The organism is Bradyrhizobium sp. UFLA05-109, from assembly GCF_054185165.1.
On the sequence record NZ_JBBIAR010000002.1, the window covers coordinates 168,053 to 224,327 of the forward strand.

The following is a 56,275-nucleotide window of genomic DNA, read 5'->3' on the forward strand; positions in this document are numbered from 1 at the left end:
CGGTGATGATCGGGCTTGCCTTCGCGTCCCTCGTCACCTGGACGGTCTTCATCGCGAAATCGATCGAACTGACGCTGGCGCAGGGCAGGCTGCGTTCGGCCCTGAAGAAGATCGCCGACGCTCGCTCGCTTGCAGAGGCCCAGTTCGCGCTCGGTGCCAAGGAAGGGATCTTGCCGTCGTTCCTTGCGGCCGCGCTGCGCGAGGCGCGGGCGTCCGCAGGAATCTCCAGCGACGCCGGCATCAAGGAACGCGCCGCCTCGAGCTTTGCCGAGATCGCCCGCGCGGAGGCGCGGCGGATCCGGATCGGCATGGGCGTGCTCGCGACCATCGGCGCCACGTCGCCCTTCGTTGGCTTGTTCGGTACCGTCTGGGGCATCATGAACAGCTTCATCGGCATCTCGAAGTCGCAGACGACGAACCTTGCGGTCGTCGCGCCCGGCATCGCCGAAGCACTGCTCGCGACCGCGATCGGTCTCGTCGCGGCGATCCCGGCCGTCATCATCTACAATCATTTCGCGCGCATGACGAAGGGCTATCTCGAGCTCGTCAGTCGCGCCTCGGGTGCGGCGGCGCGGCTGCTCTCGCGCGACCTCGACCGCAGCCATGGCAGCGTTCATTCGCGCGCAGCGGCGGAGTAGGCGATGGGCGTTTCGCTCGCAGACAACGATCTCGACGACGATGCGGACTTCTCCGAGACGCATGAGATCAACGTCACGCCATTCATCGACGTCATGCTGGTGCTGCTGATCATCTTCATGGTCGCCGCGCCCCTGTCGACGGTGGACCTGCCTGTCGATCTGCCGACCTCCACCGCCACACCGCAGAAGAAGCCGGACAAGCCGACCTATGTCAGCATCAAATCCGATTTGACGCTTGCGATCGGGGAGAATCCGGTCACGCGCGCCAATCTGGCCGCCTCGCTCGACGGCCTCTCGGACATGAGCAAGGACAAGTACGTCTTCCTGCGCGCCGATCGCACGGTGCCTTATGGCGAGCTGATGGGCGTGATGGAGTTGTTGCGCTCGGGTGGCTACTCCAAGGTGAAGCTGGTGACGCTGGAAGGTGTCCCGGCCTCTCCGGCGGCACCCGCGGCAGAACCTGCGAAGCCCTAGAGGCTGCTGCTATGCCCGATCTCGATATCGAACCGAGACCATCCCGGCGGCTGTGGGTTCTCGCCGCAGTGGCGGCGCTTGCGCTCCACCTCGGAGGCGCGGCGTTGGCGCTGGCGCATTTGCGGACGGATGGTGGCGACGATGGTCTGGGGGCGGCAGGTGCGGACTTCGCCGTCGAGATGGCTTCGCCCGATGCGCCGGAGTCCGAACTTCCGCCCGGACCTGACACCGATGCCTCCCAGGAACAGCGGGCAATGCCCGAACAAAAGGCGGAGGTGAAGGAAACGGAGCTTCCCAAGGATCAGCACCAGGACGTCGACGATGCCGACCGGGTCGTCACCGACAACAACGCGAAAAAGCCGGACGACGAGAGCCAGAAGGTGGCAGCCATCGAGACCCCGGCTACCGAGGCATCGCCGCAGTCGGTTGCCACGGCGCGGCAGAAGCTCGACGAGGCTGCGCGGGAGGCCGAGAAGGCCATGGCGCCGGTGCTCGGGATCGGCAAGGACATCCTGAAGCTGACTGCCGACTGGAACCGCAAGATCAGTGCGCATTTCAAGCTGCACCAGGTCTACCCGGAGGGAAGGGAACCCAAGTCCCAGAAGGTCAAGGTCACCCTCGTCCTCAACCGCAAAGGCAACGTGCTTTCGGTCGACGTGGTGGAGTCTTCGGGAGACGCAGCCTTCGATGCGGCCGCGGTCTCGATGATCCGTCGCTCGGATCCCGTGCCGCAACCTCCGGCCGGACTGACGGATGAAAAATTCGAGCGCACGCTCGACGTGACCTTCCCGCCGCGAGAGACGAAGAAGAGGTCGGCTCAGCGCCAGTAGTAGCGGATCGCGACGTAGACCACGACCAGGCAGGCGAAGATCAGCGCCACCGGAAGCGGCCGCTTCTCGGTTCCACCACCGAACGTTACCCCGAACGTGCTGGCCTTCTTCGGCTTGGGTGGGGGGCGGCGGAAGGCGGTAACATTGTCCTTCACGGGCTCGCTGGCCCGGGGGCGAACGTCGGGCGCGGTGCCGGCGCCGCCCATTTCGGCATAATAAGCCTTGTAGACCGAGGCGATGGTGGCCTCGGTGGCCTCGTCCTCGCTCGTCCGCTCCAACAGCTTCTTGTAGCTCGCGAGGAACTCCTGGGCCTCGGGAGGCAGCGCGGATAACCCGTTGAGCTTGGCCATCATCTTCCAGGTGGCGAAATCGGCGCGGGCGCGGGTGTCGGCTCGTCGCGCGATCAGCATGTCGGCAGCTTTGACCAAGTTGGCCTCGGGCCCTTCGGGTTTGTCCTGGTTCAACTACGCGTTGCCGGTCAGGAAGAGAACGGCCTTAATCACATATCCGGTCAACGTTCGCAGTATTGCCGAGATAACATCAAGATTTAGACCGAACTGCGAACCTGCAAGGGGGAGCAGGATCAGGATGGCGATCAGGATCAGCATACCGAACGGCTCGAGCCGCGCCAGCGGCAGGGCGAGCGGCCGCGGCAACAGGCCGACCGCGACCCGCCCGCCGTCGAGCGGCGGTATCGGCATCATGTTGAAGACGGCCAGCACCGCATTGATCAGGAGCGAATTCTTCAGGTTATCGAAGATCCATTGCGCCGAACTTGCCGGTGCGAAAGGCAGAGCGTGGAGTGCGAGGGCCGCCAGCAGCGCCAGCAGGATGTTGGTCGCGGGGCCGGCCAGCGCCACCCAGACCATGTCGAGTTTCGGGTTGTTGAGATTGCGAAAGTTCACCGGCACCGGCTTGGCGTAGCCGAACAGGAACGGCGAATGCGCAAACAGCAGCATAGCCGGCAGGATCAGGGTGCCGAACGGGTCGATATGCCGGAGCGGATTGAAGCTGACGCGGCCGAGCTGCCAGGCGGTGTTGTCGCCGAGCCGGTAGGCGACAAAGCCGTGCGCCGCCTCGTGGAAGGTGATGGCGATCACCAGCGGCAGCACCCAGACGGAGAGGTCGTAGAGGGAGACGTTCAAGCGGTTGCCCCGGTTCGTGCCCGATAGGGCCGAACTATCACGATTCAGCGCCGTGGCGAAGGCGGAGGCGACGTGGAGCCATCAGGACGGGATGGTGGTCGGATATTGCGGCAGGCCGTCGTCGAGCGTCAGCCAGTTGAGCTTTTCCTGTACCCAGATGTGCTCGGTGGGCGCGAAGGCGTTGCGGTCATCGAAAGTCGCGAGCGCCACGCCCACTGCCGTGCCGTTGCGCCGCCATGCGAAAAGGCGTGTACCGCACTGCTTGCAGAAGACGCGGTCGATGTTTTCCGACGATGGGTAACGACCGGTCTCGCCTTCGACGGTCAGCGCTGCGGGGAGAAACTGCGCGCGAGCGAAGAAGGGCGAGCCCATGGCCTTCTGGCAGATACGGCAATGGCAGGCGCGGACGTTGAGCGGCTCGCCTTCGGCCTTGAACCGCACCGCGCCACACAGGCATCCGCCTTCCCTGGTCATGACGCCCTCAATAGGTGGCACGGCCGCCGGAGATATCGAAGACGGCGCCGGTCGAGAACCCGCAGTCTTCCGATGCAAGCCAGGCCACCATCGCGGCGAGTTCTTCGACCAGCACAAAGCGGCCCTTCGGGATCTTCGACAGCATGAAATCGATATGCTGCTGCGTCAGCTGTTCGAAGATCGCGGTCTTCGCGGCTGCCGGCGTCACGGCGTTCACCAGGATGTCGTGCGCGGCAAGCTCCTTGCCGAGCGACTTCGTCAGCGCGATCAGGCCGGCCTTTGAGGCCGAGTAATGCGCCGCGTTCGGATTTCCTTCCTTGCCGGCGATTGAGGCGATGTTCACGATCCGCCCATATTTCTGCTTGAGCATCGTGGGCACGATCGCCTTGCAGCAGATGAAGGGGCCGTCGAGGTTGATGCGCAGCACCTTGCGCCATTCCTCGAGATCGGTCTCCCAGACCGTCTTGTTGATACCGGCGATGCCGGCATTGTTGACGAGGATGTCGATCCTGCCGAAGGCGGCGAGGGTCGCGTCGCGGACTTGCTCCACTGCGGCCGTGTCGGCGACGTCGACCTTGAAGACTCGAACCTCGCCGCCGATTTCCTTGGCCGTCTTCTCGGCGAGCGCCGCGTCGAAATCCCAGATCGCGACCTTGGCTCCAGAGGCGACGAAGCGTTCGGCAATGGCGCGGCCAAAGCCTTGCGCACCGCCCGTGACGATCGCGCAGCGGCCGTTGAGGTCGATCTTGTTCATGCAAGAATTCCTTCCGCGTGGGATGAGGATCAATCAGAGCATGAAGCCGCCGTCGACGACGAGGTCGACGCCGGTGGTGAACGCGCTTTCGTCACTGCCAAGATAGACCGCCATGGCCGCGATTTCCTCTGCAGTGCCGAGCCGGCCCATCTTCTGGCGGGCGATGAACATCTCTTTGCCCTGCGGGCCGACGGCGGCGGCGCGATCGAGCATCGAGGGTGTCTCGACGGTGCCGGGGCAGATGCTGTTGCAGCGGATTCCCTGCGTGATGAAGTCGAGCGCAACCGCGCGCGTGAGCAGTGACACCGCGGCCTTGGAAGCACTGTAGACATAACGGTTGGCCGGCGGCCGCAGCGCGGCGCAAGACGAGATGTTGACGATGCTGCCGCCACCGCCGGCAATCATCGCCGGCAGAAACGCCTTGATGGTCCGGTGCATGGATTTGACGTTGAGGTCGAACGAGAAGTCCCAGTCTTCTTCCGAACAGCCCAAAATGGTCCCGTTGTGCACGAAGCCCGCCGCATTGAGCAGGATGTCGATCTTGCCGATGCGCTTGGCGAAGGCGTTGACGTCGGCGGTGTTGCGAACGTCGAGCTTTGCCGTCTCGGCGACGCCGTCCTTGCTTAAGGTGGCGATGCCGCCTTCATTGATATCGGTGGCGATGACGGTTGCGCCTTCACGCGCGAATGCGATGGCGCATGCGCGCCCGATCCCCGCTGCCGCGGCGGTGACAACAGCGCGCTTTCCCTTGAGGCGGTCTGCCATTTTGTTTTTCTCCTTGATTTCCTCAGTGCCGTAGCCCGGATGAGCGCGTGAGCGCGATATCCGGGAAATGTCCCGGGTGTCGCTTCGCTCACCCGGGCTACGTGTCGCTAACTCAGTGGTTATCCCGCGCCACGCCAAACGTGTTGGCCACGTTCTGGTAGCGCGTGGCGAGCTCCATGCAGGCGCCGGTCGACTGCTGGCCGACGGTGTTGCGATAGATCTCCTGCCAGGGCGTCTGGTTCGGCGGATGCTTGAAGCCGCCATTGGCCTTCAGCTCGGCGTGGCGCTTCTTCACTTCCTCGTCCGAGATCAGGATGTTGGCGCTGCCCTTGTTGAGGTCGATGCGCACCTTGTCGCCGGTCCTCAGGATCGCGAGGCCCCCGTCGGCGGCGGCTTCCGGCGAAGCGTTGAGGATCGAGGGCGAGCCCGAGGTGCCGGACTGCCGGCCGTCACCGATGCAGGGCAGGGCCAGGATGCCGCGTTTGATCAGCGCCGCCGGAGGCTGCATGTTCACGACCTCGGCGCCGCCGGGATAACCGATCGGGCCGGCGCCGCGGATGAACAGCACGCAATGCTCGTCGATGTCGAGCGAGGGATCGTCGATCCGCTCGTGATAGTCCTCCGGCCCCTCGAACACGATCGCGCGTCCTTCGAACGCGTTCAGGTCTTTCGGGTTGCTGAGGTAGCGATCACGGAACTCCTTGGAGATCACAGAGGTCTTCATGATCGCGGAATCGAAAAGGTTGCCGCGCAGCACCAGGAAGCCGGCATCCTTCACCATCGGCTTGTCGTAGGCCCAGATCACGTCCTGGTCGGGCTTGGGCGCATTGGCGCAGTTCTCGCCGATGCCGCGGCCGTTGACGGTGAGCGCATCCTCGTGGATGCGCTTGTGCTTCATCAGCTCGCGCACCACGGCGGGCACGCCGCCGGAGCGATGGAATTCCTCGCCGAGATAGAAGCCGGCCGGCTGGAGGTTCACCAGCAACGGCACGTCGTGGCCGTACTTCTGCCAGTCGTCGATCGAAAGCTCGACGCCGATGTGGCGGGCGAGCGCGTTGATGTGGATCGGCGCATTGGTCGAGCCACCGATCGCCGAATTCACCACGATACAGTTCTCGAACGCCTTGCGAGTCAGGAAGTCGGAGGGTTTCAGATCCTCCCAGACCATCTCGACGATGCGCTTGCCCGTCTCGTAGGCGATCTGGCCCCGCTCGCGATAGGGCGCGGGAATCGCAGCGCAGCCCGGCAGCGAGAAGCCGAGCGCCTCGGCGAGCGAATTCATGGTCGAGGCCGTGCCCATGGTGTTGCAATGGCCGACCGAGGGCGCGGACGAGGCCACGATCTCCATGAACTCTTCGTAGTCGATCTCACCGGCGGCGAGGCGTTCGCGCGACTTCCAGACGATGGTGCCGGAGCCGGTGCGCTCGCCGTCATGCCAGCCGTTCAGCATCGGGCCGCCCGACAGCACGATCGCCGGCAGGTTGACGGTCGCCGCCGCCATCATGCAGGCAGGTGTCGTCTTGTCGCAGCCGGTGGTCAGGACCACGCCGTCGAGGGGATAGCCGAACAGCACCTCGACGAGGCCGAGATAGGCGAGGTTGCGGTCGAGCGCCGCGGTCGGCCGCTTGCCGGTCTCCTGGATCGGATGGGTCGGAAACTCCAGCGCGATGCCACCAGCCATGCGGATGCCCTCGCGGACGCGGTGCGCGAGCTCGATGTGGTGACGGTTGCAGGGGGAGAGGTCGTTGCCGGTCTGGGCAATGCCAATGATCGGCTTGCCGGACTGGAGTTCCTCGCGGGTGAGACCGAAATTCAGATAGCGCTCCATATAGAGCGCGGTCATGCCGGGGTTATGCGGGTTGTCGAACCATTCCTGGGAGCGAAGGCGCCGGCGGCTGCCATTGGTTGAGGGCGCATGCCCGTTGGTTGGCTTTTTTGTCATTGATGTCTCCTAGAATGCGAACGCACAGGCGTCGGTCAGTCGTATCGGCTTGTGCGATGCCCGACAGCGCAAGGCTGCATTCCGCAACTCGCCTGATCGCGGTCGTTTCCTCACAAGTGAGATACTAGTCATGGGTCCTTGGTAACGCTATCATTTTGTTCGGCCGGCCACCATTCCGGAAAGCGTCGTTTGGCTGTCGGCGCGCTGCGCCAGCGTGCTTTGCCGCTCGATCACCTTGAAGCCGAGATCGAGCACCGGCTGTTCCGGGCGGCGGCCTTCGATGGCCTCGATCAGCATCGTGGCGGCGGCCCGACCCATCTCGTAGCGGTTGGTGCGCACGCTGGTGAGCGTTGGGACCGCGCTCGCCATGAATTCGAGGTCGTTGAAGCCGATGATGGCGATCTGATCGGGAACGGTGATCTCTCGGCGCCGGCATTCGAAGAGCACGCCAAGGGCGAGATCGTCATTGGCGCAAAACACCGCATCGATGTTCGGCTCCCGCGCGAGCAGGTCGGCAAACAGCGTTCCCCCCAGCGTCACCGAGGTCGGTGTCGCCGTTGTCACGACGAGCCGCTGGTCGAACAGGCCGGCGTCCTTCATCGCCGTGACATAGCCATCGAGCCGCCGCTGCACCCGCGGATCCATCCGCGCACCCACGAAACCGATCCGGCCGCAGCCCTGCGCGAACAGGTGCGCGATCGCCGCGCGCGCCGCCTCATAGTGCGAAAAGCCGATCATCATATCGACCGGGGCGGGCCCAAGCTCCATGATTTGCACGATCGGGCAATCGGCCGCCTCCAGCATCACGCGCGATTCGGTCGTCTGGTCGATGCCGGTGACGATCAGCCCGGCCGGCTTCTGCGCCAGGAACAGGCGGAGAAGCTTTTCCTCCTGGAGGATGCTGTAGCGGGTGTTGGAGAGCTGAATCGAGTAGCGGCTGCCTTCGGACGCATCATAGATACCGCGAAGCACGTCGGAGAACACGTTGTTGGTGAGGGAGGGGATCAGGACGCCGATCACTTCCGTGCGCTGCGAGGCCAATGCACGTGCCGCGAGATTCGGCACATAGCCGAGCTCGCGTGCGGCGCTCTCGACGCGCGCCCGCTTGGCGTCCGACAGCGCCTCGGGATTCCTGAAAAAGCGGGACGCGGTGATAGGGCTCACGCCGGCGAGCTCGGCGACCTCGGCAAGCCGGATCTTGCCCGATTTGGTGCGTTTTCGTCCCATTTGTTGCTCATAGCACAGCCCTTCCTGCAAACAAAGGAACGTTGACAGCGCTACCAGCTCCGACTAACCAAAGACAAATTGCCAAAACCGCGCAAACTGCAGACAATGCCGCCTGTCAGATGGGGCCTCGTTGGGTGGAGCCTCGGAAGAAAAGGCGGTAGCGGTGCTCGATTAGGCGCTGCGGACCAGTGAGGAGGGAGCTAGATGTCGTCTGTGCACATCCGCGACGTGCGGAAATCGTTCGGCAATTTTGAAGTCCTGCACGGCGTGACGATTCCGATCGAGGACGGGCAATTCGTCGTTCTCGTTGGTCCCTCCGGCTGCGGCAAGTCGACGCTGCTGCGCATGCTCGCAGGGCTTGAGAACATCACCTCAGGCACGATCTCGATCGGCGAGCGCGTCGTGAACAATGTCCAGCCCAAGGAGCGGGACATCGCGATGGTTTTCCAGAACTACGCGCTCTATCCGCACATGACGGTCGCCGACAACATGGGCTTCTCGCTCAAGCTGCGCAGCGCGGGCTCTGACGAGATCAACAAGCGCGTCAAGCGCGCCGCCGAGATCCTCGCGCTGACGCCGCTGCTCGATCGCTATCCGCGCCAGCTCTCCGGTGGCCAGCGCCAGCGCGTCGCCATGGGCCGCGCCATCGTGCGCGATCCGCAGGTGTTCCTGTTCGACGAGCCCTTGTCGAACCTCGATGCCAAGCTGCGCGTCGCCATGCGTACCGAGATCAAGGAGCTGCACCAGCGGCTCAAGACCACGACCGTCTATGTCACCCACGACCAGATCGAGGCCATGACCATGGCCGACAAGATCGTGGTCATGCATGACGGCATCGTCGAGCAGATGGGCACGCCGCTCGAACTCTACGACAAGCCCGAAAATCAATTCGTCGCGGGCTTCATCGGTTCGCCGGCGATGAACTTCCTCAAGGGCCATGTGCGCTCGAACGGGGCGGCGACCTTCGAGGGTCCGAACGGCGTCAAGCTGCCGCTCAAGAGCGCGCCGACCGCGTCTGACGGACGGCCCGCGGTCTATGGCGTACGGCCGGAGCATTTCACGATCGCTGACGACGGGGCGGAAGCCGAGATCGTCGTGGTCGAGCCGACGGGCTCCGAGACGCAGGTGTTCGCAAAGCTCGGCGGCGAGCAGGTCGTCGCGGTGTTTCGCGAGCGGCACATGTTCAATCCTGGCGACAAGGTCCGGCTGAAGCCGGATCCGTCGCTGGTCCACTTGTTCGACGACGGGACGGGAAAACGGCTGAACGCATAAGACAGACTTAAACAAATCAAAAAAATCACCATTGGGAGAAACGACATGCAAGACTTTACCCGCCGGGCATTGCTCCAAGGCGGAACGGCGCTGGCTGCAACCGGCGCACTGACTGGGCCTGCACTGTTCGAGTTCGCGAAGGCTTGGGCGGCGGACTCGCCGTGGAAGGCCGAGTCGGGTGCCAAGCTGACGGTGATGCGCTGGAAGCGCTTCGTGCCGGCGGAAGACGATGCGTTCAACGCGATGGTCGCGGCGTTCAAGGCCGCAACCGGCACGGAGATGAACGTCTTCAGCGAGTCCTTCGAGGACGTGCAGCCGAAGGCGTCGGTCGCTGCGAACACCGGCTCGGGTCTGGATCTCGCGTGGGGCCTCCACACCCTGCCTCAACTGTTCCCGACCAAAGTGCTGAAGATGAACGACGTCGCCGATTACCTCGGCAAGAAGTATGGTGGCTGGACGGATGCCGCAGCCAAGACCTGCAAGCTTGGCGACGACTGGCTCGGTATTCCCGTAGCCACCAACGGCGGCTACATGACCTACCGCAAATCAGCGACCGACAAGGCGGGCTTCAAGGAGTTTCCGAAGGACTTCCCCGGCTTCCTCGAGATGTGCAAGGCGCTGAAAGCGAACAACACGCCTGCGGGCTACGCGCTCGGGCATGCCAGCGGCGACGCCAATGGCTGGTTGCACTGGATATTGTGGGGACACGGCGCCTACACCGTAGACCAGAACGACAAGATCATCATCAATTCGCCCGAGACCATGAAGGCGCTGGAGTACTGCAAGGCGCTCTACGAAACCTTCATCCCCGGGACCCCATCCTGGAACGACTCCTCCAACAACAAGGCGTTCCTGGCCGGTGAGCTTTATTGCACCCTCAACGGTATTTCGATCTACGTCGCGGCCAAGACCGACCCGACCAAGAAGGAACTTGCCGAAGATACCTATCATGCGCTGCACCCCGTCGGGCCCATCGGCAAGCCGACTGAATTGCAGCTTGCCCTGCCGATCCTCGCCTTCAACTTCACCAAGTACCCGAACGCGTCGAAGGCCTTTATCGCCTTCATGCTGGAGAAGGAGAACTACGAGAAGTGGCTGGATGGGGCGCAGGGTTACCTGACACAGACTCTGAATGCGTATGAAACTGCGCCGGTCTGGACGGCCGATCCAAAGAACGCCGTCTTCGCGCAGGCGTCCAAGCGCACCCTGCCGGCGTCCGGCATCGGTACGGTGGGTGAGAAGGCTGCAACGGCGATCGCCGACTTCATCGTCGTTGACATGTTTGCCAACTACTGCACCGGCACCAAGGACGCAAAGGGTGCAGTTGCGGAGGCAGAACGGCAATTGAAGCGCATCTATCGCTGATGATCTCGATGCGGGCGGCTGTCTGGCCGCCCGCTCATTCGCACTCTGATCAGGGGTATCGGGCATGGCTGATGTCGTAGTTGCTTCCCAAGCCAAGCCTCGGTTTCGCGAGGCCAACGCCTGGGACCAGCTCAAGCACAATCGCAACTGGCTCGGCTTCTGGTTCATGCTGCCGGCCATGGCCTTCCTGATTTTCTTCCTCGCCTATCCGCTGGGGCTGGGCATCTGGCTATCCTTCACCGACACGCGCATCGGCAGGGTCGGGCAATTCATAGGCACCGAGAATTACGAGTGGCTGTGGGACGACTCGATCTTCTGGCTGTCGGTGACCAACACGCTGCTGTACACCTTCGTGGCCAGCGCCTTCAAATTCGCGATCGGTCTCTATCTCGCGCTCCTCTTGAATGAGAACATGCCGTTCAAGGCGATGCTGCGGGCAATGGTTCTGATCCCGTTCATCGTGCCTACCGTCCTCTCGGCGCTGGCGTTCTGGTGGATCTTCGACGCGCAATTCTCCATCATCTCGTGGTCGCTGAAGAATCTCGGCCTGATCAGCCAGAACATCAATTTCCTCGGCGACACGACCTGGGCACGCATTTGCGTGATCTTCGCCAACATCTGGCGCGGGGTGCCCTTCGTGGCGATCACGCTGCTCGCCGGCCTTCAGACGGTGTCGCCGTCGCTCTATGAAGCCGCAACGCTGGATGGCGCCACGCGCTGGCAGAATTTCCGGTACATCACCTATCCGCTGCTGACGCCGATCATCGCAGTCGTGATGACCTTCTCGGTGCTGTTCACCTTCACCGACTTCCAGCTGATCTGGGCGATGACCCGCGGCGGCCCGGTCAATGCCACCCATCTGATGGCGACGCTGTCGTATCAGCGCGCGATCATCGCGGGGCAGCTTGGTGAGGGGGCGGCGATCTCCAGTGCTATGATTCCATTCTTGCTTGCCGCAATCATGATCTCCTGGTTCGGCCTGCAGCGTAGAAAGTGGCAACAGGGAGAGAACAATGACTGATCTTCCTGCCTCCAAGGTCAGCCTCAAGTCCATCCTGTCGACGCCCGCGCGGGTCGATAACAGCGAGGGCATGAGCTATTTGCAGTCGGTGCCGCGCCGGATCGTGACGCTGTACTTGCCGCTCACGATCATCGTCGTGATCCTCTTGTTTCCGTTTTACTGGATGGCGCTGACCTCGGTGAAACCGGACGACCAGCTGCTCGATCTCGACAAGTACAATCCGTTCTGGACCTGGAATCCGACCTTCAAGCATTTCCACAAGCTTCTGTTCGAGAGCTACTATCCGCACTGGCTCTGGAACACGATGTACGTGGCGGTGTGCGCCACGGTGCTCTCGATCATTGCATCGGTGCTGGCGGCCTATGCCATCGTGCGCTTGCGCTACAAGGGGGCCAATCTCGTCGGCGGGCTGATTTTCCTCGCCTACCTGGTGCCGCCGTCGATCCTGTTCATCCCGCTCGCCACCGTCGTGTTCCAGTACGGCCTGTTCGACTCGCCGATGGCGCTGATCCTGACCTATCCGACCATCCTGATCCCGTTCTCGACCTGGCTGTTGATGGGCTATTTCAAGACCATCCCCTTCGAGCTCGAGGAATGCGCGCTGATCGATGGGGCGAGTCGCTGGCAGATCCTAATCAAGATCGTGCTGCCGCTGGCAATCCCCGGCCTGATCTCGGCCTTCATCTTCTGCTTCACGCTATGCTGGAACGAGTTCATCTACGCGCTGACCTTCCTGCAATCGACCAGCAACAAGACTGTGCCGGTCGCGATCGTCAACGAATTCGTGGACGGCGACATCTACCGCTGGGGCTCGTTGATGGCGGGGGCGCTCGCGGGGTCGCTGCCGCTGGTTATCCTTTACGCGTTCTTCGTGGAGCATTATGTGTCGGCGATGACCGGCGCCGTGAAGGAATGATTGCGGGCCCGCCGTAAGAACGCGTCCGAACGGGCGCGTTCAAGACCAACAAGAAGGAGTAGGCTCTTGCACATTCTGGTTCTCGGCGCTGCCGGCATGGTCGGCCGCAAGTTGTGCGAACGGCTGCTGCGCGACGGCCGGCTCGGCAAGAGCGACATCACCAAGCTGACCATGCATGACGTCGTCGAGCCGAAGAAGCCCGAGAAGGCCGGCTTTGCCGTCGAGACCGTGTCCGGCGATTTTGCCGTTCCCGGAGCCGCCGAGAAGCTGATCGCGGGCCGGCCCGACGTGATCTTCCATCTGGCCGCCATCGTCTCCGGCGAGGCCGAGCTCGATTTCGACAAGGGCTATCGCATCAATCTCGACGGCACGCGGATGCTGCTCGACGCCATCCGCCTCACCGGCGGCGGCTACAAGCCGCGCGTGGTCTTCACCTCGTCGATCGCGGTGTTCGGCGCGCCGTTCCCGGATGCGATCGGCGACGAGTTCTTCCACACGCCGCTGCTCAGCTACGGCACCCAGAAGGCGATCGGCGAGCTGCTGCTTGCCGACTATTCCCGCCGCGGTTTCCTCGATGGCATTGGCATCCGCCTGCCGACCATCTGCATCCGGCCCGGCCTGCCCAACAAAGCGGCATCCGGCTTCTTCTCCAACATTTTGCGCGAGCCGCTGGCCGGCAAGGAAGCGATCCTGCCGGTCTCCGAGGACGTCCGCCACTGGCACGCCACGCCGCGCTCCGCTGTCGGCTTCCTGCTCCATGCCGGCACGATGGATCTCGCCGCGGTCGGCCCGCGCCGCAATCTCACCATGCCCGGCCTCTCGGCGACCGTCGGCGAGCAGGTCGCGGCCTTGAAGCGGGTCGCAGGCGAGAAGGTCGCCGCCCGCATCAAGCGGGAGCCGGATCCCTTCATCGTCGGCATCGTCAGCGGCTGGCCGCGCAATTTCGATGCGCGACGCTCGCGCGAGCTCGGCTTCACCACCGCCGAGAACAGCTTCGATGATATCATCCGCATTCACATCGAAGACGAGCTCGGCGGCAATTTCGTCGCCTGACGTAACCGGTGAACAGTGTGGGTCGAGTCATGGCGAGCGTTGCTTGCATCGGTGAATGCATGGTCGAACTCCGGCAGGCCCAGGGAGGCGGGCAGGGCGGCGGGCTCTACTCGCGCGGCTTCGGTGGCGACACTCTCAACACGGCCGTCTATCTCGCGCGGCTCGAGGTCAAGGTCGACTATCTCACTGCGCTCGGCGATGACCCATTGAGCGATGAGATGGTGACGGCCTGGACGGCGGAGGGCGTCGGCACCAGGCGTGTCTTGCGTCTGCCCGGCAAGCTGCCCGGCCTCTACATGATCCAGCTTGATGCCAACGGCGAGCGGCAGTTCTTTCACTGGCGCGACAGCGCGGCCGCGCGCCGGCTGATGGATCTGCCGGAGACGGACGAGATCCTCAACTCGCTGATGAGCTACGACATCGTCTATCTCTCCGCGATCACGCTCTCGATCTACGATCAGCTAGGGCGCGAGCGCCTGTTCGCGGCGATCAAGCGCGCGCGTCTGCTTGGCACCCGCTTCGTGTTCGACACCAATTTTCGCGCCCGCGCCTGGCCCGATCGCGACATCGCCCGCGCGGTGTTTGCCGCGGCATTCGAGGCCGCCGACATCGTGCTAACCTCGACGGAGGATCTGCTCGCGCTGTACCCCGGCGAAAGCCATGCCGAGCTGATGGCGCGCATCCCCACTCCCGAGCTGGTGTTCCGTCTCGCCGAGCCTGTCAGCCTGTTGCGCTTGCAGGGCGGCACCAGCGAGGTGCGTGCCGAGCCGCTGACCAAGCCGGTGGTCGACACCACCGCGGCCGGCGACAGCTTTGCCGCGGCCTATATTGCAGCCCGGCTTGCCGGTTCCGATCCGGTCGAGGCCGCACAGGCCGGCCATCGCCTTGCGAGCCTCGTGATCTGCTATCCCGGTGCCATCATTCCGGTCTATGCCATGCCGCCGAAGAAGCGGCCCCGGCCGGCAACCTCACGCCAAGCCACAAAGTGAAAATCGAAACGCAATGACCACGACTGCCAAACAGGAAAAGCTCGCCGCGCTGTTCAAGGGCGCGACCGTCATCCCCGTCCTCACCATCGAGCGTATCGAGGATGCCGTGCCCCTGGCGCGCGCGCTCGTTGCCGGTGGCGTCAAGACGCTGGAGGTGACGCTGCGCACCTCCGTGGCGATCGAGGCGGCGAAAGCGATGATATCAGAGGTGCCGGAGGCGATCGTCGGCATCGGCACCATCCTCAACCCGGCCGACCTCGCGCGCGCCGAGAAGCTCGGGGTCAAATTCGGGATTAGCCCGGGCGGCACGCCCGATCTGTTGAAGGCCGCCGCCGACAGCGCCTTGCCCTTCGCCCCTGGCATTGCGACCGCATCCGAGCTGATGCAGGCGCTGACGTTCGGCTTCGATCTGGCGAAGTTCTTTCCCGCCGAGCAGGCCGGCGGCATCAAGGGCCTGCGTGCCCTCGGTGGTCCGTTCCCCAATGTGCGCTTTTGCCCCACCGGCGGCGTCGGCGAGGCCAATGCGGCGACCTGGCTTGCCGAGCCCAACGTGCTGGCGGTCGGCGGTTCCTGGCTATGCCCGGCGGCGGAGATCAAAGCGGGGAACTGGGCCGGCATAACTGCCATCTGCCAGCGCACCCTGAAAGGCCTCAAAGCCGCGTGAAGTCTTGGGCCCGATGGGCTAAGAATCGGCAAGGGGAGACAAAGAAAGACCTGAGGAGAGTGACCATGACCGCCAGCATCGTCGGATGGGCACATACGCCTTTCGGCAAGTTCGACACCGAGACCGTCGAGAGCCTCGTTACGCGCGTCGCCAATGAGGCGCTTGCTGATGCGGGCATCTCGGCCAGCGATGTCGATGAGATCGTGCTCGGTCATTTCAACGCCGGCTTCTCGCCGCAGGATTTTACCGCCTCGCTGGTGCTCCAGGCCGATCCGCATCTGCGCTTCAAGCCGGCAACCCGTGTCGAGAACGCCTGCGCCACCGGCTCGGCCGCCGTGCACCAGGGCCTGCGCGCGATCGCTGCCGGTGCTGCCAGGATCGTGCTGGTCGTCGGCGTCGAGCAGATGACCCGCACGCCGGGTCCGGAGATCGGAAAGAACCTGCTCAAAGCCTCGTACTTGCCGGAAGATGGCGACACCGTCGGCGGCTTCGCCGGCGTGTTCGGCAAGATCGCCAGCGCCTATTTCCAGAAATACGGCGACCAGTCCGATGCGCTGGCGCTGATCGCGGCCAAGAACCACAAGAACGGCGTCGCCAACCCGTTTGCGCAGATGCGCAAGGATTTTGGCTTCGAGTTTTGCCGCTCCGAGAGCGAGAAGAACCCTTACGTCGCCGGCCCCCTGAAGCGCACCGACTGCTCGCTGGTCTCCGACGGCGCCGCGGCACTGGTGCTGGCCGATGCCGAGACAGCCAAGGGCATGGGCAAGTCGATCGGCTTCCGCGCCACCGCGCACGCCCAGGACTTTTTGCCGATGAGCAAGCGCGACATCCTCCAGTTCGAGGGCTGCACGGTTGCCTGGCAGCGCGCGCTGGAGAAGGCGGGCGTGTCGCTCGCCGACCTCTCCTTCGTCGAGACCCACGACTGCTTCACGGTCGCCGAGCTGATCGAATATGAAGCGATGGGCCTGACGCCAAGGGGGCAGGGCGCCCGCGCCATCAAGGAAGGCTGGACGCTGAAGGATGGCAAGCTGCCGGTCAATCCGTCCGGCGGGCTGAAGTCGAAGGGCCATCCGATCGGCGCCACCGGCGTCTCCATGCATGTGATGACCGCGATGCAGCTTGCAGGGCAGGCGCCCGAGGGCATGCAGATCAAGAACGCCAGGCTCGGCGGCATCTTCAACATGGGCGGCGCTGCCGTCGCCAATTACGTTTCCGTCCTGGAGCCGCTGAAGTAACCCGTAAGGGTGGGCAAAGGCGCGAATGCGCCAGGCCCACCCTTCCTTGCGCTATGTCAAGGTGGCCCCATTTCGCTTCGCTCACCCTCCTGCTCTTGATTGATTTCCGGGGAATGCATCATGAGCAATGATAGCTCGCTATCACTCGACGAACTCAACGATCGCATCGCGATCCTCGAGGGCAATATCAGGCAGCTCATCGAGCAGGCCGCCGCCGCGTCCGGCGAGCAGAGCGAGGCGCGTATCGCCGATCGCATCAACCAGCAGAACGATGAGCTTGAGCGGCTGCTCAAGATCCGCGAAGCCCGCCTGAAGAAATAACCGGAGTTGGCCGCGCCGCGCTCGCAGGCGGCGCATGCGGCCATACGCCCGCCGCCCTTGCTCGGGTCCCGCCGCTGCCGTTAGCTGGACCGAAATCGCGGGCGGCAGTCAGCCCCGCGCAATCGGGAGTGAACGATGGGGCCGTTGAAGGGCATCAAGGTCATCGACATGACGACCGTGCTGATGGGGCCGTATGCGACCCAGATGCTCGGTGACTATGGTGCCGACATCATCAAGGTGGAGTCGCTCGAGGGCGACGTCACCCGGCTGATCGGCCCGATGCGTCATGCCGGCATGGGCCCGGTATTCCTCAACACCAATCGCAGCAAGCGCTCGATCTGCCTCGACCTGAAGAACCCGGCCGGCCGCGACGCCGTGCTGCGGCTCATCAGGGATGCCGACGTCCTCGTCTACAACGTCCGGCCGCAGGCCATGACGCGCCTTCAGCTCGGCTATGACGTGGTCTCCGCGATCAACCCGCGTCTCGTCTATGCCGGCGTGTTCGGCTTCGGTCAGGACGGGCCCTATGCCGCTAAGCCCGCCTATGACGATTTGATCCAGGGCGCAACCGCGCTGCCCGCACTGATGGCGCAGACCGGCGACGGCGTGCCGCGCTACGTGCCGAACGCGTTGGTCGATCGCATCGTCGGCCTCACCGCCGTCGGCGCGATCTGCGCCAGCCTCGTGCATCGCGACCGCACCGGGCGCGGCCAGCGCGTCGACATCCCGATGTTCGAGACCATGGCCGGCTTCGTCATGGGCGATCACATGGGCGGGCTGACCTTCGAGCCGCCGCTCGACAAGGGCGGCTATGCGCGTCACCTGTCGCGCGACCGCAGGCCTTACAAAACCGCGGACGGTTACCTCAGCGTGATCGTCTACAACGACAAGCAGTGGCAGAACTTTTTCGAGGCGACCGGCCGCGACGATCTGCGCGCCGACAAGAGGTTCGCGACCTTTGCGGGCCGCGCCGCGAATATCGATTTCGTCTATGCCGAGCTCGCGCGCATCTTCGAGACGCGCACGACCGCCGAATGGATCGAGATTTTGACCAAGGCCGACGTGCCTGTCATGCCGATGCACGATCTGAAAACGATCCTGCATGATCCGCATCTGGAGGCGACGGGCTTCTTCCCGGTGGTCAACCATCCGACCGAAGGTCCAATCCGCAGCATGAAGGTCACCGCGACCTGGTCGGACACCGACGCCGAACCGGCGCGGCTCGCACCGCGCCTCAACGAGCACGGTGCGGAGATCCTGAAGGAGATCGGCTATTCCGCGGATGAGATTGCGGCTCTGATACGCGACGGCGTGACCCGCTCGCCGCCGGAGTAGGGGAGAGCACCATGAGCTTCGTCACCGGCGTCGGGCTCACGCCTTTCGGCAAGCATGAAGGCTCATCCTCGCTCGACCTGATGAGCCGGGCGGCGCAGCTTGCGCTCGACGATGCCGGGCTGACGCGCGCGGAGATTGACGGCGTCCTCTGCGGCTATTCGACGGTGTCGCCGCACATCATGCTGGCGACCGTCTTCGCCGAGCATTTCGGCATACGCCCGAGTTACGCCCACGCCGTGCAGGTCGGCGGCGCGACGGGCCTCGCGATGACCATGCTTGCGCATCATCTGGTCGAGGCCGGGGTGGTACGGCATGTGCTCGTTGTCGCCGGCGAGAATCGCCTCACCGGGCAAAGCCGCGATGCCTCGATCCAGGCCTTGGCACAGGTCGGACATCCCGATTACGAGGTGCCGCTCGGCCCGACCATCCCCGCTTATTACGGCCTCGTCGCGTCCCGTTACATGCACGAGTACGGCGTGACGGAGGAGGATCTCGCGGAGTTCGCCGTGCTGATGCGCGCGCACGCCTACGCCCATCCCGGTGCGCAATTCCACGAGCCGATCACGGTTGCGGACGTGATGGCGTCCAAGCCGGTGGCATTGCCGCTAAAGCTGCTCGACTGCTGCCCGGTCTCCGACGGCGGTGTCGCCTTCGTGATCAGCAGCGAGCGGACCGGCGAGGCCGGCGTGCAGATCCGCGGCTGCGCGCAGGCGCATACCCATCAGCATGTGACCGCAGCGCCGGCGCTAAGCGAGCTTGGCGCCGAGATTTCGATCGCGCGCGCGAAACAGGCTTCGGGCCTTGCGATATCAGATGTGCGCTATGCCGCAGTCTATGACAGCTTCACCATCACGCTTGCGATGCTGCTCGAAGACCTCGGCCTTGCCGGACGTGGCGAGGCCGCCGCGCGCGTGCGGGCTGGATATTTTGGCCGTGACGGCCGCATGCCGCTCAACACTCATGGCGGCCTCCTCAGCTATGGCCATTGCGGCGTTGGCGGCGCGATGGCGCATCTGGTGGAGGCGCATCTCCAGATGACCGGGCGCGCAGGCAATCGTCAGGTCCGCGACGCCTCGATCGCGCTGCTGCATGGCGATGGTGGCGTGTTGTCCTCCCATGTCAGCATGTTCCTGGAGCAGGTGCGATGAGCGCGCGAATCGCGGACTGGACCAAAGGGGATGCGGCGATCGTCTTTCAATGCTGCGAGGCATGCGGCGGCGTGCAGTACTTCCATCGCACCTTCTGCGCGGCCTGTGGCGCGCCAGATCCGCGGGAACGTCGCGCGAGCGGCAAGGGCACGGTCTATGCAACGACACTCGTCTGCCGCGCCGCAACGCCCGAGATGCGTGCGTATGTGCCCTACAACATCCTGCTCGTCGACTGCGCCGAGGGCTTTCGCATGATGGCGCACGGTGAGAAGGGCCTCGCGATCGGCGACGAGGTCGCCGCGCAGTTCACCTCGTTTGCCGGAAGATTCGTTCCGTTTTTCACCAAGGTCTAAGTACTGGTTTTCGTCATTCGGGGGCGGTCGAACGGACCGAACCTGGAACGGAATTCTGGGTCTGGTTACCGGGCCGCGCGCTTTGCGCGGTCCCGTACGCACCACCCCGGAATGACGAAATCTCTTTTCAGCGCCCGTAGAACAATATGCTGGCGATGACGAGCATCGCCGTCACCGCCAGCATATGCGCGAACGCTTCCGAGGCCGCCCTCCTGGTGGCTTCCTTCATGCCGTTTACTCCCTAGACTTGGGCGTGACTCATCGTTGCGCGCGCTGCGCAAACGACGGTCATGTTTTTTTACTCGGAACACCCCACTTCGAGTATTCGCTGCGATTTGTCCCCACGCGGCGAATATCGACGGTTGCAAAGGTCGTTCAGCAATAAGGCGGCAATTTGACTCGATAATGTTGCTCTTGCGTCGGCGCAAGAATAGTCTTGAGAAACTGCCCGTAAGAGCCGCTACAAGAGCAATACCCAAGGTGACTGATGGCCCGTATCGACTACGCCGATCCTTCCAAGGCGTCCGAGCGTACCCGCGATATCCTCGCCAAGAATCGCAACGCCAATATCTTCCGCATGATGTCGCATTCGCCCGATTATTTCGTGCAGTATTGCCGGTTGGGCGGCGCGATCCGGAGCCGGGGCGAGCTTGACCCGATCGTGCGGGAACTTGCGATCACGCGGACCGGGATTCTCTGCGAGGCGCCTTATGAAGTCATCGCGCACAAGCGCATCGGCAAGAATGTCGGCGTCACTGACGAGCAGAACGAGGCGCTGTCCGACTGGCAGGCGGCGACGTGTTTTACCGAGACGCAGCGCGCGGCGCTCGCGTTCACGGATGAAATCGTCAAGCTCAACAAGCCGACGAATGCGACGTTCAAGGCGATCGCCGCAAAGCTCACGCCGGGTGCGCTGGTCGAATTGCAGCTTTCGGTCGGCTTCTACATCATGACATCGAAGTTTCTTGAGACGTTCGAGATCGATCTCCAGCCGGTGACGGAGGTCGTGGGCTGATCCAAAAAAACGGCGAGGAATGCCGATGACGATCGATGAATATGCAGCCTGGGCCGCGACGATTGCGAAAGTCGATGAGCACCCGACTAATGAACGTTTATCCTATCTCGGGCTTGGCCTCGCCGGCGAAGCCGGAGAGGTCGCCGAGCATATCAAGAAGCTGTTGCGCGATAGCTGGCTCGACGAGGCGGGACTCGTCGATGAACTCGGCGATGTCATCTATTACTGGGCCTGCTTGTGTGCGGCGACCGGCCAGAAGCCATCCGAATTGCTCAAGGCAAGCGCAGCCAAGATCAACAGGCGCCTGCGTGAGGCGGCGAGCCGCTGACGGCGCTACGTCGACGTCAGGATGTCCACCTTGGCGTTAGCGACGATCAGCCGATCGGCGAGGAGTTGCGCGAGGTTGCGCATGATGCGTTCGCTGGCATGCGGATGCTGCTGACGAAAACGCTCGAAATCCTTCAGCGGCACCTCGAAGGCGGTCGCCGCCATATCGGCCAAGACGTCCGCGGAGCGGGTCGATTCCAGCAACGCCATTTCGCCGAAAGCCATGCCGGCCGTCAGCGTTGCCAGGCGGACGCCGTCGGGCAGCGTGACGTGCACGGCGCCGCTGCGCAGGAAGAACAGGGAATCGGCGGGATCGCCGGCCGCGACGATCCTTGCGCCGGTCTGATAGGTGCGGATCGTGCAGAGCGAGCCGAGGTCGGTCAGCTCTTCCTCGCTCAGGCCCGCAAGCAGCGGCTGCTCGACGAGCTCCGTGGTCTCGTGAAAATCGATCGCGCCGCCATAGCGATAGACGATCTGGTCTTCGGCCCATTCGATCGCGGTGTCGAGCAGGTAGAAGTCGCGAACGTTCTTCAGCGTTGCCGTCCATTCGCGAAGCGTGGTCCATTCCCGCGAGGTGCGCTGGACGCCGGACAGGACCACAGTGACATTCAGCGCGGCGAGATCTTCGAAGGCCTCCGCCACGAGCCGCGCGCCAGCGCGTGTGGTCGAGGTAACGCGATGCAGGTCGAAGATCACGAGCTGTGGCCGCGGCCGCGCAGCGAGCCGCCGCGAGACGTAATCGACGGCGGAGAGCGACAGTGTGCCGACGAGCTCGATGACCCGTACCTCCTCCTCATGGGCAGCGAGGATCTCGCGTTCTCCGAGGCGGCGGACGCGGCGCGACGGGATCTGGCCGATGTGATAGTCGGCGATGACCGCGTTGCGCGCGTCGTCGCTGCGGTTGAGCATGTGCAGGTCATAGTGAGACGACAGTGTCTCGCAGACCTTGATGCCGCGTACGCTGTTGCCGTGCTTGTCGAGCTTTGGCGAATAGCTGCCGAGGCCGAGTCTGGCGGGGAGCGCGGCGAGGATGCCGCCGCCGACACCGCTCTTGGCGGGGATGCCGATACGGTAAATCCATTCGCCGGCATAATCGTACATGCCCGACGACGTCATCACCGACAGCGTCCGCGAGATCGCGTAAGGAGTCACCACCTGCTCGCCGGTGACCGGATTGACGCCGCGGTTGGCAAGCGTTGCCGCCATCACCGCGATGTCGCGCGCGGTCACGAGCACCGCGCATTGACGGAAATAGACGTCGAGCACTTCAGCGACATTGTTCGCGATCACCGCATTGGTTTTCAAGAGATAGGCGATGGCGCGGTTACGGTCGCCGGTCTGGCTTTCGGACCTGTAGACGGCCTCGTCCACGTCCAGCTCGCGCCCGGCGAAGCGACCGAGTGCCTTGCGAATCTCCTCGAACGCCGCCTCGCCCTTGCCCTCATGGATCAGTCCCGTGCAGGCGATCGCGCCGGCATTGACCATCGGGTTGAACGGGTGGTTCTCAGCATTGAGCCGGATCGAGTTGAAGGGATCGCCGGAGGGCTCGACGCCAATCGCGCTCTCGACCCGCGCAGCGCCCAGCATATCGAGCGCCAGCGCGAACACGAATGGCTTCGACAGAGACTGGATCGTGAAGGGCACCCGGCTGTCGCCCGCTTCGTAGACATGGCCATCCAGCGTCGCAAGACTGATGCCGAAATGGGCAGGATCGGCCTTGCTGAGCTCGGGGATGTAGTCGGCGACCGCGCCGGAGGCCTCAGTGGCGAATTCGGCGTAGCAAGTGTCGAGGAACCGCAGCAAAGGCGGCTTCGATTGTGTCCAGGAGCTGGCAGGTGATGATAGCGGTGTCATGCCCTCCTTGTGCAACGCCATCAGGGCACACGCAACCGGTCTGGAAGAGCGCGAGCCGCCGAAAATTCGGTCACTAGCGACTCGACGAAAGATTTCATCCATCAGTTCGAGCAGATTGCCACGATTGCGATGCTGATTGCGGCTTCAGCTCGCAATGATCGCGATCGCCTGGCCTTCGGCGACGACGTCGTCCAGCTTGACGAGGAGCGATGTGATCGTGCCTGCCGAAGGTGAGGGCACCGGGATCTCCATCTTCATGGCTTCGACGAATGCAACGTCGTCGCCATCCGTAATACTTTTCCCAACTTCAACGGGAATCGCGCAGATGCGCCCTGCGACTTCCGCGACGATCTTAATTTCTGGCATGCCAATCGCCTTTTTGTTGTCGTCGCAAGATGCCTGAGGTAGCGTGCCCTTCAAGCGGAATTTAATTCCGCAGAGCGAAACACAACTGGTAGGGAACATGGGACGACGATCGGAGCGATTGAGTAGGCAAGGCGTGCTCGCGGGCGAGGCCGGCGAAAGTGACGTCATCCAGGTGGTGTCGCGCGCATTCGATGTGTTGCGATGCTTCGAGGGCCACGAGGCGCGGCTCGGAAATCTCGAAATCTCAAACCGCTGCGGCCTGCCGCGCTCGACGGTGTCGCGGCTCACGCATACGCTGACGCGCATGGGGCAGCTGGTTTATCTGCCGCGCGATCAGAAATACCGGATCGGGCCGAGCGCGGTCGCAATGGGCGCCTCGATGATGAAGGGCGCGCAGCTGCGCAACCTCATCCGCCTGCGGCTCGAGGATGTCGCCGAGCAATTGCCGGGGACGGTGGGCTTCGTCATCCCCGATCGGTTCCATCTCGTCTATCTCGAGTTCGCCCGCTCGGCGAGCGCGCTCGGCCTGCACGAAGGAACCGGCAGCCGGATCGCGATGGCCTCGACCGCTGCGGGGGCCGCTTATACGGCGGCGCTGCAGCCGGAGATCGGCGATTCCCTGGTTGCGGAGATGGAGCGCGAGGCGCCGGAGGCGGCCCGGCTGCTGAAGCCGCGCATCGAGGCCAATCGGCAGTTCCTGCGCGAGCATGGCTATGTCGTGGCCTGCGGCCTGTGGAGCCCGCACATCAACGGCGTCGCGGTGCCGATGTGGTCGCCGCAATATCAGACAGTCGTGGTGGTCACGATCGGTTTGTTGGCAGCGATGTATGACGAGGAGCGGCTGCACAGCGAGGTCGCGCCGCTGATGGTCAAGCTCGGCAAGGCGGTTGGCGACCTGCTCGAAGGCGCCGAAGGCGACTTCCTCAACAACCGTCTCGAGCGCAAGCCGATCGCGATGGCCGTGCGAAACAACAAGCCGATCGCGCCGGAGGGACTGAATGAACTGGAAGCCGGAACTCGACGAGCTCGCCCGGCGCGAAGCCTTCGCGCGGGAGATGGGCGGCGTTGACAAGGTCAAGCGACAGCATGACCAGGGCCGGCTGACTGTTCGGGAGCGCATCGACGGGCTGATCGACAAAGGCAGCTTTCACGAGATCGGTGCCGTCTCCGGCATCGGTGAATACGATGCGCATGGCGAGCTCAAGCATGTGACGCCGGCCAACTGCGTGTTCGGCCGCGCCAGGGTCGACGGACGCACGGTGGTGGTGGTCGGCGACGATTTCACCGTGCGCGGCGGCTCGGCGGATGCCTCGATCTCCGCCAAGCCACTGATGGCGGAGGAGATGGCGCACGACTTCCGTCTGCCCATCATCCGCATCATCGAAGGCTCCGGCGGCGGCGGCTCGGTCAAGACGATCGAGACCAAGGGCGCGGCGAACCTGCCGGGCGGCATCGGCGGCACGCGCTGGTACCGCTTCACGACGGAGAACCTCGCGCGCGTGCCCGTCGTGGCGCTGGGGCTCGGTTCGGTCGCAGGCCTCGGCGCCGCGCGTCTTGCCGCCAGCCACTATTCCATCATGACCAAGGCGTCCGCGATGTTCGTCGCAGGACCGCCGGTGGTGAAGCGCCTCGGGCAGGATCTGTCCAAGCAGGATCTCGGCGGCGCCGAGATCCAGACCCGCGCCGGCGCGGTCGATCATGCCGTCGAGACCGAGGCCGAGGCGTTCGCCTGCGCGCGGCGCTTCCTGTCGTATCTGCCAGCGTCGGTCTACGAATTGCCGCCGACGCTGCCTTGCCATGACGATCCGGAACGCATTGACGAAGCCCTGACGAAGGCCGTGCCGCGGAGCCGCCGGCAGGTCTACAAGATGCGCCCCATCATCGAGTCCGTCGTCGACAAGGGCTCGTTCTTCGAGGTCGCCGGCAATTTCGGCAAGCCGGTCATCGTTGGCCTCGCGCGGCTCGAGGGCAGGGCGGTGATGCTGCTCGCCAGCGATCCCTTTCACTATGGCGGCTCATGGACCGCCGATGCCTGCCAGAAGGTGGTGCGCTGGGTTGACTTCGCGGAGACCTTTCATCTGCCGATCGTCTACCTCATGGATTGCCCGGGCTTCATGATCGGGCTGGACGCCGAGAAGGCGGCCACCATCCGCCACGGCGTGCGCGCCATGGCCGCGGTCAACCAGACCACGGTGCCCTGGTGCACGGTGATCCTGCGCAACGCGTTTGGCGTAGCCGGCGTCGTGCATCAGCCGGCCGATCGCTTCTCGATCCGCTACGCCTGGCCGTCGGCCTATTGGGGCTCGCTGCCGCTCGAAGGCGGCATCGAGGCGGCCTATCGCGCCGATATCGACGCGGCCGAGGATAAGACGGCGAAGCTGAAGGAGATCGAGGAGCGCCTCAACAAGCTGCGCTCGCCGTTCCGCTCGGCAGAAAAGTTCTGGGTCGAGGAGATCATCGACCCTCGCAAGACGCGGTCCCTGCTGTGCGAGTTCGCGAGGCTGGCGGAGCCACTCAGGACGCCGGGCCCGCCTGCGAATATGACGATCAGGCCGTGACGCAAAAGGCTGTTGCGCCACGGAAAACTTCGTTCTGACGGCGATTGAACTTTACTCGCCCCGCGCTTTCGCGAAAGCGCGACGGCCCCGCCAGAACATGAAGGCGGCCATCGCGCCAATACCGATTAGGCTTGGCAAGCTGCCCCCGATGCCGGAGGCAATCGCGGCAAAGCCCCAGATGATCGCAAAGAAGAAACAGAACAGGCCAATGACGGCCTGTCCGCTGCGGCGCGCGACGCCGACGCCCGTGGTCGCGACTGTTGAAGTCATGCGGATCGTTCTGACGGCTGCGCCCTCGTCGATCCGATCCCATGATGCTGGCGGTTTGCGGATCATCAGGCGGCCTGACCGGCTTTCAGCGCGGCCAGCCGTTCGGCCACTGTCGCGCTCTTCTGCATGCCATCAATCTCGGCGACGCGGTTGATCGTGCTTGCGTCGGTGCGAGTGAAACCTACGCCGCCGGCCCCGACCATGGCGCGATCAAAGGCCTGTTCGGCCGCATCGAGCTTCTTCTCTGCGGAGCGGTTAGGCTGAGCCGGGCCATCGCCGCCAAGCGCAGCCTGCCGCCGCGAAATCAGGAAGGCCTGCAGAGTGTCCTCCATCTGACGCTTGCGGGCGTGCAGCGCGGCGAGACTGTCTTCCAGACGCTTCTCCAGCTCACGCGCCTGTTCCTGCACGGCGTCCAGCTTCTTGGCCTGTGCTTCGAAATCGATCTGGCGGGACAACGCGGCTTCGGCGAGATCATCCCGCTGCTGGTTCACGGCGAACTGGGCCTTGGCGGTGAGCTCCTCGACACGCTCGCCGAGCATCTTCTGCTGACGGGCGGCCTGCAGCCGGCGCGCCATCGTGGATTCGAGCTCCGCTTTCACCTGATCGATCGCACGATCCGCCTCGCGGATCGCCTCGCGCATCACGGCATCGCTGCCGGCCTGCTCCATACGGTCGACAGTGTCCTCGACGGTCGCCGACAGCAGACGGGACACACGCGCGAAAATCGATTCAGCCATGACAAAACCCCTGTGTGAAAATCCGCGTCGAGTAGACACCCGATTCATTTAAGGTGGCCTTATGCTTTTCAGCAACTTTTAGCTGTTTCTTGCAACGTTTCCGCAACCGCCTGACGCTACCTTGGGATGCACCCCAAGGGAGAGCGGGTCATGCTATTGACGGTCATATTTATTTGCCTGGCGACATTATTGATGACGATTGCGATACCGGCCTACGTCGCCTATGCGACGCATAATCGTCTGGTCGCGCTCGATCAGCGCTGCGAAACTGCGTTCGGCGACATCGACGTTCATCTCAAGCATCGCCACAATCTGATCCCGCCATTGGTCGAGACGGTGCGCGGTTTCGTCAAACATGAAAGCGACATTCTGCTCGGCGTCACCAAGGCCCGCGCCGAGGCGCTCTCTGCAGCCGGCCCGGACGTGCGGCTCAGCGCCGAGAACAATCTGACGCAAACCATCAACGCCCTGATCGGCATGGCCGAGCATTTTCCCGAGCTCAAGGCGTCCACGCACTTCGCCGAGCTGCGGCGCGAGCTCGTCGACGCCGAAAATCGCATCACCGCCTCGCGCCGATTCTACAACCTCGCCGTCGAAGAATACGCCACCACGCTGCGCCAGTTTCCCGGCAGCTATATCGGCCGTCTGTTCAAGATGGACGCGCGCACGCCCTACGATCTCGGTATCGAACGCGTTCTGATCGACGAACCTCTCGCGGTCAATTTCTGATCGAAGACAGATTCGGAAAGACATGGGATATCGCCATGGCGGTTAACGGGCTCTATGGCCACGTCCGCAGCAATGATACGCGCTCGCTGGCGCTGTTCGCCGGCTTTGTGCTGGCGTTTCACCTGCTTGCCATGCTGGCGCTGCTTGTGCCGTTGGCCATGCACGATCCGGAGCATGCGCCGCTCTATGGATGGACCGGCTATTTCATCCGCTGGGTGCCGGTCGTCACGATCGTCGGCGCCTTGCTGTTTGCGGCGCAGATGGCATGGCACGTCCGCACCATCAGGCGGAAAACGGAATTTCGCTTCGTGGACGATCAGGACGAGCCGCGGCTCTGCCGTATCGTCGAACCGCTGACGATCGCGGCCGGCCTGCCGACCCCCTATGTCGCCGTCATCGACAGTCCGGCGCTGAACGCGTTTGCCTGCGGAATCCGGCAGAAGGATGCCGTGCTGGTCTTCACCAAGGGCCTGATCGACGCACTTGACGACGATGAGCTCGCGGCGGTCGCTGCGCATGAAATCATGCACGTGGTCAACGGAGACATCCGGCTGATCGCGGCCACGAATGTCTGCCTCGATACGCTGAGCCTGCTGCAGCCTCGCAGCAATGGGAAGCAGGCCAACCGGATCTCGCAGGCTTTGGCACTGCCGGTCTTGGCTCTGGTATTTCCGATGATGGTCGTGCTCTTTCTCATCGTCTCGTTCCTGCACCGTCTGGCGCATGACGGAAGTCACCTCGTGCGGCTGCTGATCGCGTCGGCACGCGAATTCATCGCCGATGCGGAAGCCGTCCGGCTGACCCAGAATCCTGCCGCGCTCGTCTCGGCGCTGCAACGCATCGAGGGGCGCAGTGCAATTCCGGGGCTCGCGGCCGGCCAGGACGCCATGATGATCGACGGCGCGCACAAGGGAGCTTTCGCCACCCATCCCACGATCGCCGAGCGGGTCGCCGCGATCGTCTCCGTCACCGGTTCGATGGCCCTGATCGCGCCTGCGCGGCGCGACACGAGGCCGCAGACAGTCGGCGCCGCGGCCAGCTTCGGTCGCCGACCGTCGTCTGCTTTCGATGTCACACGTCTGCGCAGTTCACTGCACGAGGCCAGTCTCGAGACCTCAGAGGCTTCGTTCGATGCCGAGTTCAACCGGTTCGGGCTGACGCGCGAGACGACGGTGGGAGCAGTCATCGCGATCGGGCTGTTTCTGTGGGCCCACAGCGCCGACCTCACCAGGCCCTCCGCGCTCGTGCAGGCTCTCGACCCCGGGTCGCTGCGAACCGTTTTCGCGGCGGCAGGAGAGGGGGCGCGTTGCCAGAGACAGGGAATCGGCGGGGCCTTGTTCGGGAGTGCGCCGCCAAGTGGATGCGACCAGGAACCGATCGAGGACATGCTCGCGGCCCGCAGTCACGAGGCCGGCATCTTCGGAGCGCTGATGAAGAAACTGCGGCCGGATATCCCCTTTGGCCCCCAAGAGAGCGGGGTCAAGAGACGGCCGAACGGAACGTTCAGCAATGTCGCGACGGCGGATGAGCAGATTGCCGAGGTCCGGCGGGGCCGCTGCTTTCAGACCGACCGCTATGCGGTTGGCGACCGCGGCCTGCATTACGTCACGGAGGTGCCAAAGGCCGGCGAAACGATCTCGCTGCCGCGCTATCTGGATGTGAGTGCCACCGCCGCCCGGCTCGCGAGCGAAGCCGGCCCCGCCGGCCGCGACGCCATGCTCCTGCAATATTTCAAGACTCGCAAAAGCCTCGGCGAGGTCATCCATCGCTTCTTCGGCGAGCCCGGTCTGATGGTTGCAACAACGGCCTATGCCAACTCGGACCACCAAGCCGCCATCGCCGTCTTGCGCCAGCGCCTGGCCGATCCCGGCTTCGGATCCGCGCTAACGCCTTTGGAGCGGGCGGAAATCGAGCTGCTCGCCAGCGACCCGCTGGATTTCGTGTCCTGCACCGCCCGTCGCGGACGCCCAGGCAAGGACGCTTGATGTGGAGCGGGGCTCTAGGGCAAGAGCGTCATGCGCAATGCCCTGTGATGCCATAATACCCCCGATTTGCCCGACGTCACATAATTTCGTAAAATGCGAAGATCGTCCCCGCCGGCCGTCGGCTACTGTGCATGGGGTTGTTTTCACACTTTTGGTCGGAGCTTCCCCAAAGGGGGCGCGCTCCTGCACGCGCGAAGGCGGTTTCAGGCCTTACGCGCTCTCCGTCTCGCGGTGCACGTCGTGGACGACCAGGCCCATGCCTTCCTCGGGCATCTTGATCCAGTCGCGGCGCTTCAGCGTGCGCTTGGTGTCCTCGTAGCCGCTCGTCCAGTGCTCGCGCATGGAGGTGCCGGAGAATTCGTGGTCCTTGGCGTCGCCCTCATAGGCCTTCTGCTGATAGATCAAATGCAGGATCGCGATCTCCGGCATGTTGCGCAGGCTCGCCTTGAGCTGGCGTTCCTCTTCGGACAATTGCTCGTCGGGAAGCTTCGCCAGCGCCTTGTAGAGCAGGACCTTCAGATTGTGCGTCCGGCGGTAGACGTCGGTGTTGTGGCGCGTGCGCGAGGAATACATGATGTCCTTGTGGCGGGCCATGACGTCCTGGATCGAGCGCGGCAGCACGCCGCGCGCGCTGAACAGGTCGACCTGGAACACCAGCGAGTTGAGATCGTCCTCCTGGTCGAGCAGGTGCTGGAGCGGCGTGTTCGAGACGATGCCGCCATCCCAGAAATGATCTGTGCCGATCCTGACCATCGGCAGCGCCGGCGGCAGCGCGCCGGAGGCCATGACGTGCTCGGGGTGGATCTCATCATGGGCATTGTCGAAATAGATGAAGTTGCCCGACAGCACGTTCACCGCACCGACCGCGAAGCGGATCTTTTTTTCGTTGATCAGGTCGAAGTCGACGAGCTCGCGCAAGCTGTCGCGCAAGGGAGTCGTGTCGTAATAGCTGGTTGCAGTCCTGGCGCCGACCGGGCTGAACCAGGGATTGACCTGGTGCGGGGTGAAGAAGCCCGGCTGGCCCATCGCCGACGTCATCCACGCGCTGGTGAGATTGCGCCACTGGCGGAAGACGTCGCCATCAGGCGTGTAGTGCCAGATCTTGCGGTTGGTGATGCGCTCCCAGAAAATGCGAAGCTGATCGAGCCGCTTCTCCGGCTTGTTGCCCGCGATGATGGCTGAGTTGATCGCACCGATCGAGACGCCGCAGACCCAGTCGGGCTCGATGCCGGCCTCATGCAGCGCCTGATAGACGCCGGCCTGGTAGGCGCCAAGCGCGCCGCCGCCTTGCAGCACCAGCGCGACGCGATCGCAGCGCTCGGGCCGCCAGCCCCGCGAGGGAGGCTGATTTGTCTGATATGTCGGTTGCGACGTGCGGGCGTCCATGGCGCTGTCTCCCTGCCTCGCCCGGACGATTGCGCCCCGCAATGACGGCGTGATGACAATTGCGGCGCCGATGCATCGCGGACATGCAGGCCCATCGCGCCGGGAATGACGGAGGGGTCACGCGCCTGACGGAAATCCATCACATCGCAGTCAATGACGGCGGCTAGCAATTCACGTTAGGCTTGCAGCTGCCAGGCGGACATCACACCAGCGTCACACAGGAGATCAAAGATGCGCAGGGAAGACGTTCTGAGACTCCCGTCCATGCCGGCCGCCGGACCGAGCTATCCCGCTGGTCCCTATCGCTTCATCAACCGCGAATTCCTCGTCATCACCTACGAGACCGATCCGGACCTGATCCGCGCCGGCCTGCCTGAGCCGTTGGAGCCGATCGACCAAGCGATCGTGCATTACGAATGGATCAGGATGCCGGACTCCTCCGGCTTCGGCAGCTACACCGAGTCCGGTCTGGTGATCCCCGCGCGCCTGCACGGCGAAGAGGTGAACTTCGTCTCACAGATGTATCTCGACGATGATCCGCCGATCGCGGCGGGGCGCGAAATCTGGGGCTTTCCCAAGAAGTACGCTCACCCCAAGCTCGAGATCGTCAAGGATACCCTGACCGGCACGCTGGAATATGCCGGTCAGCTCGTCGCCATGGGTACGATGGGCTACAAGCACGAGAGCATGGCCGGCAACGGTGATCTCACCCGCGCCACGCTGTCGAAGACACAAATCAATCTGAAGATGATCCCAGGCGTCGACGGCCAGCTCGAGGTCTGCCAGCTCGTCGCGATCAACCTCACCGACATCGTTCCGAAGGGCTCCTGGATGGGGCCCGGTCGCCTGCACCTCGTGCCCCACGTCAATGCGCCGGTTGCGGATTTCCCGGTCCGCCGCGTGGTCGGCGCGCATCACTATATCGCCGACCTGACCCTGCCGTTCGGCCGCGTCGTGCACGACTACATCAAGGAAGCCCAGGCGGCGGCCGCGACGGGGTTGGCCGCGGAGTAGGGCGGCGGATCTCGTCGGCTCGTATCATCAAACTGTAACACTGGTGTAATCCAATTAAGTACCCGCGAAGGTCGGGAGGAGGCAAACAGCCCCCCGGACCTGGGCTGCATTGACGTGGGGGTGAGCATGGTTGAGCAAGTAACGCTTGCCAGCGTAACGGATGATTCTGCGCTGGCTATTCCCGGCCTGGTCTGGGCGTTCCGCCTGCACAGTGACGGCAGCGCTGAGGCGCTGCCGATCGACCAGCCGATCGAGTTCAGCCATGATGGCCGGCTCTGGCTGCATTTCAATCTGACCGATGCGCGGGCGCGGCCGTGGATCGCGGCCTCCGGCCTGCCGCCGCTCGCGCGCGAGCTGCTCCTGTCCAAGGACACGTTTCAGCAGCTCCACGTCATCGATGACTGCGTCTACGGCGTGTTTTCCGACCTCGTGCGCGACATCGAGAGCCCGACCGAAGAAACCGCGTTCCTGCGCTTTGCGATGACCGGACAGCTTCTGATCAGCGGTCGCCATCAGGCGCTGTGCTCGGCCGATGCGACACGTCGGATGCTCGAGGGCGGCTACCGCGTCGCGAATGTCGCAGCTCTCTTGGAGAAGATCGTCGACGAGGTCGCCGACACCATGGACCGCATGGCCGACAGGATTGGTCAGGACATCGACGGCATCGAAGAAAAGATCGCGGCCGATGATGCCAAGCCGGAGATGCGCAGCATTCTGAGCCGGCAGCGTCGCACTTGCGTCCGGCTGCATCGCCAGTTGACGGGACTTCGAATCCTGTTTCATCGACTTGACCAGAAGCATGGCGACGATCTGCCCCCGGAGTTGCGAATTCAGGCTGGCAAACTCGCGCAACGCCTGGACGGCCTTGACCACGACATTGTTGAGCTCCGTGAACGGACCCGCCTGCTGGAGGAAGAGCTGCACTTCAAGAATGAAGAAGAGAGCAACCGGCATCTTCATACGCTGTCGATCGTGACCACGCTGCTGCTGCCGCCGACACTGATCACCGGAATCTTCGGCATGAACACCAAGGGCCTGCCGCTGACGGACGTCGAGGAGGGCTTCATCTATGCGGCCTGCCTGATGGTCGCCTCTGCGGGCCTCGCCTATTACTTCATGCGGCGCATGGGCATTCTCAAATAGCACGCGATCCGGGTTCAACCATGTGTGCAGAGTAATGTCTCCGTTGCGAAGTGTGCTCGCAATCGTGACGGCGTGCCTTGCAGGCGCGTGGGCAAGCACGAACGCATTCGCCGGTGCCAAGGATGAGAGCGTGGCAGATTGGTTGACGCCAAAATGGTTCAACGACTGGCACGATGGGCTCGCCAACAAGGGCCTGAATTTCGGCCTCACCTATATCGGCGACAACATCGGCAATGTTTCCGGGGGCGTCGCACGGGGCGCCATCCATTTCGGTCGATTCGATTTCTCCGTTGACGCCGACCTCGACAAGCTCGTTGGCTGGACGGGTGGCCGCTTCTACGCCAACGCCTTCGAGATCTACGGTCGCGGGCTGACGCGCAACTACATCTACAATCTCGCCACCATCAGCGAGATCGAGGCGTTGCCCGACACCAGGCTCTACAACGCCTATTTCGAGCAAAGCCTGTTCGACGGCAGGTTGAACATCAGGGTCGGCCAGCAGGCGGCGGACGTCGAATTCTTCGACAGCGAAACGGATGACCTCTTCATCAACGGCACCTTCGGCTGGCCGGCAATCAAGGCCACCAACCTGCCGGCGGGCGGGCCAGCCCCGCCGATTGCGGTGCCGGGAATTCGCGTCAAGGCCGCGGTTTCGGACAACGTGACCCTCTTCGGTGCCGTTTTCAACGGCAATCCGGCGCGGCCCGGTGACGGCGATCCGCAGACGCGCGACAATCATGGACTGGCGTTTCGCGTCAATGATCCGCCGTGGCTCATCGGGCAGGTTCACTTCGACTATCATCTCGATATCGGTGGGAGCTCGCTCGCCGGCAATTTCACGCCCGGTGGCTGGTATCACCTTGGCGATTTCAACAGCCAGCGCTTTACAGCCGAGGGCCTTTCTATCGCCGACCCCACCGGGAGCGGCATCCCGGCCAAGCTGCGCGGCAACTATGGAATCTACGCGGTGGTGGAGCAGACCCTCTGGCGGCCGCCGGGGGTGACCGAGAAAACCGTCTCCGCGTCGATACCGGGCGTGACGGCGTTCGGCCGGATCGCCTACAGCCCGCCTGACCGCAACCTGATCGACCTCTATCTCGACGGCGGCGTCGGCTTCGTCGGCTTTACCCCCGGCCGCCCCCTCGACCGGTTCGGGGTCGGGATGGCCTATATGCGGATATCGGGCTCTGCCCGAAGCCTCGATGTCGACACGCAGTTCTTCAGCGGAATCCAGAGCCCCGTGCGCAGCAATGAGACCCTGCTTGAAGTGATCTACGAGGCGCACATCAAGCCGGGCTGGCTGCTGGCCCCTTATTTCCAATACGTGTGGCGGCCGTCCGGCGGCATCCCGAATCCAAATGACCCGACCGGCGTCTCGCGCATCGGCGACGCCGCAGTGTTCGGTCTGACCACCACGCTGAAGTACTAGATCCGCACCACCATCATTTGCTGGCTGCCAGTGCCATCGCAGGCTTCGGCTGTCGCGCGAGCGCCAGCACGATCAGTGATGCGAAGATGCAGAGCGCGCCGGCGATGAAGAAGGCGGGCAGATAACTCGCGAGCAGCGTCCGCGACAGGCCGGCGCCAAAGGCGGCGGAGCCGGCGCCGAGCTGGTGGCCGGCAAAAATCCAGCCGAACACCAGATTGGCGCGCTCGGGGCCGAATTTCTGCGCCGTCAGGCGTACCGTCGGTGGCACGGTGGCGATCCAGTCGAGACCGTAGAACATTGCAAACAGCGACAGGCCGTAGAAGGAGAAGTCGCTGAACGGCAGGAACAGCAGCGAGAGCCCGCGCAGGCCATAATACCAGAACAGCAGCCAGCGATTGTCGTAGCGGTCGGATAGCCAGCCGGACATGATGGTGCCGAAGAAGTCGAAGATGCCCATCGCCGCGAGCAGGCTCGCGGCCTGCACCTGCGGGATGCCGAAATCGAGGCACATCGGGATCAGATGGACCTGGACGAGGCCGTTGGTCGAGGCGCCGCAGACGAAGAAGGTCGCAAACAGGATCCAGAACGCACTGGACGTCGAAACATCGCGCAGCGTGCCGAGCGCAACAGCCGTGATCGGCGCGTGGCTGACCGGCGGGACGGGCAGGGGCTCGCTGCCCTCGTCGCCGAACGGACGCAGGCCCACGTCGCTCGGGCGGTCGCGCATCGCGAGCGCCACGGCGGTTGCTGAGACGCCGAGCATCACGCAGACGAAGCTGAGGGCAAGGCGCCAGCCGAAGCGTTCGGTGAGACTGGCAAGCAGCGGCAAGAATACGAGCTGCCCGGTGGCGACGCTCGCGGTCATGATGCCGACCACGAGGCCGCGCCGCGCGGCGAACCAGCGCGTGGCGATGGTGGCCCCTAACACCAGCGCGGTCATGCCGGTGCCGATGCCGATCACGACGCCCCACAGCAGCATGAGCTGCCAGACCTTCGTCATCGCGAGCGAAGCCACCAGCGCCGAGACGACGATGAGCTGCGCAGTAAGCGTCACGTTGCGCAGGCCGTAGCGGTTGAGGAGAGCGGCCGCGAACGGCGCCATCAGACCGAACAGGATGAAGCGGATCGAGAGCGCCGAGGAAATCTCCGCGGTGCTCCAGCCGAATTCCTTTTGCAGGGGCACGATGAACACGCCGGGGGCGCCGACGGTGCCGGCGCTGATCAGCGCGGCGAGGAAGGTCACGCCGACCATCACCCAGCCGTAGTGGATGTTGCGGCGGCCGAGTGCTGCCGCGAGCCGGTTCGAAATCATTGGGCCCCAACCTTACCTGGAGGATTTAGAGCGACCTGCTCGAGCCTGGCATTCTGACACGACTCGCGCGCGTCTAAAATGACAGACTTCCCTCAATTTCGGACATTCTGCCTAGTGCGCAAAACGTTCCACCGCGATCGCAGTGGCTTCGCCGCCACCGATGCACAGCGCCGCAACGCCGCGCTTCAGATTTTGCGCTTCCAGCGCATGCAACAGCGTCACGATCAGCCGCGCGCCGGTGGCGCCGATGGGATGGCCGAGGGCGCAGGCGCCGCCATTGACGTTGAGCTTCTCTCTGGGAATACCGAGGTCGCGCTGCGCGGCCATCGCGACAACGGCAAAGGCCTCGTTGATCTCGAACAGGTCGACGTCATCGACACCCCAGCCGACCTTGTCCAGCAGCTTGCGGATCGCCGGGATCGGCGCGGTGGTGAACCATTGCGGCTCCTGGCTATGGGTGGCGTGGCCCTTGATCTCGGCCAGGAGCGGCAGGCCGCTGCGATCGGCCAGCGCGCGCCTTGTCAGCACGAGGGCGGCCGCCCCGTCGGCATTGGCAGATGAGGCCGCCGGCGTGATGGTGCCGTTGGCGCGGAACGCCGGCTTCAATCCGGGGATCTTTGCCGGATCGACCTTCAGCGGATGCTCGTCATTGGCAATGATGCGGGGACCGGCCTTCTCGCTGAGCGTGATCGGTGCGATCTCGGCCTTGAACGCGCCGCTCTCCACCGCCTTGCGCGCGCGGCTGAGCGTCTCCATCGCAAAGGCGTCCTGATCCTTGCGCGTGAACTGATAGGCTTCTGCGGTGGCCTCGCCAAAGTCGCCCATCGAGCGGCCGGTCTCGTAGGCATCCTCCAGCCCGTCCATCATCATGTGGTCGATGATGCGCTCATGGCCGGCGCGGTAGCCGCCGCGCGCCTTCGCCAAGAGATAGGGCGCGTTGCTCATGCTCTCCATACCGCCTGAGACGACGATCTCCGCGGAACCTGCGCGGATGATGTCGTGCGCCAGCATGGTCGCCTTCATCCCGGATCCGCAGACCTTGTTGACGGTGGTCGCGCCGGTCGCATCGGGCAGGCCCGCCGCGCGCGCTGCCTGGCGGGCCGGCGCCTGGCCTTGGCCGGCGGGCAGCACGCAACCCATGAAGACCTCGTCGACCTTCTCCGGCGCGAGTTTTGCGCGTTCCAGCGCGGCGGAGATCACATGCGAGCCGAGCTTGTGCGCAGCGAGCGGCGACAGTTCCCCCATGAAGCGGCCGAGCGGGGTGCGGGCGGCGGAAACGATGACGACGGGATCGGTGGCCATGGCGGGCTCCCTGGAATAATCTTGTAAGATTATGATCATCATATGATGCGCTGCAAAAAATGCAACTGTGCCAGTCATGACAAATTGTCGTGTGTAGGATGAGATTTTTGGAGGCCGCGTTTGCCGCATACCTGAGCTCGCGCCCCACACCACGCCGTCATCACCCGCGAAGGCGGGTGATCCAGTGTTCCAGAGGCAGTGCAAGGATACGGAGAGGCCGCGGCGTACTGGATGCCCCGCCTGCGCGGGGCATGACACCCTTAATGCCGAGACAGCCTTACCGTTTCCGGTTGACGAACTCCTGCATCAGTCGCGTCGGCTCGTCCGTCAGAAACGACTCGCCGAACACCTTGACGCTGAGGTTGACCGACTCGGTCAGCGGCAATTCCTCCCATTGCCGCAGCAGCGCCTTCTGCGACCGCAGCGCTTCGGGGCCGCAGGCGAGCAGCGCCTTCACGGTGTGCTCGACCGCCTCGTCGAGTCCGCCCTCCGGGGCGACCTTGTCGACGAGGCCCCAGGCGAGCGCCGTCGACGCATCGATATTTTCCGCCGTCATCACCAGCCAGCGCGCGCGGCCCCAGCCGATCAGGCGTGGCAACAGCGCCGCATGAATCACCGAGGGAATGCCGACGCGGACCTCCGGCATGCCGAAATGCGCATCATGGGCAGCGATCCGGAAGTCGCAGGCCGCCGCGACCTCGAGCCCGCCGCCGAGACACCAGCCCGGCATTCGCGCAACGACCGGGGCAGGGAAATTGCGTACGGCTTCGCAGAGATCGCGCAGGCGAGAGATGAACGCCTCGGCAGATGTTTGGTCGAGATTTGCCATCTCCTTGATGTCGGCGCCCCCGATCAGGCTCTTCTCGCTCTGGCCGCGCAGCACCAGGACGCGGATGCTGCGGTCAGCGGCGAGGCGTTGCAGGCCGTCGCGCATGGCTTCGGTGACCGGCGAGCTCAAGATGTTGAGCGAGCCGGCGTTACAGATCGTGACATAGACGACGCCGCGCGCATCGCGCGTCACGCCGCAATGGGGATTGAGCATTTCCATCGTGGGAACTCGAACGTTGATGGACACGGGTGCGGGGCGCACCGGTCAGCGTCACTTCCGGTCCGAAACCCGCGCTTGTCAAGCGGTGGAGGGGTCGATTTGCCAACAGCGAAATCCGCTCTATAGTATGATGTATGTAATACAAAAGAGGCCGTCATGACTGCATCCGATACGTTCGAGCTGTTTTCGCCAGCGCTCCGGCGCGAACGGGTGGTGGGCTGGCAGGCGCCGGCGCCGGTCGCCAAGGCTGCCATGGGACTATCCGGCATCGAGGCCATGGAGGCGATCCGCGACGGCCGGCTGCCCGGTCCGCCGCTTGCAATGTTGATCGGCTTCACCATGGCGGTGGTCGAGCCGGGCCGGATCGTCATGGAACTGGAGCCGCGGGAGGATCTCGAAAACACCATCGGGCTTCTGCACGGGGCGACCGCCGCGGCGCTGCTCGATACCGCCATGGGCTGCGCGATCACGACCAGGCTGGAAGCCGGCCAGGGCTCGGTCACCCTCGATCTGAAACTGACCTTCCTGCGTCCGCTCTCGGTCCGCTCGGGACTGATCTCGGCCGAAGGCAGGGTGATCAAGCTCGGACGCCAGACCAGCTACACCGAAGGCTTCGTCCGCAACGGCAAGGGCGACCTTGCGGTGCACGCAACGGCGACCTTTGCAATGATCGGCAATAACCTGACAGCGAATTAATGCACCACTTTCGCAGGTGGCGTGTTATTAAATGATTTCCGACATCCAATGAGAACGGCATGCGCTATTCCAGGGAACACAAGCAGGAAACCCACGACCGCATTGTGAAGAAGGCGTCCGTGCGGCTGCGCGAGAAGGGTGCCCACGGCATCGGCGTCGCCGACCTCATGAAGGAGGCGGGCCTGACCCATGGCGGGTTCTATGCGCATTTCGATTCCCGCGAGGCGTTGGTGATCGAGGCCTTTGCCTATGCCATGGACCGATCGATGGATCACTGGCGCAAGATGACGGGCGAGGTCGCTCCCGAGAAGCGGCTGACGCTGATCGCGGAGAGCTATCTCTCCGCGCTGCACCGCGACGATCCCGGTCATGGCTGCTCGATCCCCGCGCTCGGCGCCGAGATCGCCCGCGAGAGCCCGAAGACGCGCAAGGCCTTTGCCGGCAAGCTCGACGAGATGATCGAGATGCTGGCCGATCACGTCACCGGCGTGCCGCGCAAAGCCGCACGCAAGCAGGCCATCGCGACGCTTGCGACGATGGCGGGCACCATGCTGCTGGCACGGATTGCCGGCTCGAGCGAGCTCTCCGACGAGGTGCTGAAGGCGGGCAAAGATACTGCACTCGAAAGTGCGCGTCGTGAACCGGCGGCAAAGAAGGCCCGCGAAAGGCAGAACTAGGCGGGATGCCGTAGGGTGGGTTAGCGAAGCGTAACCCACCACTTATCTCTTCGCGGAAAGGAAAGAGGTGGGTTACGCTTCGCTAACCCACCCTACGAATCCTACGAGCTCATCGCCCCGCGAACAACGCCCGCTCGCGCTCAACGATCTCACAGATGTAATCGGCGACCGCGCGGATGCGCGCGAGATCCTTGCTGTCGGCATGCATCAGCATCCAGAAGGTGCGGGTGATCGAGATCTCCGCAGGCAGGACCGGTTTGAGCTGCGGATAATCTGCTGCCATGAAATGCGGCAGCACGGCGATGCCGAAGCCGGCGAGGGTGGCGTTGAGCTGCGCGATCAGATTGGCGCTGCGGAAACGCGCGGAAATCTTCGGTGACACCTGCGGCAGATAGTCGAGCTCCGGCGTGAACAACAGCTCCTCGATATAGCCGACGAACCGATGCTGCGGCAGCACCTCGCGCGAGGTGATCTCTGGGAAGCGGTCGAGATAGGCGGGGGCAGCATAGAGCCCGAGGCGGTAGTCGAGCAGCTTGCGGCCGACGATGCGGCCTTCCTTTGGCATGGTCAGGCTGATGGCGATGTCGGCCTCGCGCTTGGAGAGGCTGAACAGCCGTGCCGTAGCCACAAGTTGCAGATCGAGATCGGGATACCGGTCCGCAAACGGTGCGAGCCGCGGCGCCAGGAACGCGGTGCCGAACCCGTCGGGCGCGCCGATCCGCACCGTGCCGGTCAGTCGCGCGAGCGAGCCGCCGACCTGCTCCTGGTTGGCGACGATGGTCGATTCCATCGCCTCCGCACTGTCGGCGACGCGCTGGCCGGCCTCGGTGAGCAGGTAGCCGGTCTTGCGCCGGTCAAACAGCTTTGCCGAGAGATGCTTCTCGAGCCGGTCGACGCGGCGGATCACCGTCGCATGGTCCACACCGAGCTGTTTTGCCGCAGCCGACACCGAGCCGCCCCGCACGATGGCCAGCACGAAGCGGAAGTCGTCCCAATCGATCGCGCCTTGATCCAGCATTTTCGCACATCTATGGTGCAATATCTCAGACTTGAATCCTATAAAATGCAGGTCGATAGGATTTGTCAAAGCGATCAGGCTGGGCCTCAAGGAGATCATTCCATGCGCGCAATCGGACATTTCATCGGTGGCAAGGAAGTCAAGGGCACCTCGGGCCGCACCGCCGACGTCTTCGAGCCGATGACCGGTGACGTCCAGGCCAAGGTGGCCCTGGCATCGAAAGCGGAAGTCCGTGCAGCCGTCGAGAACGCCCGCGCTGCACAGCCGGAATGGGCCGCGACCAATCCGCAGCGCCGTGCCCGCGTGATGACGAAATTCGTCGAACTGGTGCAGCGCGATTACGACAAGCTCGCCGAACTGCTCGCGCGCGAGCACGGCAAGACCGTGCCCGACGCCAAGGGCGACATCCAGCGCGGTCTTGAAGTCGCCGAGTTCGCCTGCGGCATTCCGCACTTGATGAAGGGTGAATACACCGAAGGCGCCGGACCCGGCATCGACATCTATTCGCTGCGCCAGCCGCTCGGCGTCGTCGCCGGCATCACGCCGTTCAATTTCCCGGCGATGATCCCGATGTGGAAGTTCGCGCCCGCCATCGCCTGCGGCAACGCCTTCATCCTGAAGCCCTCCGAGCGCGATCCGGGCGTGCCGATGAAGTTGGCCGAGCTGATGATCGAGGCGGGCCTGCCGGCCGGCATCCTCAACGTCGTCAACGGCGACAAGGAAGCGGTCGATGCGATCCTCGACGATCCCGACATCAAGGCGATTGGCTTCGTCGGCTCCACGCCGATCGCGCAGTACATCTATGAACGCGCAGCTCAAACCGGCAAGCGCTGCCAGTGCTTCGGCGGTGCCAAGAACCACGCCATCGTCATGCCCGATGCAGACATGGACCAGGCGGTCGACGCGCTGATCGGCGCCGGCTACGGCTCGGCCGGTGAGCGCTGCATGGCGGTATCGGTCGCCGTGCCGGTCGGCAAGGCCACCGCCGACCGTCTGATGGAGAAGCTGATCCCGCGCGTCGAGTCGCTCAAGATCGGCACCTCGATCGATCCCTCCGCCGATTACGGTCCGCTGGTGACGCGCGAGGCGGTCGAGAAGGTCAAGAGCTACATCGACATCGGCATCAAGGAGGGCGCGACGCTCGCGGTCGACGGCCGCGGCTTCAAGATGCAGGGCTACGAGAAGGGCTTCTATCTCGGCGGCTCGCTGTTCGACAACGTCACCAAGGACATGCGGATCTACAAGGAAGAGATTTTTGGCCCCGTGCTCTCGGTCGTGCGCGCGCATGACTATAAGGAAGCGCTGGCGCTGCCGTCGGACCACGACTACGGCAACGGTGTCGCGATATTCACTCGCGACGGCGACGCCGCGCGCGACTTTGCCGCCAAGGTGAACGTCGGCATGGTCGGCATCAACGTGCCGATCCCGGTGCCGATCGCTTACTACACTTTCGGCGGCTGGAAGAAGTCGGGCTTCGGTGATCTCAACCAGCACGGCCCGGACTCGATCCGCTTCTACACCAAGACCAAGACGGTGACCTCGCGCTGGCCGTCCGGCGTCAAGGAGGGCGCGGAGTTCTCGATCCCGCTGATGAAGTAATCCTTCTTGGAGCGAGGGCACGATGCAGTTCGCTCTGAACGAGGATCAGCTCGCGGTTCGCGACATGGCGCTGGCGTTTGCGGCGGAGAAGATCGCGCCGCATGCGCTGCGCTGGGACGAGGAGAAGCATTTCCCCGTCGAGGTGATGCGCGAGGCTGCAACGCTTGGCATGGGCGGAATCTACATCCGCGATGATGTCGGGGGCTCCGGCATGACACGGTTCGACGCGGCGCTGATCTTCGAGGCGCTCGCGACGGGCTGTCCGACCACCTCGGCCTTCATCTCCATCCACAACATGGCGTCCTGGATGATCGATGCCTTTGGCAGCGACGCCCAGCGCCAGAAGTGGCTGCCAAAGCTCTGCACCATGGAGTGGATTGCGAGCTATTGCCTGACCGAGCCGGGCGCTGGCTCGGATGCGGCGGCATTGCGCACCCGCGCGGTGCGCGACGGCGACGATTACGTCCTGAACGGGCAGAAGCAGTTCATCTCGGGCGCTGGCGGCACCGATATCCTGGTTGCGATGGTGCGCACCGGCGGCGATGGCGCCGGCGGCATCTCCACAATCGTCGTCGACGGTAAGACGCCTGGCGTCTCCTTCGGCGCCAATGAGCGCAAGATGGGCTGGAACGCACAGCCGACCCGCGCTGTGATGTTTGAGAATGCTCGCGTGCCGGTGGCCAATCGCCTGAGCGAGGAGGGCATCGGCTTCAAGATCGCCATGGCAGGGCTCGACGGCGGCCGTCTCAATATCACGGCGTGCTCGCTCGGCGGTGCGCAAGCCGCGCTCGACAAGGCGCGCACCTACATGAAGGAACGCAAAGCCTTCGGCAAGCAGCTCGACCAGTTCCAGGCGCTGCAATTTCGCCTCGCCGATATGGCGATCGAGCTCGAGGCTGCGCGCACCTTCCTCTGGCGCGCAGCCGCCGCGCTCGACCGCAAGGACCCGGATGCGACCATGCTCTGCGCCATGGCAAAGCGGTTCGGCACCGACGTCGGCTTCGAGGTCGCCAACCACGCGCTCCAGCTTCACGGTGGCTACGGCTACCTCAGCGAATACGGTATCGAGAAGATCGTGCGCGATTTGCGCGTGCACCAGATCCTCGAAGGCACCAACGAGATCATGCGGTTGATCGTGGCGCGCAAGCTGATCGAGGGCGCACGATGACGGTTATGATGGAAGAGGGCGACCTGATCGCGCGTGTCGAAGGTTCGGCCGGCGTGATCCGGCTCAACCGCCCCAAGGCGATCAACGCCGTGACGCTGGAGATGTTTCGCGACATCGAGAAAGCGCTCGACCGCTTCGAGGCCGATCCGGCCGTCGGCGTGATCCTTCTGGAAGGTGCCGGCGAGCGTGGCCTGTGCGCCGGCGGCGACATCCGCGCGCTCTGGGAGAGCTCGAAGGTCAATGGCGATCTCGGCAAGATCCTGTGGCGCGAGGAGTACATCCTCAACGCCCGGATCAAGAAGTTTCCAAAGCCCTATGTCGCCTTCATGGATGGCATCGTGATGGGCGGCGGTGTCGGCCTCTCCGCACATGCGAGCCATCGCGTCGTTACCGATCGTACCAAGCTGGCGATGCCCGAGGCCGGCCTCGGCTTCTTCCCGGATGTTGGCGGCACGTATCTGTTGTCGCACGCGCCGGGCGAGATTGGCACGTTCTTTGGTTTGACCGGCCAGACCATGAATGGCCCGGATGCGGTCTACGCGAAGTTTGCCGATGCCGTCGTGCCCGCTGCGAAGCTGCCGGAGCTGCGCGAGGCGCTCACGAAGGCTCCTCCGGGCGTGGCCGCGGCCGAGGTGAGCAAGCTCATCAGCAGATTTGCCACCGGCCAGACCGCGGGGCCCGTGGCCGCACAACAGGCGACGATCGATGCATTGTTCGCCTTCGATCGCATGGAAGAGATCGTTGCTGCACTCAAGGGCGATGGCTCGGATTTCGCGCAGTCTACGCTCAAGACACTCGGCGAGAAATCGCCGCGCGGCATGGTGGTGACGCTGAAGCTGTTGCGGCGAGCGCGCAAGGTGTCGACACTGGAAGAATGCCTCGTCCGCGAATACCGCGCCGCGCTCGAAGTCTTCCGCAGCGACGATTTTCGCGAGGGCGTGCGGGCCGCCGTGATCGACAAGGATCGCAACCCAAAATGGTCGCCGCCGCGAATCGAGGATGTCACGCCTGAGATGGTCGCACCGTACTTCGCCGAGATCGGCGCCGACGAGCTGAAATTCAACTAACGCTGCGAAACGCGCTCAAGCGGAGGAAACGAAAATGGCCACGATAGCATTCATCGGTCTCGGCAACATGGGCGGCCCGATGGCGGCCAACCTGGTCAAGGCCGGCCACAAGGTGGTCGCGTTCGACCTCGTCGAAGCCTCACGCAACCAGGCCAAGGCCGATGGCGCCAGCATCGCCGAGAGTGCGGCCGGTGCCGTGAGGGGCGCCGATGTCGTCGTCACCATGCTGCCGGCCGGCAAGCATGTGCTCGCCGTTTGGAAGGACGTCATTCCGGCGATGACCAAGGGCGCGCTGATCATCGACAGCTCGACGATCGACGTCGAAAGCGCGCGGCAGGCGCATGCGCTGGCTAGCCAGCATGGCGTGCTCTCCGTGGATGCGCCGGTCTCCGGCGGCACCGGCGGCGCCAAGGGTGCGACGCTTACCTTCATGTGCGGCGGCGACGACAAGGCGTTCGCTGCGGCAAAAACCGTGCTGGAGAAGATGGGCAAGAAGATCGTCCATTGCGGCGGCGCGGGCGCGGGGCAGGCGGCAAAGATCTGCAACAACATGATCCTCGGCATTTCCATGATCGCGGTCAGCGAGGCCTTTGCGCTCGCCGAAAAGCTCGGGCTCTCGCATCAGGCGCTGTTCGACGTCGCCGCGACCTCATCAGGCCAGTGCTGGTCGCTGACGACCTATTGCCCGGTGCCGGGCCCGGTGCCGACGTCACCTGCCAACAACGACTATAAGCCGGGCTTTGCCTCTGCGCTGATGGTGAAGGACCTGACCCTGGCGCAGGACGCCGCGAAGGCCGCAGGCGCAGCAACCCCGCTCGGCAAGCATGCGCAGGAGATCTATCAGTCTTTCGACGCAGCCGGTCACGGCGGGGTGGATTTTTCCGGAATTATCAAGCACGTTCGCAGCCTCGCTGGAGAATAGCGAGGGTTTGCTCGTGGCCCGAATGGAGCGAAGCGAAATCCGGGACAGCTTCTCCCAATTGCGTAGCCGGTCCCGGATTGCGCTTCGCTCCATCCGGGCTACGTTCGAAGGTCAATTTGACGGACTCGGACCATGACGACCTTTCAGGAAGCGCGTGCGTTTCTGCTTCAGCACCGCACGGACTACGCCGCCGCGGTCAAGGGATTTCGCTGGCCCGATCCGGTTCCCTTCAACTGGGCGCTCGACTGGTTCGACGCCGAGCTGGCGGCGAACGCTGACAGCAAGAATCGGCCCGCGCTCTGGATCGTCGATGCCGCGCAGGAGCGCGAGACCGAGCTTTCTTTCGAAACGCTGTCGCTCCGCTCCAACCAGGTTGCCAACTTCCTCCGCGCACAGGGCCTGAAGCGCGGCGATCATCTCCTGCTGTTGCTCGGAAACGTCGTTCCGCTCTGGGAGACCATGCTCGCAGCGATGAAGCTCGGCGTCGTCGTGATTCCGGCCACGACGCTGCTCACCGCGGATGAGCTGCGCGATCGTCTCGATCGCGGCAAGGCGAGGGCGGTGGTGGCGACGCAGGACCAGGTCGCCAAGTTCGCTAGCCTCGGTGCCGAGGGTCTCGTTCGCATCGTGGTGGGCGCAGCCTCCGACGGCTGGATCGCCTTTGAAGAAGCCGCAAAAGCTTCCGAGACGTTTACGCCGGATGGCCCAACGAACGCCGACGACCCGATGCTGCTCTATTTCACCTCGGGCACCACGGCAAAGCCAAAGCTCGTGCGGCACAGCCAGCGCAGCTATCCCGTCGGTCATCTCTCCACGATGTACTGGCTGGGCCTGCAGCCAGGCGACGTCCACCTCAACATCTCTTCGCCCGGCTGGGCCAAGCATGCCTGGAGCTGCTTCTTCGCGCCGTGGAACGCTGGCGCAACCATCTTCGTGGTCAACCAGCCGCGCTTCGACGCCAAGGGATTGCTCGCCACGATCGGCCGCTGCGGCGTCACCACGCTGTGCGCGCCGCCGACGGTGTGGCGGCTGTTCATCCAGGAGAACCTCGCCGCGTTCAAGGTGTCCTTGCGTGAGGCCTGCGGCGCCGGCGAGCCGCTCAATCCGGAAATCATCGATCAGGTGCGTGCCGCCTGGGGGCTGACCATCCGGGACGGCTACGGCCAGACCGAGACCACGGCGCTTGCCGGCAATTCGCCGGGTCAGAAAGTCAAGATCGGCTCGATGGGTCGGCCGCTGCCGGGTTTTCGCGTGCAGATCAGCGATGCCGACGGCAATCCTGCGAGGGAGGGCGAGGTGACGCTCGTGCTCGGCGACAGCCGTCCCGCCGGCCTGATGCAGGGCTATCAAAGCGACGACGGTCAATTGTCCGGCGCCGAAGGCGAGCTCTATCGCAGCGGCGACGTGGTGTTCGAAGACGAGGAGGGCTATCTCACCTTCGTCGGCCGTTCCGACGACGTGTTCAAATCCTCGGATTATCGCATCAGTCCGTTTGAGCTGGAAAGCGTGCTGCTCGAGCATGAGCTGGTTGCAGAAGCTGCGGTGGTGCCGAGCCCGGATCCGATCCGGCTCGCGATTCCCAAGGCCTTCGTGCTGCTGACCTCGGGCGCCGAGCGCTCGGCGGAGACCGCGCTGTCGATCTTCAGGCATCTGCACACGCGCCTTGCGCCGTTCAAGCGGATCCGGCGCATCGAGATCGTCACCGAGCTGCCGAAGACGATCTCTGGAAAAATCCGCCGCGTGCAGCTACGCAGGCTCGAGCGCGACGATGATCGCGACGATCCCCTGCGCGGCCGGGAATTCCGCGAGGAGGATTTTCCTGAGCTGCCGAAAACACGGAGTGAGACCTAAGTGAACGAAGTTTGGAAGAAGCCGCCGATCACGCTGGAGGCCTATCAGGCCCTGGTCGGCAAGGAGGTCGGCGTGTCGTCGTGGCACCTGATCGACCAGCCGCGCATCGACACCTATGCCGACGTGATCGAGGATCACCAGTTCATCCACGTCGATCCCGAGCGCGCCAGAGCGGAGACCGCGTTCGGCACCACGATCGCGCATGGCTTCCTGACGATGTCGCTGCTGTCGATCATGTCCTATGAGGTGATGCCGGTCATCGCCGGCACCACGATGGGCGTGAACTACGGTTTTGATAAGCTGCGCTTCATCTCGCCGGTGCGCTCGGGCAAGCGCGTCCGCGGCCGGTTCGTGCTGGCGGAAGCAAAACTCCGCAAGCCCACGGAATTGCAGTCCCGCACCAATGTCACGGTTGAGATCGAGGGCGAAGACAAGCCGGCGCTGGTCGCCGAGTGGCTCGGGTTGATCTATTTCGCCTGACCGCCTTCAGTCGCTACCGGACTTGACCCGGCCATTCATCACTGATCAAAACGCTGTCAAATCGGCGCGCGCTCGCACCCTCTCCCCTTGTGGGAGAGGGTGCCTCGCGGAACGCGAGGCGGGTGAGGGGTCTCTCTCCGCGAGCGCATCTGTGGAGACAATCCCTCATCCGGCGCGCTGCGCGCACCACCTTCTCCCGCAAGGGGAGAAGGAAGAAAGGAACAGCACTCATGGCAATCAGGTTTGACGGACGCGTCGCCATCGTCACTGGCGCGGGCAACGGTCTGGGGCGGGCGCATGCTTTGGGGCTCGCGAGCCGCGGCGCCAAGGTCGTGGTCAACGATTTCGGCGGCGCGCGCGATGGCACCGGAGCCTCGCTGTCGCCGGCGGAGGCCGTCGTCGAGGAGATCCGCAAGGCGGGCGGCACCGCGATGGCTGACGGCGCGGATGTCTCCAATTTCGAGCAGGTCACTGCGATGGTCGAGCGCGCCACCAGGGAATGGGGCAGCGTCGACCTGCTCTGCGCCAATGCCGGCATCCTGCGCGACAAGTCCTTCGCCAAGATGGAAGCAGCCGATTTCCAGAAGGTGCTCGACGTGCACCTCGTCGGCACGTTCTACTGCTGCAAGGCGGTGTGGGCCGGCATGCGTGACCGCAACTACGGACGCATCGTGCTGACGACGTCGTCGTCCGGCCTCTACGGCAATTTCGGACAGGCCAATTACGGCGCGGCGAAGTCCGGCATGGTCGGCCTGATGAACGTGCTTGCGGAAGAGGGCCGCAAGACCGACATCCGCGTCAACATCATCTCGCCGACGGCCGCGACCCGCATGACGGAGGAGCTGCTGCCGCCGCAGGCGCTGCAATTGATGAGGCCGGAGGCGATCACGCCGGCGGTCGAATACATGCTCAGCGAGGACGCCCCGACCCGAACCATCATGGGCGCTGGCGCCGGCTCGTTCGCGGTAATCAGGATCGTCGAGAGCGAGGGAATCAACCTGGCGCAGGCGGACTGGACGCCGGACGCGATCGCCGCCCATTTCGCCGAGATCAGCGACATGTCGAAGGCCAAGGCGCTGCAGGGCGCATTCGAGCAGACGCAGAAATACGTCGCGCAGGCGGCCGCGCGTGCGGGGGTAAAACTCTGACCAACGTCGCCGTCATCGGCGCCGGTCCCGCCGGGCTGATGGCGGCGGAGGTGTTGGCGGCGGGCGGCGCTGCCGTCACTGTCTACGACGCCATGCCCTCTGCGGGGCGTAAATTCCTGATGGCCGGCCGTGGTGGGCTCAACCTCACGCATACCGAGCCGCTGCCGCAGTTCATCGCGCGCTACCGCGAGGCGGCACCCAAGCTGCAAGCTGCAATCGACGCGTTTCCGCCGGACGGCTTGCGTGAGTGGTGCGAGGGACTGGGTGAGCCGACCTTCGTCGGCAGCAGCGGACGTGTGTTTCCGAAGGCTTTCAAGGCATCGCCCTTGCTGCGGGCCTGGTTGCTGCGGCTTGATGCCGGCGGCGTTCAGTTTGCATTTCGCCACCGCTGGACCGGATGGGACGACGAGGGGCGGCTGTTGTTTCTGACGCCCAACGGCCCTTCCACCATCGGCGCCGATGCCACCGTGCTCGCGCTCGGCGGCGCAAGCTGGCCGCGGCTGGGCTCCGATGGCGGCTGGGCCAAAGTGCTGGCCGGGAAGGGCGTGACGCTCTCGCCGCTACGGCCTGCGAATTGCGGCTTCACGGTCGCCTGGTCCGAAGTGTTCCGGACGCGCTTTGAAGGCCAGCCGCTGAAAGGCATTGCCTTCGTCTTCGGCGGACACACGGCGCGCGGCGAGGCGATCATCACGCATAGTGGCATCGAAGGCGGCGCAATCTATGCGTTGTCGGCCGAATTGCGCGAGGCGATTGCCGCAAGGGGCGAGGCGATTTTGCACGTCGCTCTGCGGCCTGATCTCGATCGCGGCGCGCTCACCACGCGGCTCTCCGCGCCGCGCGGCAAGCAGTCGCTTTCGAACTTCCTGCGCAAAGCGGGTCAGCTCTCGCCAGCCGCCGCTGGTCTGCTGCAGGAGGCGGCGATCAAGGAGGGGCTGTCGCTCTCATCGCTGCCGCCCGCGCGCCTCGCCGAACTGATCAACGCAGTGTCGATCAAGCTGACCGGCGTCGCGCCGATCGCGCGCGCGATCTCCAGCGCCGGCGGGATTTCGTTCGACGAGCTCGACGCCGATTTCATGATCCGCAAGTTGCCCGGCGTCTTCGCCGCCGGAGAGATGCTGGATTGGGAAGCACCGACGGGGGGCTATCTGTTGCAGGCGACCTTCGCGACGGGAGCGGCCGCGGGCAGAGGCGTGTTGAAGTGGCTCTCGAAATCGTAGGGTGGGCAAAGCGAAGCGTGCCCACCATTTTCATGGCAACCGAAAAGGTGGGCACGGCGCTTTGCGCCTTTGCCCACCCTACGGACTACGGCAGAATCCCTGTGCGCTCCTACCGCAACTTCCCGCGGGCAGCGACCGGCAACGTGCCGATGATCTCATCGTCGCGCACCATCACGACCTCGTCCATCATGTTGACGACGACGCAGACGTGGTTCGGCACGATGCGCACGACGTCGCCGACGTTCGGCCGGGTGTTGCTGCGGGAGAGATCGAGAAAACCGTGCTCCTCGGCGAAGCGCGCGATCTTGGCCTCGGGGTGCTCCAGGATCAGGCCATGGCCGTCGAGCCCGCCGGTATCGGTGGTCAGCGTCTTCGAACCCGCATCGAGGATGCCGCGCTCGGGCGCGGCGCGGCTGACGACCGTGGAGTAGATATGCAGCGCGCAGTCGTCCCAGGTGGCGACGCCGGCTGCGACCTGCATGCGGTCGTTGTAGATATAGGTGCCGAAGCGATGCTCGGTGCCCCCCTTCAGCTTGCCGATATTGACGAGGTTCGGCGTACCACCCGTCGAGACGATCGTGGCGTCCAGCCCAAGTGCGCGCACGCCGGCCAGCGCCTCATCGTAGAATTTCTGCGCGTCGACCCAGCCTGTCTCGGTCGGATAGAGCATGAAGCCGGCGAAATGCAGTCCCTTGGAGGCCGCGATCTCGCGCGCCAGTGCAATCGCCTCAGCCGGCGTCTCGACGCCCGCGCGCTTGCGTCCCGTGTCGCACTCGACGACGACGGACAGCGGCCGGCCTGAGGCCGCTGCCGCCTTGGGCAATCCGGCAATAACCGTGGAGTTGTCGGCCGCCACCGTCATATTGGCCTTGGCTTGCAGCGCCCCCAGGCGCGCCATCTTCTCCTCGCCGAGCAGATTGTAGCTGATCAGGATGTTGTCGATGCCGGCATTGGCCATGATCTCGGCCTCGCCTAGCTTCTGGCAGGTGATGCCTTTCGCACCCGCCGCCACCTGCATTTTTGCCAGCGTCGGGTTCTTGTGCGTCTTGATGTGCGGCCGGTTGGCAACGCTGGCATCATCGCAGGCCTTCTGGATCCGCGCGATGTTGCGCTCGACCTTGTCCATGTCGATGACGGCACAGGGTGTGCCATATTCACGGGCGATCTTGACGGCGAGGGGCGTGGTCATCTGATCTCTCTATTCTCGGTCCCGTAGGATGGGTAGAGCGAAGCGAAACCCATCAGAACCAATCCCGTTGTGCGATGGGTTTCGCTGCGCTCTACCCATCCTACGATTTTTACGACCTAAGCCTGTTCGATTTCTTCACGGAGCATTTCGAGTTCAAGCCAGCGCTCTTCCGCAGCGGAAAGTTCCTCATGCGCCTTGGCGATCGCGGCAGATGTATCGTCGAATTTCTTGCGATCCTTGGCGTAGAGGTTGGGATCGTCGAGGACGCGCTGCAATTTCCCGATGTCGGCATGCAGGGTGTCGATCTTCTTCGGTAGCGTTTCTAGCGCATGCTTCTCGTTGAAGCTCAGCCGCCGTTTTGGTGCGGACGTAGGAACGGCGGGACGCTCTTCCTTCTTCTCGGCAGAGGCCTGCGCCTTCACGGTCTCGCGTTTCAGGTCGGCGCCGCGCTGCGCCAGCATGTCACTGTAGCCGCCGGCATATTCGATCCAGCGGCCGTTGCCCTCGGGCGCGATCACCGAGGTCACGACGCGGTCGAGGAAGTCGCGGTCGTGGCTGATCAGGATCACCGTGCCCTCGTAATCGCCGAGCATCTCCTCGAGCACGTCGAGCGTTTCCAGGTCGAGATCGTTGGTCGGCTCGTCCAGCACCAATAGGTTGGACGGCTTTGCCAGCGCGCGCGCCAGCATCAGGCGGCCGCGCTCGCCGCCAGACAGCACTTCGAGCGGCGTGCCGCGCTGCTCGTGCACGAACAGAAAGTCCTTCATGTAGCCGACCACGTGCTTCGGCTTGCCGCCGACCATGACGTGGTCGCCGCGGCCGCCGGTGAGCGCCTCGGCGAGCGTCGATTTGGGATCGAGGCTTTCGCGGTGCTGGTCGAGCGTCGCCATCTCCAGATTGGCTCCTAACCGCACGGTGCCGGAGTCCGGCTCCGTCCCGCCGGTCAAGAGGTTGACCAGCGTGGTCTTGCCGGCGCCGTTCGGCCCGATGATGCCGAGCCGGTCGCCGCGCTGGATGCGGGTGGAGAAATTCTCCACGATCCTGCGCTCGCCATAGGCCTTGGTGATGGCCTTCGCCTCGATCACCAGCTTGCCGGAGGCTTCCGCTTCCGCCGCGGCGAGGTTGGCGCTGCCGGCCGTGCCGCGATAATTGCGCCGCTGCGCGCGCAACGCATGCAGATTGGCGAGCCGCTTGACGTTGCGCTTGCGCCGGCCCGAGACGCCGTGGCGCAGCCAGTGCTCCTCGTCGACGATCTTGCGGTCGAGCTTGTGCTGGTCGCGCTCTTCTTCGGCCAGCACCTCGTCGCGCCAGGCCTCGAACGAGGCAAAACCGCGATCAATCTGCTTGATCCTGCCGCGATCGAGCCAGGCAGTCGAGCGCGAGAGATTGGAAAGGAAGCGGCGGTCGTGGCTGATCAGCACCAGCGCGCTGCGCCGGCTGTCGAGCTCTTGCTCCAGCCATTCGATGGTGGTGAGGTCGAGATGGTTGGTCGGCTCGTCCAGCAGCAGGATATCGGGCGAGGGCGCCAGCACCCGGGCCAGCGCAGAGCGGCGGGCTTCGCCGCCGGAGAGATTGGCCGGATTCTCCTCGCCCGTGAGCCCGAGCTGCTCCAGCAGATAGCGCGCCTGATGGTGGTCGTCGCCGGGCGCGAGCCCGGCCTCGACATAGGCGAGCGTGGTCGCATGAGCGCCGAAATCCGGCTCCTGCGGCAAATAGCGGATCGTCGCGCCCGGTTGCACGAAGCGCGTGCCGCCGTCCGGCTCGACGAGGCCGGCCGCGATCTTGAGCAGCGTCGATTTGCCCGAGCCGTTGCGCCCGATCAGGCAGACGCGCTCGCCTGGCGCGACGTTGAGCTCGACGCTCGTGAGCAAAGGTGTGCCGCCGAATGTGAGGCGGATGTCTTTCAGCTGGATCAGAGGCGGCGCCATGATCAGCCCTTGACCGTTGCGGCCTGCTCGGCGCGGCGGCGCTGGATGCGGCGGATGGTCTGGTCCAGCGCGGACAGGAAGGCTGAACGATCGCGCGGCGCGAACGATCGCGGGCCGCCGGTGACTTCTCCGGCCGAGCGCAGATCCGTCATCAGGTTGCGCACCGCGAGCGTCATGCCGATGGATTCCTCGGTGAACGGCTTGCCGTTCGGCGCGATGACGTCGGCACCCGTTTTCACGCAGCGGCTCGCGAGCGGGATGTCGGCGGTGATCACGATATCGCCGTCACCGGCGCGCTCTGCGATCCAGTTGTCAGCAGCGTCCATGCCGGCGCCCGCTGCGACACGCTCGATCAGCGGGTCCTGGGGCACACGGATGAAATTGCCCGCGACGACGCTCACGGGCACGCCATGCCTGACAGCGACGCGATAGATCTCGTCCTTGACCGGACAGGCGTCGGCGTCGACATAGATGCGGGGCGTGGCTGGGGGGCTCGTCATCGGTCGCGTGGTACCGCATTCGCCGCCCAATGGCGAGGGGATTGACCGCTGTTCCTGCGGGCCTACGATCGGCCTCTGAAGCAACAAAAATCAGGGGCAAAGGCGACAGCATGCCGACCCGGCTCGAAACCTACCGTGTTGAGGCCTACAACACCGCCAAACAATCTGAAAACAAGATGCACGACGACTCCGTGGCGCGCCGCTTCGGCTTTTCCGGCGGGCTGGTTCCCGGCGTCGACGTCATGGCCTACATGATGCACGTGCCGGTCGTCCGCTGGGGCCGCGATTTTCTCGCCCACGGCTTGATCGAGGCGCGCTTCGTCAAGCCGGTCTACGACGGCGAGATGGCCGACGTCGACGCGGTCGAGCACAACGGCGTGCTCACGATCGAGGTGTTTTCGCGCGGAGAGCTCTGCGCGACGGGAACGGCGTCGCTGGCCGAGTCTGCGCCAGCGGTCGCCTTGAGCGACTATGTCGAGGTCCCCGCCGTCGCGGAGCGCAAGCCTGTCAATTCGGCCACCTTCGAGGTCGGCAAATGGTTCGGCATCACGCCGCGCCGCTGGGCGGGGCAGGCTGCTGCGGAATACCTCACTGAGGTCAGGGAGACCGATCCGATTTTCGCGCGGGAAGGGCTTGGTCATCCAGGCGTGATCCAGCGCGTTATGAACCGCGTGCTGGTCGACAACACCGTTCTGGGACCATGGATCCACGTTGGAAGCTGCATGCAGTTGCTGTCGGCCACGCGCGCCGGCGACGAGATCACCGCGCGCGCAAAAGTTACCGCGAACTACGAGAAGAAGGGCCACCGTTTCGTCGAATTCGACGCGCTCGTCGTCGCCAACGGCAAGACGCCGCTCGCCCACTGCCAGCATGTTGCGATCTATCAGCCGCGCGAGGAGGCGGCGGCGTAACGCGGGAAGGGGCACATCGGCACCCATCGTCATGCCCGGGCTTGTCCCGGGCATCCACGTTCTTGGTGCCCTTAGGCGTGGATGGCCGGGTCAAGCCCGGCCATGACGACGGAGAGAAAGCGTAGGCCTTACGCCGCCCCCTTCGCGTCCTGAATCGCCCGCCACACCCGTTCCGGCGTTAGCGGCATGTCGATGTGCTTGATGCCGTAGTCGGACAGCGCGTCGACCACTGCGTTCACCACCGTCGACAGGCTGCCTGCGCAGCCCGCTTCGCCGCAGCCCTTGGTGCCCAGCGGATTGCTCGTCGCCGGCACCGGGTGATCGCCGACGCTCATGAACGGAACGTCTTCCGCGCGCGGCAGCGCGTAGTCCATCAGCGATCCCGTGATCGGCTGACCACTCTCGTCGTAGCGGACATGCTCCATCAGCGCCTGGCCGATGCCCTGGACGACGCCGCCATGGAGCTGGCCCGCGACCAGCATCGGATTGATCACCGTGCCGAAATCGTTCACCGCGCTGTAGCGCACGATCTCCACCACGCCGGTGTCAGGATCGATCTCGACCTCGGCGACGTGGCAGCCGTTCGGGAAGGCTGATGGCACCGGCTCGGTGGTGTGGTCGACGTCGAGCGAGGGGGGCACGCCCTCCGGCACCTTTCCGTCATGCAGGCGCTTGGCCAGGTCCATGATGTTGATGCTGCGGTCGGTGCCGGCGATGGTAAAGCGGCCGTCGGCGAACTCGATGTCGGCCTCGGACGCTTCCATGAAGTGCGCCGCGGCGCGTTTGCCCTTCTCGATGACGAGGCGAGAGCTTTCCACGATAGCCATGCCGCTGGCGGTGATCGAGCGCGAGCCGCCGGTACCGTTGCCGGTGTGGACGATGTCGCTGTCACCCTGCACGAGTTTCACGTTCTCGAAGGGCACGCCAAGCTGCGCGCACAGCACCTGCGTGAACGGCGTCGCGTGGCCCTGGCCGTAGTCGAGCGTGCCGGTGATGAGCTGCACCGTGCCATCGGGATCGAACACGATCTTGCCAAGCTCGACGCCGGGAGGAGCGGTGACCTCGAGATAGGAGCCGATCGCGATGCCGCGCAGCTTGCCGCTCTTCTTGCTCTCCTTCTTGCGCTTGGAGAAGCTCTCGTAGTCCGACAGCTCCAGCGCCTTGTTGAATACGGCCTGGAAGTCGCCGCTGTCGTAGGTCACGCCTGAGGAGGCCGGGAACGGCATCTGGTTCGGCTTGATGAAGTTGCGCTTGCGCAAGGTCAGCCGGCTGATCCCCATCTCGTCGGCGGCGCGGTCGATCAGCCGCTCCATGTAGTAGTTCGCCTCGGGCCGGCCGGCGCCGCGATAGGCCCCCATCAAGGTGGTGTTGGTCAACACCGTCTTGATGTCGACCGCCATCAACGGCGTGCGGTAGACGCTGGAGAAATTCTTTCCGGTGTTGAGCGAGAGCGGGCTCGGCGCGACACCGGTGATGTAGGCGCCGAGATTGCCATAGCCGGAGAGCTT

54 protein-coding genes and 1 pseudogene (2 of these 55 cut by a window edge) are annotated in these 56,275 nt (G+C 64.2%); 35 read left to right on the top strand and 20 right to left on the bottom strand.

Annotated features, from left to right (window positions below; translation table 11 throughout):
- The 3 genes in view from exbB to Q3C01_RS02125 are tightly spaced (at most 11 nt apart) and all read left to right on the top strand, a layout consistent with a single transcriptional unit that may run on beyond the window.
- A protein-coding gene (exbB, locus tag Q3C01_RS02115) for a tonB-system energizer ExbB (protein ID WP_458143436.1) crosses the window boundary here: on the top strand, nt 1-638 show its 3' portion. 349 nt of this gene lie to the left of the window's left edge; 638 of the gene's 987 nt are visible here — the last part of the coding sequence; its start codon lies beyond the left edge, outside the window; it ends in the stop codon at nt 636-638.
- Between the two features lie 3 nt (nt 639-641).
- On the top strand, nt 642-1,112 hold the full coding sequence (exbD, locus tag Q3C01_RS02120) for a TonB system transport protein ExbD (RefSeq protein ID WP_458143437.1): 471 nt from the start codon (nt 642-644) through the stop codon (nt 1,110-1,112).
- A gap of 11 nt (nt 1,113-1,123) precedes the next feature.
- A complete protein-coding gene (locus Q3C01_RS02125) occupies nt 1,124-1,942 on the top strand; it encodes a TonB family protein (RefSeq protein WP_458143438.1) in 819 nt (272 codons plus the stop codon).
- On the opposite strand, the gene Q3C01_RS02130 is transcribed toward Q3C01_RS02125, so the two are convergent.
- The 7 genes from Q3C01_RS02130 to gntR all read right to left on the bottom strand — a co-directional run bounded on the left by Q3C01_RS02130 (nt 1,930) and on the right by gntR (nt 8,249).
- Nucleotides 1,930-2,352, bottom strand: coding sequence for a hypothetical protein (locus Q3C01_RS02130; protein ID WP_458143570.1), 423 nt, complete (start codon nt 2,350-2,352; stop codon nt 1,930-1,932). The genes Q3C01_RS02125 and Q3C01_RS02130 overlap by 13 nt on opposite strands.
- A gap of 54 nt (nt 2,353-2,406) precedes the next feature.
- Complete coding sequence (locus tag Q3C01_RS02135; RefSeq protein ID WP_458143440.1) at nt 2,407-3,087, bottom strand: site-2 protease family protein; 681 nt, start codon at nt 3,085-3,087, stop codon at nt 2,407-2,409.
- An 81-nt stretch (nt 3,088-3,168) separates the two neighbouring features.
- On the bottom strand, nt 3,169-3,561 hold the full coding sequence (locus Q3C01_RS02140; protein WP_458143442.1) for a GFA family protein: 393 nt from the start codon (nt 3,559-3,561) through the stop codon (nt 3,169-3,171).
- Between the two features lie 7 nt (nt 3,562-3,568).
- Nucleotides 3,569-4,315, bottom strand: a complete 747-nt coding sequence (locus tag Q3C01_RS02145) for an SDR family NAD(P)-dependent oxidoreductase (RefSeq protein ID WP_458143444.1) — start codon at nt 4,313-4,315, stop codon at nt 3,569-3,571.
- Between the two features lie 33 nt (nt 4,316-4,348).
- Entirely contained in the window at nt 4,349-5,080 is a 732-nt protein-coding gene (locus tag Q3C01_RS02150; protein ID WP_458143571.1) for an SDR family oxidoreductase, read from the bottom strand.
- A gap of 112 nt (nt 5,081-5,192) precedes the next feature.
- Complete coding sequence (locus Q3C01_RS02155; RefSeq protein WP_458143445.1) at nt 5,193-7,022, bottom strand: IlvD/Edd family dehydratase; 1,830 nt, start codon at nt 7,020-7,022, stop codon at nt 5,193-5,195.
- 150 nt (nt 7,023-7,172) lie between these two features.
- The gene (gene gntR, locus Q3C01_RS02160; RefSeq protein ID WP_458143447.1) at nt 7,173-8,249 is read right to left on the bottom strand and encodes an HTH-type transcriptional regulator GntR; all 1,077 of its coding nucleotides are present in this window, start codon (nt 8,247-8,249) and stop codon (nt 7,173-7,175) included.
- 204 nt (nt 8,250-8,453) lie between these two features.
- Here gntR and Q3C01_RS02165 point away from each other — a divergent pair, with 204 nt between their 5' ends.
- From Q3C01_RS02165 to Q3C01_RS02230, 14 genes are all read left to right on the top strand, one after another.
- Nucleotides 8,454-9,521, top strand: coding sequence for an ABC transporter ATP-binding protein (locus Q3C01_RS02165; protein ID WP_458143449.1), 1,068 nt, complete (start codon nt 8,454-8,456; stop codon nt 9,519-9,521).
- Between the two features lie 45 nt (nt 9,522-9,566).
- Nucleotides 9,567-10,886: an ABC transporter substrate-binding protein gene (locus Q3C01_RS02170; protein WP_458143451.1), complete on the top strand. Its 1,320-nt coding sequence runs from the start codon at nt 9,567-9,569 to the stop codon at nt 10,884-10,886.
- Nucleotides 10,887-10,950: 64 nt separating this feature from the next.
- Nucleotides 10,951-11,907: a carbohydrate ABC transporter permease gene (locus Q3C01_RS02175; protein WP_458143453.1), complete on the top strand. Its 957-nt coding sequence runs from the start codon at nt 10,951-10,953 to the stop codon at nt 11,905-11,907.
- A complete protein-coding gene (locus Q3C01_RS02180; RefSeq protein ID WP_458143454.1) occupies nt 11,900-12,823 on the top strand; it encodes a carbohydrate ABC transporter permease in 924 nt (307 codons plus the stop codon). The genes Q3C01_RS02175 and Q3C01_RS02180 overlap by 8 nt, the downstream gene beginning before the upstream one ends.
- Before the next feature lie 66 nt (nt 12,824-12,889).
- Nucleotides 12,890-13,876, top strand: coding sequence for a D-erythronate dehydrogenase (gene denD, locus Q3C01_RS02185; protein WP_458143456.1), 987 nt, complete (start codon nt 12,890-12,892; stop codon nt 13,874-13,876).
- 29 nt (nt 13,877-13,905) lie between these two features.
- Nucleotides 13,906-14,865 (top strand): sugar kinase, encoded by a 960-nt coding sequence (locus tag Q3C01_RS02190; protein ID WP_458143458.1) that lies wholly within the window; start codon nt 13,906-13,908, stop codon nt 14,863-14,865.
- A 13-nt stretch (nt 14,866-14,878) separates the two neighbouring features.
- The gene (gene eda / locus Q3C01_RS02195) at nt 14,879-15,529 is read left to right on the top strand and encodes a bifunctional 4-hydroxy-2-oxoglutarate aldolase/2-dehydro-3-deoxy-phosphogluconate aldolase (RefSeq protein ID WP_458143459.1); all 651 of its coding nucleotides are present in this window, start codon (nt 14,879-14,881) and stop codon (nt 15,527-15,529) included.
- A gap of 65 nt (nt 15,530-15,594) precedes the next feature.
- Nucleotides 15,595-16,764: an acetyl-CoA acetyltransferase gene (locus Q3C01_RS02200; protein ID WP_458143461.1), complete on the top strand. Its 1,170-nt coding sequence runs from the start codon at nt 15,595-15,597 to the stop codon at nt 16,762-16,764.
- Between the two features lie 120 nt (nt 16,765-16,884).
- A complete protein-coding gene (locus Q3C01_RS02205) occupies nt 16,885-17,085 on the top strand; it encodes a hypothetical protein (protein ID WP_458143462.1) in 201 nt (66 codons plus the stop codon).
- A 135-nt stretch (nt 17,086-17,220) separates the two neighbouring features.
- On the top strand, nt 17,221-18,420 hold the full coding sequence (locus tag Q3C01_RS02210; RefSeq protein ID WP_458143463.1) for a CaiB/BaiF CoA transferase family protein: 1,200 nt from the start codon (nt 17,221-17,223) through the stop codon (nt 18,418-18,420).
- Between the two features lie 11 nt (nt 18,421-18,431).
- A complete protein-coding gene (locus tag Q3C01_RS02215; RefSeq protein WP_458143464.1) occupies nt 18,432-19,568 on the top strand; it encodes a thiolase family protein in 1,137 nt (378 codons plus the stop codon).
- On the top strand, nt 19,565-19,921 hold the full coding sequence (locus Q3C01_RS02220; RefSeq protein WP_458143466.1) for a Zn-ribbon domain-containing OB-fold protein: 357 nt from the start codon (nt 19,565-19,567) through the stop codon (nt 19,919-19,921). Before Q3C01_RS02215 ends, Q3C01_RS02220 begins: the two co-directional genes overlap by 4 nt.
- A 487-nt stretch (nt 19,922-20,408) precedes the next feature.
- Entirely contained in the window at nt 20,409-20,936 is a 528-nt protein-coding gene (locus Q3C01_RS02225) for a carboxymuconolactone decarboxylase family protein (protein WP_458143467.1), read from the top strand.
- 25 nt (nt 20,937-20,961) lie between these two features.
- Nucleotides 20,962-21,264 (top strand): nucleoside triphosphate pyrophosphohydrolase family protein, encoded by a 303-nt coding sequence (locus tag Q3C01_RS02230; RefSeq protein ID WP_458143468.1) that lies wholly within the window; start codon nt 20,962-20,964, stop codon nt 21,262-21,264.
- A gap of 5 nt (nt 21,265-21,269) precedes the next feature.
- On the opposite strand, the gene glsA is transcribed toward Q3C01_RS02230, so the two are convergent.
- Nucleotides 21,270-23,117: a glutaminase A gene (glsA, locus tag Q3C01_RS02235; RefSeq protein ID WP_458143470.1), complete on the bottom strand. Its 1,848-nt coding sequence runs from the start codon at nt 23,115-23,117 to the stop codon at nt 21,270-21,272.
- A 144-nt stretch (nt 23,118-23,261) separates the two neighbouring features.
- On the bottom strand, nt 23,262-23,537 hold the full coding sequence (locus Q3C01_RS02240; protein WP_458143471.1) for an acyl-CoA carboxylase biotin carboxyl carrier protein subunit: 276 nt from the start codon (nt 23,535-23,537) through the stop codon (nt 23,262-23,264).
- A gap of 43 nt (nt 23,538-23,580) precedes the next feature.
- Here Q3C01_RS02240 and Q3C01_RS02245 point away from each other — a divergent pair, with 43 nt between their 5' ends.
- Nucleotides 23,581-24,552: an IclR family transcriptional regulator gene (locus Q3C01_RS02245; protein ID WP_458143473.1), complete on the top strand. Its 972-nt coding sequence runs from the start codon at nt 23,581-23,583 to the stop codon at nt 24,550-24,552.
- A complete protein-coding gene (locus Q3C01_RS02250) occupies nt 24,482-26,041 on the top strand; it encodes an acyl-CoA carboxylase subunit beta (RefSeq protein ID WP_458143474.1) in 1,560 nt (519 codons plus the stop codon). The genes Q3C01_RS02245 and Q3C01_RS02250 overlap by 71 nt, the downstream gene beginning before the upstream one ends.
- A 51-nt stretch (nt 26,042-26,092) precedes the next feature.
- Here the strand turns inward: Q3C01_RS02250 and Q3C01_RS02255 are convergent, their stop codons facing one another.
- Nucleotides 26,093-26,311, bottom strand: a complete 219-nt coding sequence (locus tag Q3C01_RS02255; protein ID WP_458143475.1) for a hypothetical protein — start codon at nt 26,309-26,311, stop codon at nt 26,093-26,095.
- A gap of 65 nt (nt 26,312-26,376) precedes the next feature.
- Nucleotides 26,377-27,096 (bottom strand): PspA/IM30 family protein, encoded by a 720-nt coding sequence (locus Q3C01_RS02260; protein ID WP_458143476.1) that lies wholly within the window; start codon nt 27,094-27,096, stop codon nt 26,377-26,379.
- A 144-nt stretch (nt 27,097-27,240) separates the two neighbouring features.
- On the opposite strand from Q3C01_RS02260, the gene Q3C01_RS02265 reads away from it, so the two are divergent.
- Nucleotides 27,241-27,777, top strand: coding sequence for a LemA family protein (locus tag Q3C01_RS02265; RefSeq protein WP_458143478.1), 537 nt, complete (start codon nt 27,241-27,243; stop codon nt 27,775-27,777).
- A gap of 35 nt (nt 27,778-27,812) precedes the next feature.
- Nucleotides 27,813-29,762, top strand: a complete 1,950-nt coding sequence (locus Q3C01_RS02270; RefSeq protein ID WP_458143479.1) for a M48 family metalloprotease — start codon at nt 27,813-27,815, stop codon at nt 29,760-29,762.
- Between the two features lie 210 nt (nt 29,763-29,972).
- Here the strand turns inward: Q3C01_RS02270 and Q3C01_RS02275 are convergent, their stop codons facing one another.
- The gene (locus Q3C01_RS02275) at nt 29,973-31,148 is read right to left on the bottom strand and encodes a patatin-like phospholipase family protein (protein WP_458143481.1); all 1,176 of its coding nucleotides are present in this window, start codon (nt 31,146-31,148) and stop codon (nt 29,973-29,975) included.
- 231 nt (nt 31,149-31,379) lie between these two features.
- Here Q3C01_RS02275 and Q3C01_RS02280 point away from each other — a divergent pair, with 231 nt between their 5' ends.
- The 3 genes from Q3C01_RS02280 (at nt 31,380) to Q3C01_RS02290 (ending at nt 34,734) form a co-directional block, all read left to right on the top strand.
- Nucleotides 31,380-32,162 carry an acetoacetate decarboxylase gene (locus tag Q3C01_RS02280; protein WP_458143483.1) on the top strand — a complete coding sequence of 261 codons (783 nt, stop codon included), beginning with the start codon at nt 31,380-31,382 and terminating at the stop codon, nt 32,160-32,162.
- 126 nt (nt 32,163-32,288) lie between these two features.
- Nucleotides 32,289-33,305: a transporter gene (locus Q3C01_RS02285; RefSeq protein ID WP_458143484.1), complete on the top strand. Its 1,017-nt coding sequence runs from the start codon at nt 32,289-32,291 to the stop codon at nt 33,303-33,305.
- A 130-nt stretch (nt 33,306-33,435) separates the two neighbouring features.
- Nucleotides 33,436-34,734: a carbohydrate porin gene (locus Q3C01_RS02290; protein WP_458143485.1), complete on the top strand. Its 1,299-nt coding sequence runs from the start codon at nt 33,436-33,438 to the stop codon at nt 34,732-34,734.
- 13 nt (nt 34,735-34,747) lie between these two features.
- Here the strand turns inward: Q3C01_RS02290 and Q3C01_RS02295 are convergent, their stop codons facing one another.
- The 3 genes from Q3C01_RS02295 to Q3C01_RS02305 all read right to left on the bottom strand — a co-directional run bounded on the left by Q3C01_RS02295 (nt 34,748) and on the right by Q3C01_RS02305 (nt 38,396).
- Nucleotides 34,748-36,046 (bottom strand): MFS transporter, encoded by a 1,299-nt coding sequence (locus Q3C01_RS02295; RefSeq protein WP_458143486.1) that lies wholly within the window; start codon nt 36,044-36,046, stop codon nt 34,748-34,750.
- Nucleotides 36,047-36,157: 111 nt separating this feature from the next.
- The gene (locus Q3C01_RS02300) at nt 36,158-37,348 is read right to left on the bottom strand and encodes an acetyl-CoA C-acyltransferase (RefSeq protein WP_458143488.1); all 1,191 of its coding nucleotides are present in this window, start codon (nt 37,346-37,348) and stop codon (nt 36,158-36,160) included.
- Nucleotides 37,349-37,625: 277 nt separating this feature from the next.
- Nucleotides 37,626-38,396, bottom strand: a complete 771-nt coding sequence (locus tag Q3C01_RS02305) for an enoyl-CoA hydratase (protein ID WP_458143490.1) — start codon at nt 38,394-38,396, stop codon at nt 37,626-37,628.
- 156 nt (nt 38,397-38,552) lie between these two features.
- Here Q3C01_RS02305 and Q3C01_RS02310 point away from each other — a divergent pair, with 156 nt between their 5' ends.
- Entirely contained in the window at nt 38,553-39,092 is a 540-nt protein-coding gene (locus Q3C01_RS02310) for a PaaI family thioesterase (protein ID WP_458143492.1), read from the top strand.
- Nucleotides 39,093-39,151: 59 nt separating this feature from the next.
- Nucleotides 39,152-39,769 carry a TetR/AcrR family transcriptional regulator gene (locus Q3C01_RS02315; RefSeq protein WP_458143494.1) on the top strand — a complete coding sequence of 206 codons (618 nt, stop codon included), beginning with the start codon at nt 39,152-39,154 and terminating at the stop codon, nt 39,767-39,769.
- A 109-nt stretch (nt 39,770-39,878) separates the two neighbouring features.
- Here the strand turns inward: Q3C01_RS02315 and Q3C01_RS02320 are convergent, their stop codons facing one another.
- On the bottom strand, nt 39,879-40,787 hold the full coding sequence (locus Q3C01_RS02320; protein ID WP_458143496.1) for a LysR family transcriptional regulator: 909 nt from the start codon (nt 40,785-40,787) through the stop codon (nt 39,879-39,881).
- Nucleotides 40,788-40,889: 102 nt separating this feature from the next.
- On the opposite strand from Q3C01_RS02320, the gene Q3C01_RS02325 reads away from it, so the two are divergent.
- The 8 genes and pseudogenes from Q3C01_RS02325 (at nt 40,890) to Q3C01_RS02360 (ending at nt 50,239) form a co-directional block, all read left to right on the top strand.
- A complete protein-coding gene (locus Q3C01_RS02325) occupies nt 40,890-42,386 on the top strand; it encodes a CoA-acylating methylmalonate-semialdehyde dehydrogenase (RefSeq protein ID WP_458143498.1) in 1,497 nt (498 codons plus the stop codon).
- 22 nt (nt 42,387-42,408) lie between these two features.
- Nucleotides 42,409-43,554, top strand: coding sequence for an isobutyryl-CoA dehydrogenase (locus Q3C01_RS02330; protein WP_458143500.1), 1,146 nt, complete (start codon nt 42,409-42,411; stop codon nt 43,552-43,554).
- Complete coding sequence (locus Q3C01_RS02335; protein WP_458143502.1) at nt 43,551-44,621, top strand: enoyl-CoA hydratase/isomerase family protein; 1,071 nt, start codon at nt 43,551-43,553, stop codon at nt 44,619-44,621. Before Q3C01_RS02330 ends, Q3C01_RS02335 begins: the two co-directional genes overlap by 4 nt.
- A 19-nt stretch (nt 44,622-44,640) precedes the next feature.
- Nucleotides 44,641-45,543 (top strand): annotated as a pseudogene (mmsB, locus tag Q3C01_RS02340) (3-hydroxyisobutyrate dehydrogenase); the annotation flags it as partial.
- Between the two features lie 132 nt (nt 45,544-45,675).
- Complete coding sequence (locus tag Q3C01_RS02345; protein ID WP_458143504.1) at nt 45,676-47,394, top strand: AMP-binding protein; 1,719 nt, start codon at nt 45,676-45,678, stop codon at nt 47,392-47,394.
- The gene (locus Q3C01_RS02350; RefSeq protein WP_458143506.1) at nt 47,395-47,874 is read left to right on the top strand and encodes a MaoC family dehydratase; all 480 of its coding nucleotides are present in this window, start codon (nt 47,395-47,397) and stop codon (nt 47,872-47,874) included.
- 230 nt (nt 47,875-48,104) lie between these two features.
- A complete protein-coding gene (locus Q3C01_RS02355) occupies nt 48,105-49,022 on the top strand; it encodes an SDR family NAD(P)-dependent oxidoreductase (RefSeq protein ID WP_458143508.1) in 918 nt (305 codons plus the stop codon).
- A complete protein-coding gene (locus tag Q3C01_RS02360) occupies nt 49,019-50,239 on the top strand; it encodes a BaiN/RdsA family NAD(P)/FAD-dependent oxidoreductase (protein WP_458143572.1) in 1,221 nt (406 codons plus the stop codon). Before Q3C01_RS02355 ends, Q3C01_RS02360 begins: the two co-directional genes overlap by 4 nt.
- 109 nt (nt 50,240-50,348) lie before the next feature.
- Here Q3C01_RS02360 and Q3C01_RS02365 read toward each other — a convergent pair whose 3' ends face one another.
- From Q3C01_RS02365 to Q3C01_RS02375, 3 genes are all read right to left on the bottom strand, one after another.
- Nucleotides 50,349-51,428: a D-TA family PLP-dependent enzyme gene (locus tag Q3C01_RS02365; protein ID WP_458143510.1), complete on the bottom strand. Its 1,080-nt coding sequence runs from the start codon at nt 51,426-51,428 to the stop codon at nt 50,349-50,351.
- Between the two features lie 116 nt (nt 51,429-51,544).
- Nucleotides 51,545-53,356 (bottom strand): ABC-F family ATP-binding cassette domain-containing protein, encoded by a 1,812-nt coding sequence (locus Q3C01_RS02370; RefSeq protein WP_458143512.1) that lies wholly within the window; start codon nt 53,354-53,356, stop codon nt 51,545-51,547.
- A gap of 2 nt (nt 53,357-53,358) precedes the next feature.
- On the bottom strand, nt 53,359-53,856 hold the full coding sequence (locus Q3C01_RS02375; protein ID WP_458143514.1) for a YaiI/YqxD family protein: 498 nt from the start codon (nt 53,854-53,856) through the stop codon (nt 53,359-53,361).
- A gap of 110 nt (nt 53,857-53,966) precedes the next feature.
- Here Q3C01_RS02375 and Q3C01_RS02380 point away from each other — a divergent pair, with 110 nt between their 5' ends.
- Nucleotides 53,967-54,767 (top strand): hypothetical protein, encoded by an 801-nt coding sequence (locus tag Q3C01_RS02380; protein WP_458143516.1) that lies wholly within the window; start codon nt 53,967-53,969, stop codon nt 54,765-54,767.
- A 128-nt stretch (nt 54,768-54,895) separates the two neighbouring features.
- Here the strand turns inward: Q3C01_RS02380 and Q3C01_RS02385 are convergent, their stop codons facing one another.
- Nucleotides 54,896-56,275, bottom strand: the 3' portion of a protein-coding gene (locus Q3C01_RS02385; RefSeq protein ID WP_458143518.1) for a xanthine dehydrogenase family protein molybdopterin-binding subunit. Its footprint extends 990 nt past the window's final position; 1,380 of the gene's 2,370 nt are visible here — the last part of the coding sequence; its start codon lies beyond the right edge, outside the window — the gene reads right to left on this strand; its stop codon occupies nt 54,896-54,898.

Excerpts from the sequence above, each read along its gene's own strand:
- Q3C01_RS02125 (WP_458143438.1), top strand. The coding sequence starts at position 1,124 with ATGCCCGATCTCGATATCGAACCGAGACCATCCCGGCGGCTGTGGGTT.
- Q3C01_RS02335 (WP_458143502.1), top strand. The coding sequence starts at position 43,551 with ATGACGGTTATGATGGAAGAGGGCGACCTGATCGCGCGTGTCGAAGGT.
- Q3C01_RS02270 (WP_458143479.1), top strand. The coding sequence starts at position 27,813 with ATGGCGGTTAACGGGCTCTATGGCCACGTCCGCAGCAATGATACGCGC.
- Q3C01_RS02180 (WP_458143454.1), top strand. The coding sequence starts at position 11,900 with ATGACTGATCTTCCTGCCTCCAAGGTCAGCCTCAAGTCCATCCTGTCG.
- Q3C01_RS02295 (WP_458143486.1), bottom strand. The coding sequence starts at position 36,046 with ATGATTTCGAACCGGCTCGCGGCAGCACTCGGCCGCCGCAACATCCAC.
- Q3C01_RS02150 (WP_458143571.1), bottom strand. The coding sequence starts at position 5,080 with ATGGCAGACCGCCTCAAGGGAAAGCGCGCTGTTGTCACCGCCGCGGCA.
- Q3C01_RS02355 (WP_458143508.1), top strand. The coding sequence starts at position 48,105 with ATGGCAATCAGGTTTGACGGACGCGTCGCCATCGTCACTGGCGCGGGC.
- Q3C01_RS02210 (WP_458143463.1), top strand. The coding sequence starts at position 17,221 with ATGGGGCCGTTGAAGGGCATCAAGGTCATCGACATGACGACCGTGCTG.
- Q3C01_RS02225 (WP_458143467.1), top strand. The coding sequence starts at position 20,409 with ATGGCCCGTATCGACTACGCCGATCCTTCCAAGGCGTCCGAGCGTACC.
- Q3C01_RS02310 (WP_458143492.1), top strand. The coding sequence starts at position 38,553 with ATGACTGCATCCGATACGTTCGAGCTGTTTTCGCCAGCGCTCCGGCGC.
- Q3C01_RS02260 (WP_458143476.1), bottom strand. The coding sequence starts at position 27,096 with ATGAATCGGGTGTCTACTCGACGCGGATTTTCACACAGGGGTTTTGTC.
- Q3C01_RS02325 (WP_458143498.1), top strand. The coding sequence starts at position 40,890 with ATGCGCGCAATCGGACATTTCATCGGTGGCAAGGAAGTCAAGGGCACC.
- Q3C01_RS02345 (WP_458143504.1), top strand. The coding sequence starts at position 45,676 with ATGACGACCTTTCAGGAAGCGCGTGCGTTTCTGCTTCAGCACCGCACG.
- Q3C01_RS02130 (WP_458143570.1), bottom strand. The coding sequence starts at position 2,352 with ATGCTGATCGCGCGACGAGCCGACACCCGCGCCCGCGCCGATTTCGCC.
- Q3C01_RS02365 (WP_458143510.1), bottom strand. The coding sequence starts at position 51,428 with ATGACCACGCCCCTCGCCGTCAAGATCGCCCGTGAATATGGCACACCC.
- Q3C01_RS02380 (WP_458143516.1), top strand. The coding sequence starts at position 53,967 with ATGCCGACCCGGCTCGAAACCTACCGTGTTGAGGCCTACAACACCGCC.
- Q3C01_RS02370 (WP_458143512.1), bottom strand. The coding sequence starts at position 53,356 with ATGGCGCCGCCTCTGATCCAGCTGAAAGACATCCGCCTCACATTCGGC.
- Q3C01_RS02190 (WP_458143458.1), top strand. The coding sequence starts at position 13,906 with ATGGCGAGCGTTGCTTGCATCGGTGAATGCATGGTCGAACTCCGGCAG.
- Q3C01_RS02155 (WP_458143445.1), bottom strand. The coding sequence starts at position 7,022 with ATGACAAAAAAGCCAACCAACGGGCATGCGCCCTCAACCAATGGCAGC.
- Q3C01_RS02285 (WP_458143484.1), top strand. The coding sequence starts at position 32,289 with ATGGTTGAGCAAGTAACGCTTGCCAGCGTAACGGATGATTCTGCGCTG.
- Q3C01_RS02255 (WP_458143475.1), bottom strand. The coding sequence starts at position 26,311 with ATGACTTCAACAGTCGCGACCACGGGCGTCGGCGTCGCGCGCCGCAGC.
- Q3C01_RS02250 (WP_458143474.1), top strand. The coding sequence starts at position 24,482 with ATGAACTGGAAGCCGGAACTCGACGAGCTCGCCCGGCGCGAAGCCTTC.
- Q3C01_RS02220 (WP_458143466.1), top strand. The coding sequence starts at position 19,565 with ATGAGCGCGCGAATCGCGGACTGGACCAAAGGGGATGCGGCGATCGTC.
- gntR (WP_458143447.1), bottom strand. The coding sequence starts at position 8,249 with ATGGGACGAAAACGCACCAAATCGGGCAAGATCCGGCTTGCCGAGGTC.
- Q3C01_RS02245 (WP_458143473.1), top strand. The coding sequence starts at position 23,581 with ATGGGACGACGATCGGAGCGATTGAGTAGGCAAGGCGTGCTCGCGGGC.
- exbD (WP_458143437.1), top strand. The coding sequence starts at position 642 with ATGGGCGTTTCGCTCGCAGACAACGATCTCGACGACGATGCGGACTTC.
- Q3C01_RS02200 (WP_458143461.1), top strand. The coding sequence starts at position 15,595 with ATGACCGCCAGCATCGTCGGATGGGCACATACGCCTTTCGGCAAGTTC.
- Q3C01_RS02275 (WP_458143481.1), bottom strand. The coding sequence starts at position 31,148 with ATGGACGCCCGCACGTCGCAACCGACATATCAGACAAATCAGCCTCCC.
- Q3C01_RS02315 (WP_458143494.1), top strand. The coding sequence starts at position 39,152 with ATGCGCTATTCCAGGGAACACAAGCAGGAAACCCACGACCGCATTGTG.
- Q3C01_RS02375 (WP_458143514.1), bottom strand. The coding sequence starts at position 53,856 with ATGACGAGCCCCCCAGCCACGCCCCGCATCTATGTCGACGCCGACGCC.
- Q3C01_RS02300 (WP_458143488.1), bottom strand. The coding sequence starts at position 37,348 with ATGGCCACCGATCCCGTCGTCATCGTTTCCGCCGCCCGCACCCCGCTC.
- Q3C01_RS02145 (WP_458143444.1), bottom strand. The coding sequence starts at position 4,315 with ATGAACAAGATCGACCTCAACGGCCGCTGCGCGATCGTCACGGGCGGT.
- Q3C01_RS02175 (WP_458143453.1), top strand. The coding sequence starts at position 10,951 with ATGGCTGATGTCGTAGTTGCTTCCCAAGCCAAGCCTCGGTTTCGCGAG.
- Q3C01_RS02280 (WP_458143483.1), top strand. The coding sequence starts at position 31,380 with ATGCGCAGGGAAGACGTTCTGAGACTCCCGTCCATGCCGGCCGCCGGA.
- Q3C01_RS02330 (WP_458143500.1), top strand. The coding sequence starts at position 42,409 with ATGCAGTTCGCTCTGAACGAGGATCAGCTCGCGGTTCGCGACATGGCG.
- Q3C01_RS02215 (WP_458143464.1), top strand. The coding sequence starts at position 18,432 with ATGAGCTTCGTCACCGGCGTCGGGCTCACGCCTTTCGGCAAGCATGAA.
- Q3C01_RS02165 (WP_458143449.1), top strand. The coding sequence starts at position 8,454 with ATGTCGTCTGTGCACATCCGCGACGTGCGGAAATCGTTCGGCAATTTT.
- Q3C01_RS02305 (WP_458143490.1), bottom strand. The coding sequence starts at position 38,396 with ATGGAAATGCTCAATCCCCATTGCGGCGTGACGCGCGATGCGCGCGGC.
- Q3C01_RS02320 (WP_458143496.1), bottom strand. The coding sequence starts at position 40,787 with ATGCTGGATCAAGGCGCGATCGATTGGGACGACTTCCGCTTCGTGCTG.
- Q3C01_RS02170 (WP_458143451.1), top strand. The coding sequence starts at position 9,567 with ATGCAAGACTTTACCCGCCGGGCATTGCTCCAAGGCGGAACGGCGCTG.
- Q3C01_RS02265 (WP_458143478.1), top strand. The coding sequence starts at position 27,241 with ATGACGATTGCGATACCGGCCTACGTCGCCTATGCGACGCATAATCGT.
- Q3C01_RS02205 (WP_458143462.1), top strand. The coding sequence starts at position 16,885 with ATGAGCAATGATAGCTCGCTATCACTCGACGAACTCAACGATCGCATC.
- eda (WP_458143459.1), top strand. The coding sequence starts at position 14,879 with ATGACCACGACTGCCAAACAGGAAAAGCTCGCCGCGCTGTTCAAGGGC.
- glsA (WP_458143470.1), bottom strand. The coding sequence starts at position 23,117 with ATGACACCGCTATCATCACCTGCCAGCTCCTGGACACAATCGAAGCCG.
- Q3C01_RS02140 (WP_458143442.1), bottom strand. The coding sequence starts at position 3,561 with ATGACCAGGGAAGGCGGATGCCTGTGTGGCGCGGTGCGGTTCAAGGCC.
- Q3C01_RS02230 (WP_458143468.1), top strand. The coding sequence starts at position 20,962 with ATGACGATCGATGAATATGCAGCCTGGGCCGCGACGATTGCGAAAGTC.